Source organism: Methylobacterium sp. CM6241, from assembly GCF_054817845.1.
Genome location: NZ_CM139246.1, coordinates 2065264 through 2122598, shown reverse-complemented (window position 1 = coordinate 2122598; position 57335 = coordinate 2065264). Strand labels below are relative to the sequence as shown.

The following is a 57335-nucleotide window of genomic DNA, read 5'->3' as shown; positions in this document are numbered from 1 at the left end:
GACCATCGTCACGATCGGCTTCGAGAAGGGCGACGCGGTCTCCATCGATGGCGAGCGCCTCACGCCTGCCACCCTATTAGCCAAGCTCAACCAGCTCGGTCATGACAACGGCATCGGCCGCCTCGACCTCGTGGAGAACCGCTTCGTCGGCATGAAGAGCCGGGGCATGTACGAGACGCCGGGCGGCACGATCCTGCTGCCGGCCCACAGGGCCATCGAGTCGATCACGCTGGATCGCGGCGCGGCGCACCTCAAGGACCAGATCATGCCGCAATATTCGGAGCTGATCTATAATGGCTTCTGGTTCTCGCCGGAGCGCGAGATGCTCCAGGCCCTCATCGACAAGAGCCAGGAGATGGTCACCGGCGAGGTTCGGCTGAAGCTCTACAAGGGCGGCATCCACGTCATCGGCCGCACCAGCCCGAACTCGCTCTACGACCAGGACCTCGTCACCTTCGAGGAGGGCGCCGTGGCCTACGACCACCGCGACGCGGCGGGCTTCATCAAGCTCAACGCCCTGCGGCTGCGCACCTTGGCTCAGCGCAAGAAGAAGCTCGGGGCATAGGCCTCGGGATCCACCCCTCCCCCGTCGCGGGGAGGGGTTTACGCAGCGCTTAGACGGCGGACCAGCGGTTGCCCGCCTTACCGAAGGGGCCGGGGCCGAGATCGCCGTAGCGCAGGAAGATCTGCAGGGCCGGCTGCATCTCGTGATGCACCGCCGGTATTTCGGTCCCCGCTCCATAAGGCTCGGCCGTGTCGAAGGCCGGCACGTCGCGGCCGTCGTCCCAGACGATGTTCAGCTTCCTCACCAGCGCCAGATGCTCGGCCGTCACATCGAAGGTGACGTGCTCGGGCGTCTCGCCCGTCCCTTCGTCGCGAAACACGTCGCCGACATCGTCCGACGAAAGCTTGGCCAGGGTGTTGTGATACGCGTAGCGGCCCGGCTTCAACACGGCATTGTGGATGAAGACCGCGAGCGCGTCGCCGAGCGCCCGGTGTTCCTCGTCCGCCCCATCATCGTCGCCGGTGACGTTGAAGATGTCGCCGTCACGGTCGGTGCTGCCATAGGGTGCGTCGGGATGCACGATGGGCGCGCCTTGCCCGGCCGGGTTCCAGGCCACCACCATCCGGCGGATCAGGGCGATCCGCTCGAGGGTGAGGTCGAAGGTTGTGCTGTCGGCCATGTCGCGTCCGCTATCGGTGTTGTATTCGTCGTGTCTCGCATCCGCCCCATCACGGGCCGGCCCCGGCCGCCTGCCGGAGAATGGATGGCTCTATGACATGTGTTGCGGCAAGCCTCCACGTGTCTGGATTCAGCGAAGGCAGCCCATCAATCCACCGACCCCATTCATCCGCCCCTGGATGCGGGTGGCGACCGCACGCACTCCGCGAGATGGCAGGGCCGCATTGCGTTGGATCGGGTTCGGCAGAACGGCGGCGAGCAGGCTCGCCTCGCTGCGGTTGAGGTTCCGCGCGCTCTTTCCGAACCAGCGCTGCGCCGCCGCCTCGGCTCCGTACACACCGTCCCCCCATTCGGCGATATTCAGATAGATCTCCATCATGCGCCGCTTGCCCCATAGGGTGTCGGCGATAACGGCGAGGGGAATCTCCATTCCTTTGCGGATGACCGAACGGCCGGGCCAGAGGAACACGTTCTTCACCGTCTGCATGGAGATCGTCGAGGCGCCGCGGCTAGGCCCCTCGTCGTCATCCACCACGTCGCGCAGGGCGCCCCAATCGACGCCGTTATGTAGGCAGAAGCGCTGATCCTCCGAAGCGATGACGGCCTGGACCAGGAGCGGGGAGATCGCGTCCAGGGTGACCGCTTCGCGGCTCACGGGTTTGCCGGTCAACCATCGCGCCAGCATCAGGGTTGAGGGCGGCGTCAGCGCACTATAGACGAGCCCCAGAACAAGAATCAGGGCCAGCAACATGACGGGGAGCAGCATGAAGAGGCCGACCAGCCGCCTCACCCAATGCTTCCTTCGTCCTTGGCGGATGGAATCGAGATCGCGCGCATGGCGTGATCGCGAATCGCTGTCATCTGCCGCACCGTCGCGCCGTTCCTGAATCCGTACCTCCCGCACAACGACGCGCCCATTCTTGACCAAGGCCCTTCTTACGATGACCTCACCAAAAGCATCCCACGCTTCGGTCAAGGCGGACGCATCTCAAGCGTTTTCCCACAAGCTTTCGAGCGTGGCCGACGCCGTCGAGGCGTTTCTGGCCGAACGCCTCGGTCCCGAGACGCAGACGGGCGAGATCACGCGTCCCACGCGGCTGATGGAGGCCATGCGCCATGCCGTGCTCGGCGGCGGCAAGCGTCTGCGCCCGTTCCTGGCGGTGGAGACGGCGCGGATGCTGGGCGGCTCCGAGGCCGGGGCGCTGGCCGCCGGTTCGGCCATTGAGCTCGTCCATTGCTACTCCCTCGTCCACGACGACATGCCGGCCATGGACGACGACGACATGCGCCGGGGCAAGCCTACGGTCCACAAGGCCTATGACGAGGCGACCGCCATCCTCGTCGGCGACGCGCTGCAGACGCTGGCCTTCGAGATTCTGGCAGATGCGACCTGGCAGCCGGATCCGTCGATCCGTGCCGACCTCGTTCTCGGCCTTGCAAAGGCGTCCGGCCTCGGCGGCATGGTCGGCGGCCAGATCCTCGATCTCGGGGCGGAAGGTCGGTTCGGCGCCGTTTCCCTCGATGTCGAGGACACGCTGCAGCTTCAGGCGATGAAGACCGGCGCCATCCTGGCCTTCTCGGTGGATGCGGGTGCCCTTGTGGGCGGTGCGACGTCGGATCAGCGTACCTCCCTATGGCGCTACGGCCTCGCCTTGGGCCAAGCTTTCCAGATCGCCGACGATATCCTCGACCGCGAAGCCTCTCCCGAAGCGATGGGCAAAGCCACCGGCAAGGATAAGGATGCCGGAAAGGCGACCCTCGTCGATCGTCTCGGCATCGACGGCGCCCGGGCGGAATGCGACCGCCTCGTCGGCATGTGCGAAGAGGCCGTTTCTTCCTGGGGCGACAAAGCCCAGACACTGCGCGAAGCGGCACGCTTCACGGTCGCCCGCAAAGTGTGATGCGATCGCCCCACTGAACTCTGCCGCGATGTTGCATTGCGGCAGGTCCGTGATATCAGGCCTTCATGCATCTCAAACGGTTCATCGATTTTCTCGGCCTGACGCCGCCGTAGGCTTAAGCCTACCGAATCGTGTTTCGTCCGTGCCCGGTGAGCGCTTGAGCGCCCGGTCATCAAGATGCCTGTCCCTGCTGACGCTTCGCGCGCGGGGACGATGAAAGCCATTCCCCATGAACCGTCAGTCCTTCCGGAGCGAGTGGGCTCCCGACGTCACGCGTGAAATCCTGGCCGGCACGGTGGTCGCCCTGGCGCTGATCCCTGAGGCCATCGCCTTCTCGATCATCGCGGGCGTCGACCCGAAAGTCGGGCTCTACGCTTCGTTCTGTATCGCCGTCATTTCCGCTTTCGCCGGCGGGCGTCCTGCCATGATTTCGGCTGCCACCGGCGCCATGTCCCTCGTCATGGTCACGCTCGTGAAGGAGCATGGGCTCGGCTACCTGTTCGCGGCCACCATTCTCACCGGGTTGCTCCAGATCGTCGCCAGTGCCGTGCGCCTCGGCAACCTCATGCGCTTCGTCTCGCGCTCGGTGGTCACAGGCTTCGTCAACGCCCTGGCGATCCTCATCTTCCTTGCGCAGATGCCGGAGTTGATCGGCCGCGGGTCGGTCGTCTACGCCATGACCGCCATCGGCCTCGCGATGATCTACGGCCTCCCCTACCTGACGAAGGCCGTCCCCTCACCGTTGATCACGATCCTCGTTCTCACCGGAATCTCGGTCTGGTTCGGGTTCGACATCAGGACCGTGGGCGACATGGGTGCCCTGCCGAGCGAATTACCGGTCTTCGCCCTCCCCCAGGTGCCGTTCACTCTGGAGACACTGCAGATCATCCTGCCCTACGCCCTCACCCTGGCGATGGTCGGCCTGCTCGAGAGCATGATGACGGCGGCCATCCTTGATGAGATGACCGACACGACCTCCAACAAGAACCGCGAATGCGCCGGCCAGGGCCTCGCCAACATCACCTCTGGCCTCTTCGGCGGCATGGCCGGCTGCGCCATGATCGGGCAATCGGTCATCAACGTCTCGTCCGGCGGGCGGGGCCGTCTCTCGACGCTGTGGGCGGGCGCGTTCCTGCTGTTCCTCATCGTGGTTCTCGGCCCCTATGTGGCGCAAATCCCGATGGCGGCCCTCGTCGCGGTGATGATCATGGTCTCGATCAACACTTTCCAGTGGAACTCCGTGCGGACGCTGCTGACCCATCCGAAAAGTTCGAGCGCGGTGATGCTTGGAACGGTGGCCGTCGTCGTGACGACGCATGACCTCGCCAAGGGTGTGCTGTTCGGGGTCGTTCTCTCGGGGTTGTTCTTCGCCCACAAGGTGACGCGGTTCTTCGGTATGTCGTCGGTACGCGATGAGGCCAGCCGCATCCGTACCTACCGGGTGACGGGCCAGATCTTCTTCGCCACGGCGGAGGCGTTCCATTCCGCCTTCGATTTCCGCGAGGACGACCTGACCGGGGTGGTGATCGATCTCTCCGCCTCGCATTTCTGGGACATCACCAGCATCAGTGCCCTCGACAGGGTGGTGCTGAAATTCCGGCACCACGGCATACCCGTCGAGATCGTCGGAATGAACACGGCGACGACCACCCTCGTCGACCGGGTCGGCACTCATCGGAAGCCTGGGGCGGCCCTCGCGGGGCCGGGTCACTGAGCGACGGGAAGAGTGGGATCGAGCGGGAGACTTGCCAAGCGCCCGAGCCCGTCGCTACAGCCGCGCGACGCATCACCCCTTGCCCGCGAGTGCTCCCATGACCGCCTACAAGCTCCTCCTCCTCCCCGGTGACGGCATCGGCCCGGAGGTGATGGCCCAGGTGAAGACCGTGATCGGTGCACTCGCCCAGACCGGTCTCGCCACGTTCGAGACCGAGACCGACCTCGTCGGCGGCTCGTCCATCGACGCTCACGGCGTGCCCCTCACCGACGAGGCCCTCGCGCGGGCGGACGCGGCGGATGCGATCCTGCTCGGCGCGGTGGGCGGCCCAAAATGGTCCGGCGTCGCCTACGACATCCGCCCCGAGGCCGGGCTTCTGCGGCTCCGCAAGGATCTCGGCCTGTTCGCGAATCTGCGGCCGGCGATCTGCTACCCGGCGCTGGCGGATGCGTCCGCGCTGAAACGCGAGCTCGTCGAGGGTCTCGACATCATGATCGTGCGCGAACTCACCGGCGGCGTCTATTTCGGTGAGCCGAAGGAAATCACCACCCTCCCCGACGGCACCAAGCGCGCCGTGGATACCCAGGTCTACACCACGGGCGAGATCGAGCGGATCGCCCATGTGGCCTTCGATCTGGCGCGCAAGCGCTCGGGCCGCGTGGCCTCGGCCGAGAAGCACAACGTGATGAAATCCGGCGTCTTGTGGAAGGAGGTCGTCACCAAGGTCCATTCCGAGCATTACAGCGATGTCGAGCTCGAGCATGTGCTCGCCGACAATTGCGCCATGCAGCTGGTGCGCCGCCCGAAGCAGTTCGACGTCCTCGTGACCGACAACCTCTTCGGCGACGTGCTCTCGGATGTAGCGGCGATGCTCACGGGCTCCCTCGGCATGCTGCCCTCCGCTTCGCTCGGAGCAGTGGATTCGAAGGGAAGCCGCAAGGCATTGTACGAGCCGGTCCATGGCTCGGCACCCGATATTGCGGGCCAGGATCTCGCGAACCCCATCGCCATGATCGGCTCGCTCGCCATGGCGTTGCGCTACTCGTTCGGCCTCGGCGAGGCGGCCGACCTACTCGACGGCGCGATCACCGATGCGCTCGCGGCGGGTTCCCGAACGAAGGATATCGCCGGAGAGGGCGTGACGCCGCTGGGGACCGCCGGGATGGGCGAGGCCGTCGTGGCGGCTCTCAAGTCGCGGGTGCGCTGAAGCGCGAACAGCGGTCTCGTCCGGACATGGAAAAAGGCGCCGACCCAACCGGGTCGGCGCCTTTCTCGGTCCATCGTCCGACGACTGCCCTTAGTAGGGGTTGCCGTTGCGAGAGACGTAGGAGGTGGGGTCGATCGCATCGACACCGGAGAAGTCGATGTTGTGGATCGCGCTGGAACGGGCGCCCACGAACGGGCCGTTGGTGATCGGATCGGGCAAGATCGCACCGCCAAAGCGATCGTTGCGGCCATAGGGCGGCGAATTCAGGTAGCTGGCCGTGATGAAGTGCGGGTTGGTCGCCGGGTTGCTGATCGAACCGTTATTCGCCTCGACGACGTTGCCGGCATCGAGCCAGCTGCGCGGACGGATGCGGATCGGCAGCGGCTGGCTGACGCGGATACCGGGGGCGTAACGACCCTGCGCCTCGACAGCGGTGCTCGCGCCGACAGCGGTAAGGGTGAGTGCGCCCATCAGGGCAATCGTGGCAGTGCGCATGACGGACCTTCGTTGAACCTGTGTGAGATTAGGCCCGATTTCCTTAAGAAACTCGGCCATTCATGGTCAGTAGACGTGCCAGCGGCGCTGTTGTTCCCGGCCTAAGGCCGCGCTTGGTCGCTTCGCCGCAGTTTCGCCTCATTATGTCGGATGCGGCGTTTCGAGATCGATCCGGTTTCTCCGGCGGCCTCTCGGTTGGGGACGGCCGCGACCCGCGGCGCGCAGTCCTCCACCCGCCGTTCCTCGAACACGCGATACGCCGCTTTTAGGCCTGCGGAAGCTTGGCCATTCAGAATGAGCTTGTCCAGGGCGCAGACGATGGCGCGCGGCTCCGGCGGCTGGCTCAATGGGGCGCAGAGCCAGCCATCGATGCGCGGGGTCAGTGGAATCAGCCCGCTCTGCCCCGCATTGGAGAAACCGGTACAGATCCGCGTCACCGGACCGCTCAACGTGGCTTCCAAGGTCTCGAGCGGACCGAACTTGGTGGCGATCAACCCTCGTTCGCCGGATCGTACGACGGCGAGTCCTTGCCCGTCCGCGGCCCGTCGAGCGATGGTGACGAACAGGCTCACGGGAGGTGTGGAGCCCTCTGTGACGGTGAGGCTGAGATAGGGTGCATCCGCCGCGTCGAATTTACCCTGTGAAAGACGGTCCTCCCGCTGGCCCGTGGCCGGGTTGATCCGTGCTGGCTCGATCTTCGCCTGATCGAGGGCGTCAGGATCGTCGAGCCGATAACGCGGGGCCGTTTCGGCAACGGGCAGAGCCTGGCGAACATTCACGGCTGCGGTGGGGACGAACGGCTGGGCATTCGTGTCGGTCGAGACAATCGCCCCCGACTTCGTTTCTTCGTGTTTCGGCTGACCACCGACGAACTGCCCGGCTGCGCCGACACAAGCGAGCGCCGCGACACAAGGCACGGCAAGCCGCAACGATGAGCGAGCTTTGCGCGTGGGGAGCCGATGGTTGGTTTCGTCCTGTACGGCGATGCGATGCATGAAACCCTGAAACCGGTGACTCTTCTGGAGGCTTTCGCCGCGTGCGAGCGACCATGCTCTCGAGGCTCCGTAGGCCGGGTTTCACACTGGGTGACCGGACGAGGGTTTTCGATTTTGCGGTGAATGAATCGTTGCCCGATACACCTTGCGTCTATCGGCAGGTCCTGTTTGTGCCGCGACGAAAGTCTCGCGTGCAGCGCAACTCTTGACAGTCGCGGAGACGAAGCGTCTTGCTCCGCCGCTTGAAGTCAAAGTGGTCCTATCGAAGGGTCGAATGGGACGGGGCGTGCCGGCAAGTCCGCGGGACGACGCGTTTTCGCAGCCGGCCGGTCAATCAGGTCGTGACCGGGAAACCCTGCGGATTCTCATGGGACCGGTACACGGAGACTTGCCAACGACCCTGCCGGCGGTGCCGAGGCGATGAGCCCGGCCCTGGCGGGGAACCAGGGCATCACGAAGCGGAGTTGGAGAGATGGGTTACAAGGTCGCCGTCGTCGGTGCCACGGGCAATGTTGGCCGTGAGATGCTCGACATCCTGTCGGAGCGGGCGTTCCCCGCCGATGAGGTCGTGGCTATCGCCTCGCGCCGCAGCGCCGGGCAGGAAGTCTCCTTCGGTGACAAGATCCTGAAGGTGAAGGCGCTCGACACCTACGATTTCTCCGACACCGATATTTGCCTGATGTCCGCCGGCGGCGAGACGTCGAAGGAATGGTCGCCGCGCATCGGCCAGACCGGCTGCGTCGTCATCGATAATTCGTCGGCCTTTCGCTACCATCCCGACGTGCCGCTGATCGTTCCGGAAGTGAATCCGGAAGCCATCACCGGCTTCTCGAAGATGAACATCATCGCCAACCCGAACTGCTCCACGGCGCAGCTCGTCGTCGCCTTGAAGCCCCTGCACGACGTGGCCAAGATCACCCGCGTGGTGGTGGCGACCTATCAGTCGGTCTCCGGCGCCGGCAAGGAAGCCATGGACGAGCTGTTCCAACAGACCCGTTCGGTCTTCACCGCTGGCCAGATGACCATGGAGAAGTTCCCCAAGCGCATCGCCTTCAACGTCATCCCGCAAATCGACGTGTTCCTCGACGACGGCTCCACCAAGGAAGAGTGGAAGATGGTCGCCGAGACCAAGAAGATGCTCGATCCCAAGATCAAGCTCACGGCGACCTGCGTGCGAGTGCCGGTGTTCATCGGCCATGCCGAGGCGGTGAACGTCGAGTTCGAGCATCCGATCTCGCCCGAAGAGGCCACCGCCCTCCTCCGTTCGGCACCAGGCATCCTGGTCGTCGATAAGCGAGAGCCCGGCGGCTACATGACCCCGCACGAGGCGGCCGGCGAGGACGCGACCTATGTCTCGCGCATCCGCGCGGATTCGACGGTCGATAATGGCCTCTCGTTCTGGTGCGTCGCCGATAACCTGCGCAAGGGCGCGGCCCTGAACACGGTGCAGATCGCCGAGATGCTGATCAACCGGAAGCTCCTGAAGGAGCGGGCAGCGGCCTGATCACTCCACTTCCAGTCCTCGGGCCGAAACCCATCGACCGGCCATTGTCATTGACGCCGTCCCGTTCACGGGGCGGCGTTTTTTTATGGCCAATCCCCCTAACGAAGCAGGAGGAGATGCATTTCTATTGAAAATGTTCCTATTTTAGGATAGCTAGGATTAGAACAAAACACGAACATTGGTGATCGCGATGTGGGGCACTTCCAAACGCGGGCATGAAGCCGAAACCCTCCGTCGCCAACTCGCCATACTGGCGACGGAGACAAAACTGATCCGACTCCAACAGAGCCTGGACCGGAAGTACGATCCAGCCCAGCCCCGTGCGCCCGCCGGCCAAAGCGATGGTGGGCGGTGGGTCTCCGACGGAGGCGTCGGAGGCAGTCGCCTGACCGATCGTCCATCAACCGGTCAGACACTCCGATCCTCCATCGATAACGGAAGCACGTCAGGCAGGTCCACGCGAGAGGAAACCGTCACCAATAACGGGGCTCGGATTCTATCGCTGCGTATTCGCTCGGGACGCGGAGAGTGGGACGACCAGCACGCCGTCGTCACACCGGATGGCGAAAGCAGGATTTTCGAGAATTCGGGCGACGTTCAGACCATCCGCGACGGGGCATCGGGAGAGGTTCTCTCGCGTGGCGCGTTCGCGTTATCCGAATCGCAATCCCAGCCCACAATACAACAGGTCTTTCTGCCGGCTTTCGTCGTCGCTCCGGCCGTCAAGGTCACTCTTGAAGCGGCGGCGCTTCTCTTCACCTATCTGGAAGCTCGGAGGCCGGGATTCGGCAAGGCACCGGGCAGAACGGCACTGCGCTACGACTTCGACCCAGATCCGGACAAAAAACTTCCCCTCATTTGGGTTGGTCCGGTCGATCAGACGACACTCGACCAAGCTTGTCCACGCAACGCCGAAGTGCAAGCCGTAACGGACGAGGCGACGAAACGGCTGACAGCCTTGAATCCCCTTCTGACGAGACAGCAACTCGGCACCATGATCCATGTCGATATCGCACACACATTCATTGCAAGGGCTTATCCCGATGTGCGCGTCGAATTTTCGATAAGCAGTACCGGCGATGAAGCAGATTATGGAGAAAAGGGTTCAGCACGCCTCGATCTTTTCGAACTCTCACCAAATCAAACAGTCTGCGTCTATGATTATAAAACTGGATCGGCGGGGCTAAGCTCAAAAAGAGCGTTGTTTCTAGCCAGATCCGCCAAGAAATTTTGGCCGCAATCAAATGGTATAATTATCATTCAAGTGAGGCCGATAAAATGACGACTATTAAACAAATTAAAGGCCTTGCCAAGAATTTGCTCGACAAAAATATTGATCTTGTCGCTGCTGGTAGAAACTCCTTCTGGCTTCTCCCCATCGAATCTATAGGACGATTGATCCACCTCGATCGGACGAGCAATCCGGCCTATTGCGTTGCAAGCTGGTACCTCGTCGAGTTCTTCATGCCCGGAGTTCGTTCATCGTCCTCACTCGGGCGATGCAGCGAAAGGATTGCCCGTTCTGAAGGCTTCGAGGGTGGCCAGGGCTGGTTCTGGTCCGACCCGACGATCTACGACGATTTCCTCACCCGCGTCGAAGCGGATGCCCTGGCGATCCTTCGCCCCCTGGACACGACGCGAAAGTGTCTCGACTTCGCCCGCACCCGTCCCGCCACGGTCGGACGTCTCGGTCTGGACTGGCATCTCGTCGCCTGCATTGCGCTCGGCGAACTCGATGAGGCTCGGACGATCTGGTCCAAGATAGGTAAGCATTACCGCAACGGGGCCGTGATGGAGGATGCGCACTGGCAGTTGATCAACGACCGGACCTGCCTCATCGGCGAGCCGCTCATGGCCGACGATCGGGACGCTCTCGCCACCCTGTTGCATCGCTGGGAAGCCGAGACCATCGTCGGAAGTCCCCTCGAACCATTTTGGAGACCGAGCCTGTTTCCCCTGGAGGAGGATGCATCGGCCGCCCCGTAAGTGGGCGAGAAGACTAGGGCGACAGGCAAGCCGGCATTAGACCGAGGCCTCCAACGCCGCCACATCCCCACCACTGATCGCCGGCAGGCACCGGGTGATCCGCTGGGCATCCCAGTCCCACCACGCCACGGCCTGGAGCCGCGCGGCGATATCGGGCGGTACGCGCATCCGCACGAGCGTGGCCGGGTTGCCGGCGACGATGGCGTAGGGAGGTACGTCGCGGGTGACCACGGATTTGGCGGCGACCACGGCTCCGTCGCCGATGCGGATTCCCGGTAGGATCGTGCTGTCGTAGCCGAGCCAGACATCGTTGCCGATCACCGTGTCGCCCCGGTTGGGAAAGGCCATCTCTTCGGGGAAGCGTTCGGCCCAGGCGCCGCCGAAGATGAGGAACGGGTAGGTGGAGGGCGCGTCGAGGCGGTGGTTGCCCCCGTTCATGAGGAAGCGCGTGCCCGCCGCAAACGCGCAGAAGCGACCGATCCGCAAACGGTCGCCCAGAAAAGCGAAGTGATAGAGGATGTTGTCGAGGAAAGACTCCGGGCCGGCAGGGTCGTCATAATAAGTGTAGGCGCCGACCTCGACATTCGGCGGCAGGGTGAGATTGCGGATGAAGGTGATTCGGCTGTGACCAGCAACCGGGTGAAGGCAATCCGGGTCGGGTCCGAATGACGGATCGGCGGCCATGATCGAAGCTCACTGGAACGAGTTGACGGCTACGGAGCGACCGGCATGCGCTCCGCCGGGGAACGGCTCGCGAAATCGCTTGAAACGATCCGACGATGGGACTACTCATACCATATCAGTTCTGGTTGCAGTCTTGAGGCTGCGGTTCGGGAGTGGGCCCCACCGGGTCCGCTCTTTTTTATTGCCGCAACACCTCTCGCACCGGATCGCTTCACGCAAGGCCGGACGTACAGCGCAGCATGGCGGACACTTCCGAAAAACGTCTGATCACCGAGACCGGCGTCGCCGCACGGGTCGTGCAGGTCATCGAGGCATCGATCGAGGGCCTCGGCTATCGCGTGGTCCGGGTGCGGGTGTCGAGCGCCAATGGCTGTACCGTGCAGATCATGGCCGAGCGGCCGGACGGCACCATGACGGTGGACGATTGCGAGACCGTGAGCCGGGCGATCTCCCCTCTCCTCGATCTCGACGACCCGGTGGGCAAGGCCTATTATCTGGAGATCTCCTCCCCCGGTATCGACCGGCCGCTGGTACGGGCCGTCGATTTCGAGCGTTGGGCCGGCTACGAAGCCAAGATCGAATTGGCGATCCCCCTCGACGGCCGGAAGCGGTTTCGCGGGATCATCCGAGCCCCCAACCCGGATGGCCTCACGGTGCCGATCGATCTGCCCGACGTGAAGGAGGGCCTGCCGAGCCGCATCGACCTTCCCCTCCGCGATCTCGGCGACGCCTACCTCGTCCTCACCGACGATCTCGTGCGTGAATCGCTCCGACGTGGCGGCGGGCCGCCGCCGATGCTGGACGATGAGGACGAAGACGAGAGCGAGGAGGGTGACGAGGCTGAAGTCTCGCCTCCCGCCCCTCTCAAGAAAAAGGTCGAGCGGCCGCTGAAGCCCAAGGCGTCGGCCAAGCCCAAGCCGGAAAAGATCGAGACCGAGGCGAGTCGGGCCAACAAGGCCAAGCCAGTCCGCACCAAGGCGGTGCGGGTCAAGGACGACGGCAAGCTTCACTAAAGCATTCGTTTGGAACTCCGGCGGGCGCCCGACGGCGCGCTGAGGGTTCCGAGAAGAACATACGACGAAGAGAAGGACGAAATCCGATGGCTGTCGTCAGCGCCAACAGACTCGAACTCCTGCAGATTGCCGAAGCGGTCGCCCGCGAGAAGGTGATCGACCGCTCCATCGTCATCGACGCCATGGAGGAGGCCATCGCCAAGGCCGCTCGCTCCCGTTACGGCGCGGAGACGGATGTCCATGCAGAGATCGACCCCAAGACCGGCGCGCTCCGCCTGTCCCGCCATCTCGTGGTGGTGGACGAGGTCGAGAACGACGCCCGCGAGGTCACGCTGGATCAGGCTCGGCGCTACAATCCGGGCGCGCTCGTGGGGGACGTGATCTCCGACACGCTGCCGCCCTTCGATTTCGGCCGCGTCGCCGCTCAATCGGCCAAGCAGGTCATCGTTCAGAAGGTGCGTGACGCCGAGCGCGACCGTCAGTTCGACGAGTACAAGGACCGCATCGGCGAGATCGTCAACGGCCTGGTCAAGCGGGTCGAGTACGGCAACGTCATCGTCGATCTGGGACGCGGCGAGGGCATCGTGCGCCGTGACGAGATGATCCCGCGCGAGACCTTCCGCCCCGGCGACCGTATTCGCTCCTACCTGTTCGACGTGCGCCGCGAGGTCCGTGGCCCGCAGATCTTCCTCTCACGCTCTCACCCGCAGTTCATGGCCAAGCTGTTCGGCCAGGAAGTGCCCGAAATCTATGACGGCATCGTCGAAGTGAAGGCGGTCGCCCGCGATCCGGGCTCGCGCGCCAAGATCGCCGTCATTTCGCGGGACGGCTCCATCGATCCCGTCGGTGCCTGCGTCGGCATGCGCGGCTCCCGCGTCCAGGCGGTCGTGGGCGAATTGCAGGGCGAGAAGGTCGACATCATTCCGTGGTCCGAGGATCAGGCGACCTTCATCGTCAACGCGCTCCAGCCCGCCGAGGTGGTCAAGGTGGTCCTCGACGAGGAGGCCGACCGCATCGAGGTGGTGGTGCCCGACGATCAGCTCTCGCTGGCTATCGGCCGTCGCGGCCAGAACGTGCGCCTCGCCTCGCAGCTCACCGGGTGGGACATCGACATCCTCACCGAGGCCGAGGAATCCGAGCGGCGCCAGAAGGAATTCGCCGAACGCACTGCTGTCTTCATGGCGGCCCTCGACGTCGACGAGACGGTGGGCCAGCTCCTCGCGGCGGAGGGTTTCCGAAACGTCGAGGAAATCGCCTATGTCGAGCCGGGCGAGCTCGCCAACATTCAGGGCCTCGACGAGGAAAGCGGCACGGAGATCCAGGCTCGCGCCCAGGATCACCTCGCCCGCGTCGAATCCGAATTCGATGCCAAGCGCCAGGAACTCGGTGTCGCCGACGATTTGCGTGAGATCGATGGCGTGACCACGCCGATGCTCGTGGCCTTCGGCGAGAACGACGTGAAGTCGATAGAGGATCTCGCCGGCTGCGCCACGGATGACCTTGTCGGCTACACCGAAGGTCGCGGCCCCGAGGCCACCAAACATGCGGGCTATCTCGACGGGTTCGAAATCTCCCGTGCCGAGGCTGAGGCCATGATCATGGCGGCTCGCGTCAAGGCTGGTTGGATCGAAGCACCCGTTGAGGCTGACGAGGGCGAACAGACCGACGGGGAACCCGAGGCAGTCTGATCCCAGGCGACTTCACCGCCTTCTCCCTCGACGAAATCGAGGGAGAAGGTGACGACAACGTCCAAGCGCAGAACGACCGGGTCGGTGCCCGGGCCTCGAATCGCCACCCTGCCATAACGTGACTTGGCAGGTCCGGCACGGCCGAACAGCCCAAGACGTAGAAGGGTCCAACCGCCATATGACGGGCGAATACGCAGATGCAGCGCAAGATGCCGCTGAGCCGGAGCCGAGCACTTTGCTCGATTCCGGCTTCGGGCGCGGTCGGCGCAATGCAATGCGCACATGCCTTGTCACCCGAATGTCGCAGAATCCGGAAGGCATGATCCGCTTCGTTCTGTCTCCCGACGGGGAAGTGGTGACGGATCTGAAGGCGAAACTGCCAGGACGCGGCGCATGGCTCACTGCCAGTCGCGTCACGGTCGAAGCCGCGCTGAAGAAGCGGCTGTTCCAACGCGCCTTCAAGACCAAGGATGCGGCCGCACCGGCGGACCTCGGTGACAGGATCGCAGCGATCCTGCGGGAAGACCTGCGCCAATCCCTGTCGCTCGCCAACAAGGCAGGCTGCCTGGTCGCCGGTTTCGCCAAGGTCGAGTCCGCCATTGCGGACAAGGCCGGTGTCGCAGCGGTGATTCAAGCCTCCGACGGTAGCGCGGACGGTAGAAGGAAGATCGCCGCGGCATTGCACCGGAGGCATGGCGATGCCATATCCCGTGTCCCGGTCATCGATGATTTGTCCAATGCAGAATTGGACATGGCCTTGGGTCGGGATCATGTGATACATGCGGCGCTTGTCGCAGGAGTCGGGAGCACCGGCTGCCTTGCGCGTTGGCGTCGGCTACGCTCTTTCGAGGGCAGGCCTACGACAGCCGAGGAGGCCGGTTACGCCCGAGCAGGGCAAACCGCTTCGACTCTGCAGGACGACGACGAGACGGATTTACCCGGCGCACAGCAGTTTGCCGGTTCACGGGACGATGGAAACCCTCAGGGTTTGGACTGAATGAGCGATACGAATAATCCGGGCGACAAGACGCAGGCACGACCCCCCTCGAAGCCGCTGTCCTTGAAGCGCCCGATCGAGCAGGGAACGGTGCGTCAGAGCTTCTCCCATGGCCGCTCCAAGCAGGTCGTGGTCGAGACTGTGAAGCGCCGTGTCATCGGGGCGGCACCGGCCGCTCCCGTTCGCGAAACGCAACCGGTCGCTCCGGCGTCCCGTGTGGCGCCGCCCGCTCCCGCGGTCCCGCGTCCCGCCCAGCGGGCGGCGTCCGGCGTCGTACTTCGGACATTGAGCGAGCAGGAGCGCGATGCACGCGCCGCTGCCCTCGCCGATGCCCAGCGCCGTGAGCAGGAAGCCCGCCGCAAGGTCGAGGAAGAGGCTGCAGCGCAGCGTGCTCGCGAGGCTGAGGAAGCCCGCCAGCGCGAGGCCGAGGAGCGTCGCCGCCAGGAAGAGGAGCGTCAGCGCGCCGAGGAGCAGGCTCGCCTGCGTGCCGAGGAAGAGGCTGCTCGCGAGGCGGCTCGCGCTGCCGAAGCCGCAGCCAAGGAAGCCGCCGCGGCGGCTCCTGCCGCAGCTGCTCCGTCTGCGCCCGCACGGCCCGTTTCCAAGACCGTGCCGATGGCTCCTGTCTCGGCTCCGATCTCGTCGGCCCCGAAGCCCGCTCCGGCAGCACCCGCTCCCGCACCTCAGGCTGCGGCGCCTGCGCGTCCGGCAGCTCCAGCTGCCCGTCCCCCTCTGACGGCTCGCCCGACGCCTGCAGAGCCGCGCAAGACCATCACGGCCGACGTGCGCAAGCCGCGCGATTTGAACTTCATGGCCCGCCCGGCTCCCGCACCCGAGCCTGAGGCGGCTCCCACCGCTGCCACGGCCGCACGTCCGGCCGGTGCGACGCCTGCCGCCCGCGCGCCGGGTCGGCCTCAGGCTGCCGAGGAGGAGAGCGAGCAGAAGCGCGTCATCCGCCGCCCCGGCATGCCGCTCAAGATCATCACGCCGCCCAAGACACCCAAGCAGCCGGGCGGCGACCGTAATCGTGGGCGCCTGACCATCGCCACCGCCACGTCGGGCGAGGACGAGCGTACACGCTCCGTTGCTTCGTTCCGTCGCCGCCAGCAGCGCATGAGCGGCAACCGGCAGGTGGAGCAGAAAGAGAAGCTCTCCCGCGAGGTGACGATCCCCGAGACGATCACCATCCAGGAACTCGCCAACCGCATGTCGGAGCGGGCCGTGGACGTGATTCGCCTGCTGATGAAGCAGGGTGAGATCCACAAGATCACCGACGTGATCGATTCGGATTCTGCCCAGCTCATCGCCGAGGAACTCGGCCACACCGTACGCCGCGTCGCCGAGTCCGATGTCGAAGAGGGCTTGTTCAACGACGAGCCGGATCTCGAAGAGGATCTCGATCCGCGTCCGCCCGTCGTGACCATCATGGGCCATGTCGATCACGGCAAAACCTCGCTGCTCGACGCCATCCGCAAGACGGCCGTCGTCTCCGGCGAAGCCGGTGGCATCACGCAGCATATCGGTGCCTATCAGGTCGCATCGCCGTCGGGCGACATGGTCACCTTCATCGACACCCCCGGCCACGCGGCGTTCACCTCCATGCGCGCCCGTGGCGCCAAGGTGACGGATATCGTCGTGCTCGTGGTGGCGGCCGATGACGGTGTCATGCCCCAGACGGTGGAGGCGATCAGCCACGCGAAGGCGGCCGGCGTGCCGCTCATCGTGGCGATCAACAAGATCGACAAGCCCGATGCGAACCCGCAGCGGGTGCGTACCGAGCTTCTGCAGCATGACATACAGGTCGAGTCCATGGGCGGCGAGACCCTGGAATTCGAAGTCTCCGCCAAGACCGGCGACGGTCTGCCGGATCTCCTCGAAGGTCTGCAGCTGCAGGCCGAAATCTTGAACCTGCGTGCCAACGAGGCGCGCGACGGCGAGGGTACGGTCATCGAGGCCAAGCTCGATCGCGGTCGCGGTCCCGTCGCCACGGTGCTCGTGCAGCGCGGCACCCTCTTCACCGGCGACATCGTCGTTGCTGGTGCCGAGTGGGGGCGTGTCCGCGCCCTCATCGACGACAAGGGCGAGAGCATCCCTTATGCCGGCCCGTCGGTGCCGGTGGAGGTACTCGGCTTCAACGGAACTCCGGATGCGGGCGACCGCGTGGCGGTGGTACCGAACGAAGCCCGTGCCCGCGAAGTCACCGAGTATCGCGCCCGTCAGAAGCGTGAGCGGATTGCTGCACGAACCGGCGGTGCGAACCGCTCGCTCGTGGACATGATGCGCGACCTGAAGGAAGGCCTCGGCCGCAAGGAACTGGCTCTCGTCATCAAGGGCGACGTGCAGGGTTCGGTGGAAGCCATCATCGGCGCGTTGGAGAAGCTCGGCAACGACGAGGTGTCAGCGCGCATTCTGCTCGCGGGCGTCGGCGGCATCACCGAGTCGGACGTGACCTTGGCGGAGGCTTCGAAGGCCGTCGTCATCGGCTTCAACGTGCGTGCCCATAAGGAAGCGCGCGAGTCGGCCGAGAACAAGGGCGTCGAGATCCGCTACTACAACATCATCTACGACCTCGTGGATGACATCAAAGCGACCCTCTCGGGCATGCTGCCGCCGACCTTGCGCGAAGAGCGCCTCGGTGAGGCGCAGATCCTGCAGATCTTCGACGTGTCGAAGGTCGGTAAGATTGCCGGTTGTCGCGTCACCGACGGTGTCGTGCAGCGTGGCGCCCATGTCCGCCTGATCCGCGACAGCGTCGTGATCCACGAGGGCAAGCTGTCTCAGCTGAAGCGCCTCAAGGATGACGCGAAGGAAGTCGGTTCGGGTTACGAGTGCGGTATGTCCTTCGAGAACTTCCAGGACATGCGTGCGGGTGACACGATCGAGTGCTACCGGGTCGAGGAGATCCGCCGCACGCTCTAAAGGCGACGCGGCTCGACGAACCCGGCGGCTGCAGCGCGCGCTGCAGCCGCCGTTTTGTTTTGCAGACGGCCGGTACGTCTTAGCGCCCCCGCAAAACGGGGCGCCCAGTCCAGGCGATCCCGGATCCGAGACCCAAGCGACAATGGCTCAGAAACCCAATCCTAGTGGTCCTTCGCAGCGCCAGCAGCGCGTGGCCGAACTTATCCGCCACGCTATCGCAGAAGTGCTGCAGCGCGGCGACATCCAGGATCCTGTCCTGGGCTCGCATGTCATCACCGTGCCCGAAGTGCGTATGTCGCCCGATCTCAAGATCGCCACGGCCTACATCATGCCGCTCGGCGGCCTCGACGAGAAACCGGTCATCGCGGCTCTTGAACGCAACAAGAAAGCATTGCGTCAGGAAGTTGCCCGCCGGGTGAATTTGAAATTTGCGCCCGATCTACGCTTCCTGCGAGACGAGACCTTCGACGAAGCGGATCGGATCGACGCCCTTCTCCGGTCCGAGAAGGTGCGGCGCGATCTCGAATCGCAGCCGCGCGATGCGGACGAGCCAGACGCAGGCGCGTAGGTTCGGCCATCTCGACGAGGTTCATTGGACCCGGAAAGCGGACGCCTCGCGTTACACCCCATCAAGAACTGACCCTGGCGTCGATAGGGATTACGGGGCTGCCAAAGCTGCCGCTTCCATCGCGCCGCCGACGAGGACATCATGATCAACGATCCGACGATCGAGAATCCCGACGTCGCCACTCCGTCGCCCCACCGTTCCGGCGAGGAAAGACCCTCACAAGGTCGCCGCCAGCAGCGCGGCCAAGCCTCCGACAGGCCCAAGCGTCGCGATGTGAACGGTTGGGTCATCCTGGACAAAGGCGTCGGAATGACCTCGACCCATGCGGTCGCGGTGGTGAAGCGTGCCTTCAATGCGAAGAAGGCGGGCCATGCCGGAACGCTCGATCCTTTGGCCTCCGGCATCCTGCCTATCGCCCTCGGCGAGGCGACCAAGACCGTCCCCTTCGTCATGGATGGCCGCAAGGCCTACATCTTCACCGTGACCTGGGGCATCGAGACGGATACCGACGATGCGGAAGGCCGTCCGGTTGCGACGAGCGACACACGGCCGGACCGCGCGCTCGTAGAGGCCGCGCTGCCCGCCTTCGTCGGAGCCATTGAGCAGGTGCCACCACGCTACTCGGCGATCAAGATCGCCGGTGAACGTGCCTACGATCTCGCTCGCGACGGCGAAGTGGTGGAGCTCGTGGCGCGTCCGGTCCAGATCGACCATCTCTCCGTGGTGGAACATACCCCCGATCGTACGATCATCGCGGCAGAGTGCGGCAAGGGCACCTATGTGCGCGCCATCGCCCGCGATCTCGGCCGGGTGCTCGGCTGCTACGGGCATGTCTCCGCCTTGCGCCGCACGCGCGTCGGGCCCTTCGCGGAGGCTGAGTCCTGCCTCGTCGCCACCCTCGAAGAGGGCGGACCGGATGGAAACGCCGCACATCTCCGTCCGGTGGAGACTGCGCTCGATGCGGTCGTTTCGGTGGCCGTCTCACGGGACATGGCGTTACGGCTCATGCGGGGCCAACCCGTCCTGCTGCGGGGACAAGATGCCCCAACGGAAGGCAAGGCCTTTGCGACCTGCGGCGGCATCCTCGTGGCCGTAGGCGATGTCGAGCGCGGTGAACTCGTCCCGCACCGCGTTTTCCACCTTGGTGGTACCGCGCGCCAGTCGTGAAATAGGTAGAAGCACTGCTACCGATAGTAGTATCTTATCGAGCGCCGATTGTATCGACGGGCTCAAATTCTTCCGTTTAACTTACGAGTTGTTGACGCTCACATATCCTTATCTCCCGCCGACAGCCGTCGGCGGGAGAGATTTACTTTTCCATTAGAAAGTTCGTTCTACGCGTGGCTCTATGACGAGCCGAAGCGAACATTCTGCAACGATCCTGCTGACGCGCTTCCGCCGGGATACCGACGGTGCGATCGCCATTTTCTTCGGCCTGCTCGCTGTTCCCCTGCTGATGCTGTCGGGATTGGTGATCGATTACGGCGTGAATTCGATGGCCCAACAGGGTCTTCAGGATGCCGCCGATTCAACAGTTATCTCGCTGCTCAAGCTCCCGGTGGCCACGACAACTGCCGAGCTTCAGACCAGGGCCGAGAACCAGATCAGGGCTGCCGCTCCCAGGTTGGTGGACGCCGACACGAAGATCACTGTTGCACGGGTGGAGAATACGATCACCGTTTCGGTCATCGCCAAGAGCCCGACCAGCGTGACCAGGATCGCGGGCTATAATTCCTTCCCTGTCTCAGTCACGGCAGCAGGTATACGCGGGTCGGGCAATCTCGAGATCGCTCTCGTTCTAGACAATACCGGATCGATGAGCGGTTCGAAGATCACCAACTTGAAGGCAGCCGCTAACGACCTTGTCACGAGTCTGTTCAGAGAGGCCGATCCCGCTAAGCCCAACGCCCTAAAAATCGGAATCGTCCCGTTCTCGATGACCGTGAATGTCGGTCCATCGAATGCAACCCAGTCATGGCTCGATAAGGATGCGAAGGCCTCCTATCACTCGAATATCTTTGTCTCCTCGGCGAACCGCCTGACCCTTTTCCGCCAAATGGGGGTCGCTTGGGGCGGGTGCGTCGAGAGCAGGCCAGCGCCCTACGACGTTCAGGATACACCGCCGTCGATCGCCAATCCCAATACCCTGTTCGTGCCCTTCTTCGCACCCGATGAATCCGATAAGGACCGGAACGCCGTCAACGATTACATGAGCGACTACACGACCACATCGGCGGAGTCCGACCATCGGACGCGGCAGGGCCAGATCACGAAATATTCCAGGAATCCCATCTTACAAAAGGGCCGGATCAGCGACACCGTCCCCTATCGCTACGGGCCCAATTCCGGATGCGAGCTCCAGCCCATCACGCGTCTCACCACGTCACAATCTACGCTCACCAACGCGATCAACGCGATGACCATCGTCGGCGACACGAACATCGCTATGGGTCTGGTCTGGGGATGGCATCTGCTGTCGCCGAACGGCCCCTTCGCGGAGGGTGTGCCGTATGACGAAAAGAACACTCGGAAGTTCGTGATCCTGATGACGGACGGACAGAACGCCTCCTCTGTCAGCTCTTCCGCGAATGCATCGATCTATTCTGGCCTCGGCTTCAGCTGGCAGAATCGGATGTGGACCAATGCCAACACGACCGCGACCCGGACGGCGGCCATGAATGCGCGGCTCTCAACTCTTTGCACGAACATAAAGAATGCGGGCATCACCATCTTTACGGTCCGCGTCGAGGTCACTGAAGGGGCCAGCGACATCCTCCGCAACTGTGCGAGCGGCACCGACAAGTTCTACGATGTCCAGAATTCCGCGACGCTGACCGACGCCTTCAGGGCTATTGGGTCGCAGATGAGCGAGATGCGGATTTCGCGATGAGGATCCGCTGGCCGTCACGCCTGCTTTCGCGCTCATTCCGGGATTTTCTAGGCAATCGTCGCGGCGTAACGGCGGTCGAGTTCGGGATCGTCGGCATTCCGTTCTTCATGCTGCTCGGTGCGTTGATCGAAGGCGCCATGTTGATGGTCGCCCAGATCTCGTTCGACAACGCCCTCGATCGGGCGGCGCGGGCCGTCTTCACCGGCACGTTTCAGCAAGGATCCAACAATAGTAGTCCGGCAACCCGGCTTATTCAGGAAATGTGTAGCGGTGCCACGCTGTTCAACTGCAGCACGGACAAGATCAAGATCGAGGTTACTGCCACGGAGAGCAGCAACACCCTCGTGACCTGCTCGCCCTACGATAATGTGAGCCAGTCGATAGCGACGGGCTTCGGAAAGAAGTTCGAGTGTCCCAACGGAGACGACATCGTGACGATCTGCGCGATCGCGGCGATACCTCGCTATTTTCCGACGTCGAAGCTGATGCTGCCGCCTCTCCCCAACAACGAGCAAATGATCCGTTCGATGGTGGTCTTTCGCGCGGAGCCATACGCGCAGGGAAAATGTCAGGCGAATTGATGCGGGCGATCATTCAGTGTCGACGGATGATCACCGACCAGTCGGGCGTTTCCGCCATGGAATTCGCCCTCATCGCCCCCGTGATGATTCTGCTTTTCATGGGTTCGATCGAGTTGCCGCGTGCTTACACGACAGGACAGCATGCCAATCGCGCCGCGCGATCCATGGCGGATCTGATCTCCCGAACGACATTGACCACGACGGAGATAGAGGGCGTCTATAAACTTGGCCGCAACATCATGGCGCCCTACGACGCCAGCGGAGCAAAGATCGTCCTCACGGCGGCAGGCGTCTACCAGCAGAACGACGGATCCCTCATAGCCAAGGTCTGCTCGAGCACGGCGGTCAACGCCCCGAAATATGCAGCTTCCACGATCCTTGGTGCGCCGCCCCCATCGGAAGCTATGAAGAAGGCTCGCTATGTCATCGCAAAGATGACGATCTCCTATAAGCCTATCTTCCCTGTCTTTCCGGCGTTGACCTCCTTCTCGTTCGAGAAAGAAGTCACTTGGCCGGTTCGCGCTACCAACGGGAAGGAGATCATACTCCCCGGTGGCGTGCCCTGCCCCGCAACGTGACAGATCAATCGCAGTCCGTGGCGGCTGCGACGGCCTGCTGTCTCCGAGACGATCAGGACGACGATCAGCGAGCCGGCAGCGCCGTCTCGATTACCCGAGCCCAGAGCGAGGCGCCGTACGGAATGGCGGCATCATTGAAATCATAATGCGGATGGTGGAGGCCTGCGCTGTCACCATTGCCCATGAAGATATAGGCGCCGGGCCGGTGAGCCAGCATGTAGGAGAAATCCTCCGCCGCCATCATCGGCGCGACATCACGCTCCACTCGTTCCTCGCCTACGATGCCCGCCGCCACGTCGGCGATGAAATCCGCTTCGGCTGGGTGGTTCTCGGTCACCGGATATCCGCCGCTGTAATCGACGCGGGCGGTGGCACCGTAGGCGGCGGCGGTGTTCGTCACGATGGCGCCGATGCGCTCCTGCATGGTGGCGCGCACCGTCTTCGAAAGCGCGCGCATGGTGCCCCGCATGGTCACCTGCTGGGGCAGTACGTTGAAGGCATCGCCGGCTTCGAGGGCACAGACCGACACCACGCCACTTTCCAGCGGGTTGATACTACGAGCGACCACCGATTGCAGTGCGATCACGACATGGCTCGCCACGAGAACGCTGTCGATGACGAGATGCGGTTGCGCGGCATGGCCGCCGCGCCCTTCGATCGTGATGGTGAAGCGGTCGGTGGACGCCATGATCGGGCCGGGACGGATCGCGAAACGGCCGAGTTCCAGGCCTGGAATATTATGCAGGCCATAGACGGTCTCGACGCCGAAACGCTCCATCATTCCGTCTCGGACCATAGCTTCGCCGCCGCCGCCGCCCTCTTCCGCAGGCTGGAAGATCATCACTGCGGTCCCGTCGAAATCACGGGTCTCGGCGAGGTACTTGGCGGCGCCGAGAAGCATCGCGGTATGGCCATCGTGGCCACAGGCATGCATCCGCCCCGGCGCGGTGGAACGATAGGCCAGATCCCGCACCTCCTGGATCGGTAGCGCGTCCATGTCCGCGCGCAGGCCGATGGCACGGTTCGAACCGTGCGACCGCCCCCGGATGAGGCCGACGACTCCGGTGCGACCGATGCCGGTGGCAATCTCGTCGCAGCCGAAATCCCGCAGCTTGTCGGCGACGAAGCCGGCGGTGCGATGGACGTCGTATTGCAGCTCCGGATGGGCGTGGAGGTCGTGCCGCCATGCGGTGATCTCATCCGCCAGAGCTGCGATCCGGTCGACGATGGGCATGGTGTCACGTCTCTTCGCGCGTCTTGGCTCGTCTCGGGCAGAGCCTCCCGACCATAGCGCATCCCAGCAAAGGCGAGGCCATTTAGATCGATTTAAAAGGCTGCGGCCGACGGATCATGTGCAGAACGTGGCGCCAGGGGCTAGCGGGAGAGCGGCTTCGTCCGGCGAGGACTTCGTGACTGTGGCGAATGCTCTGCGGCGAGGTCATCGAGAATGGGGCAATCCGGCCGGGAATCACCGCTGCAATGATCCGCAAGCGACGTCAGGGTGCGAGCCATCGCCTCCAACTCGGCGATGCGGCGGCGCAGATCCGTCAGATGGTGCACGGCCAGGGCCTTCACCTGGGCGCTGGCACGTCCGCGATCCTGCCAAAGGGCGAGGAGGCCGGCGAAATCCTCAACGGAAAAGCCGAGATCACGGGATCGGCGCACAAAGCGCAAGGTGTGCAAGTCGTTCTCGGCATAGAGCCGGTAACCGGAGGCCGTCCTGTCTGCCGGTGGCAGGAGGCCGGTCTCCTCATAATACCGGATCATCTTGGCCGAGACGCCCGTGGCCTTCGCCGCCTCGCCGATGGTGACGGAACCGCTCATCCCCGATCTCCGGCATGCCGGAGGCGAAGGGCGTTGGCGAGGACGAATACGCTCGACAGTGCCATGGCGCCCGCGGCCAGAACCGGCGACAGCAGGGGTCCGCCGAAAACGTAAAGCAGGCCCGCCGCCACCGGGATCAGGGCCACATTGTAGGCGAAAGCCCAGAACAGGTTCTGCGCGAGGTTGCGCATCACTGCACGCGAGAGCGCAATGGCGGAGACGATGCCGGATAGAGCACCCGCCATCAGCACCACGTCGGCGCTCTCCACGGCAATGTCCGTACCGGTCCCGATGGCAATGCCGATCTCGGCTTCGGCGAGGGCTGGCGCATCGTTGATACCATCCCCCACGAAAGCCACAGGTCCGAACCGAGCCCGCAAGGCTTGCACGGCTTCGACCTTACCGCCGGGGAGCACCTCAGCGGCGACCTCGGTGATCCCGAGCCTTGCCGCGACGCCGCTGGCAGCTCCCCGCGCATCACCCGTCACCATGGCGACGACCAGACCTTGTGCCTTGAGCGCCGAGACGGCCTCGGCTGCACCTGCCTTGATAGGGTCGGATACGGCGACGAGGGCGGCGATCCGTCCCTCGACAGCGACGTAGAGGGGGCTTTTCCCCGTACCCTCCAGCCGGGATGCAGCTTCCGCCAGATCGGCCACGGAGATGCCGAGCCTGCCCATATGGCGTCGCGCACCAACGATGACTTTCCGCCCGTCGACGCTCCCCTCGACACCGTGGCCGGGTAAAGCCTCGAATCGATCTGGGGGAATGAGAGTCAGGCCCCGCTTCAGAGCCGCATCGACGATGCTGCGCGCGACCGGATGCTCCGAGCGGGATTCGACGGATGCTGCAAGTCCCAGCACTGTATCCGCCTCGAAGCCCGGTGCCACCACGAAGCCGGTGAGTGCGGGCCTACCCTCGGTGAGCGTCCCGGTCTTGTCGAAGGCGACGACCTTGGCGTCGCGGAGAGCCTGCAAGGCGGCACCGTTGCGGAACAGCACGCCCAGTTCTGCCGCACGCCCCGTGCCGACCATGATCGAGGTCGGCGTCGCCAACCCCATGGCGCAGGGGCAGGCAATGATCAGAACGGCGATGGCGTTCACGAGAGCGAAGCCGAGGGCGGGACTCGGTCCGAATGCGAGCCACGCCAGGAACGTCGCCAACGCAGCGCCGAGAACCGCCGGGACGAACCAACCCGTCACCCGGTCGACGAGAGCCTGAATCGGAAGCTTGGTGCCCTGCGCCGCCTGGACCATCGCCACGATCTGCGCCAGCACGGTCCGCGCGCCGATCGTGTCGACGCGCAGATCGAGGCTGCCATTGGTGTTCAGCGTGCCGCCCACCGTGCGGTCGCCTTCGTCCTTCGCCACGGGCACCGGCTCGCCGGTGATCATGCTCTCATCGACGAAGCTCCTACCCGCTACAATCACTCCATCCGCAGCCACACGTTCCCCCGGGCGGACTCGAACGATATCGCCGAGCCGCAAGTCAGCCAGGGGAATGTCGTCCTCGCGACCGTCCCGAACGACTCGGGCCGTGGAGGGCGCCAGGGCGACCAGGCGTGCGATCGCCGCCCCCGTGCGCCCCTTTGCGCGGGCCTCAAGGGCGCGACCGAGGAGAATCAGGGTAACGATGAGAACGGAGGCCTCAAAGTACAGATGCGCCGTTCCCGGCGGCAGAATCTGGGGAGCGAGGACCGAAACCAGGGAGTAGACATAGGCCGCTCCCGCCCCGAGTGCGACGAGGGCGTTCATATCGGGATGGCCGTTCAATAGAGCGGGAATCCCTCGACGGAAAAAGCGCCGCCCCGGCCACGCCAGAACGAGCGTCGCCATAACGGCCTGCACCATTCCGGCTGCATCTCCGAAATGGGCATGGATCGCGTCGCCGAAGCGAGGGAGCAGATGTCCTCCCATGTCGAGGATGACGATGGGCGCCGACAGCATGGCTGAGAGGATGAGATCCCGCCGAAGGCCGGTGGTCTCGCGCTCATGCCGGTTCGCCTGCGCATCCCCTCCCCCGTTCTCGACGCCCGACGCGTCGTAACCGGCAGCGTTAACCGCTTCGACGAGATCCGCGATCGTGACGACGCCGTCAGCATGGCGCATAGTCGCCCGCCCGCTGGCGAGGTTCACGTTGGCCATCGTCACACCGGCGACGGCGTGAAGCGCGCGCTCCACGCGACCGACGCATGAGGCGCAGGACAAGCCACGGACAGACAACTCCGTCACCGCCTCCGGCACCTCGTAACCGGCCTTTCCGATGGCAACCACGGCATGGGCAGGGTCGCCGTGGAGGATGAGGCTGGCCCGTCCGGTGGCGAGATTGACAGAGACGTCCGATACGCCGGGAAGCGCGGCGAGCACCCGCTCGACGCGGCCGACGCAGGACGCGCAGCTCATGCCGGCAACGGGAAGAGTGAGACGACGTCCCTTGCCGGGACGCTGCTTCGGGGGAGCGATCACGTTATCCATGCACGACTATGTGGGGCTTCCCATCGTGGGAAGGTCAAGGCTGCGACGCATGGCTCATCACGTCGCGTGTGCATGGCGTCCGGGGCGTTTCCTTGTCATAGGGAGGCGATGATACAGCCTCTCGACACCTGCATGCGAACCCTGAGCGCGCTGATCACCTCCGACATCCCGGCGGGTGAGGCAGAGGCGAATGCCTGTATCGAGACCTATCTCGCGACGTTTCCCGGCCCGGCGAAGCAGGTGGCTGCTCTCAGCATGCTCGACCGTGCCGTCGACCAGCGCTTGAGCCCCTCGCCTTTCCTTCCCGTGCTGAAGGCCATCATCGAGGCGCAATACCGGCGCCTCGGCACCAGCCGGAACTGAGCGACCCGGATCATCCGGTCGTCGACGCTCCCCCGATCGATGGCTGTTCCGGGAGCAGGGCACGGACGGTCGTGCCCCGGTCGAGTTCGCTCTCGATGACGAGCCTGCCGCTGTGGCGATTGACGATATGCTTGACGATGGCGAGGCCGAGGCCCGTCCCGCCCTTTTGGCGGCTCGATGCGACATCGACCCGGTAGAACCGTTCGGTCAGGCGGGGAATATGCTCGGGCGCGATGCCGGGTCCGTCGTCTTTCACGCTCAGTGCGATCAGTGGTTTTCCGAATGCCGAGCGCAAGGTCCGTTCGAGGCCGACCACGACGTTGCCGCCGCCGTACTTGACCGCATTCTCTACGAGATTCTCGACCACGCGAGTGAGTTCGTCGCGTTCTCCTAGAACCGGATAGGCAGCGTCCGGCGCGTCGAGGATGATGGTCACGCCGCGCTCGCGCGCCAGCGGCCCCTGCATATCCACCATCTGCCGCGCGATCTGACCGAGATCGACGATCTGTGTCGGCGGAACGTGCTCGCGCAGCTCGATACGAGAGAGCGAAAGCAGGTCATCGACGAGGCGCGCCATGCGCTGTGCCTGGGTCTTCATGATGCCCAGGAATTTCTCCCTTGCGGGTGCATCGCCTTTGGCCGGCCCCTGCAGGGTCTCGATAAAACCCAGAAGTGAGGCGAGCGGCGTGCGAAGCTCGTGGCTGGCATTGGCGACGAAATCGACGCGCATCGCCTCGAGGCGACGCGCCGCTGTGAGATCGCGAAGGAACAGGACCACGTTGGGCTGTCCGCCCCCCGGCCCGTCCGGCATGGGCAGCGCGCCGATCTGAACCTCGAAGGCCCGTTCCGTCGGCACACGCGTCGTGTAGAGCGTCTTCAGCGGAGCGCCCGTGCGGAGCACCTCTTCGATCCCGTCCAGTACGTCTGGGGCTCTCAAGGCAAAGGAAAGCGGGTGCTTGACCTTCAATGCCGGCAGAAGCGTACGTGCAGCCGGATTGACTTCGATGACCACGCTACGCCGATCCACGAGGATCACCGGATCGGGGATGTTCGCCAGCAGGGCTTCGGCGATGGAATGCCGCTGGCGAGCGGTTCTCTCCGGGAGAGCGACTGTTCGGGGCCGGCTCAGACTGCCGGCAAGGCCACCGGCGGCGATGGCAGCCGCCCCAAAGGCGATGGTAATGACATCGAGATCACCTTTGAGGGACGTGGCCGAGGTCGTGATCGCGACGGCGATCCCTGCGCCGATCCAGGCCGATCTTCGCGCGCCCCGGGCCATCGCTTAGCGTTCCAGGATTGGAGACATTGCTTAGGACCCATCAGACGCGGAAGGAGACGATTCGCGCATACGCCGGACGATCTCGTAGAATCCGAGCATCGCCAGGGCGACGACGAAGGGAACGAGGTAGTAGCAAACCCGGAACAGCAGCAGCGAGCCGAGGACCTGATCTCGTGGCAGGCTCGACAGGGCGAGGAGGATCGTGGCCTCGAACACGCCGAGCCCGCCCGGCGCGTTCGAGGCGATACCCAACATGGCTGCTAGCACGTAGACGCCGACGAAAGTCGTGAAACCGATGGTCGAACCCGCCGGAAGCAGGACGTAGAGCGTGGCCGCTGCCGCGCAGACATCGCCGATGCCCACCACCATCTGGCTCATGGACACCGTCGCGCCGGGAAGCTCCAGGGACCAGCCTTTCACCCTCACGTGGCGGCGCTTGAGCGAGACCCAGCCGAGATAGCCGAACACCATGAGCAGGGCCGCGAAGCCAACACCCTGGTTGAGGCGTATGCTGGTAAAGGTCAGCGCCGCTAATTGCCCGGCCTCGGCGACGAGACTGAGCCCAAGGACGACGCCCATGCCAAGCCAGAAGGTGAAGCCGGCAATAACCGTTAGCGCCGCGATCTTCGACGCACTCAACCCCTTCTTCGAGTAGATCCAATAGCGGATTGTCCCCGCTGTCAGGAGGGGGAACCCCAGGGTGAAGCTCACGGCGTAGCTGGTAAACGAGGCGAGCGCGGTCGTCCTGTAGGGGACTTTGATCTTGAGTTGGCGGAGTGCGAGAGCGTCGTAGCAGGTGAGGAAGAGATAGCTCACCCCGACGAACAGGAAGGCCAGGCCGAGCTGTTCCCCGGTCGCCGCCGTCAAAGCCGAGTGCAATTCGGCCCAGGTGACCTGCTGAGAGAGCTTCCACAGCACGCCGAGCGACACGGCGAAGATGACGATGCTGGCAGCGGTGCCCAGCCAGGCGTATCGATTCTTGTAGGAGCGCTTGGGCACGGGCGGCGCGCAATCTTCGGCCTCGGACGTCGCCAAGGCGCTGGCCGCGTCGGATTCGGCGCGCCGCTGATGCTCTCCCGCAAAATTCATGTCGTCGGCGTCCGCCTCCGCCGGCCTTCCCGACCAACCTCGACGGCGGCGTGGAACGGGACCGAGCTTTTGCCGGACCGCGGCCCGTGACCCGGCATTTAGGGTCTTTGTGTCCGGAAGGCCAGTCATCTGCCCTCTTGAGTTGGTGACGAAGAGATCCCCCGCAGGATCGCAGCTGCCTCGCTAAGCCCGATAGCGATCCGTTGGGCGACCTCTGGCGACGTGCAAACGTAGGTTGGGCTCGGATGCGGGACGGCGATGAGCGGTATCACCGGCCGCAGGCGCCGGAGCGTTTCACGCGACAGACCAGCAACACGGCCGGCGAGGACAACGACCTCGAGTTCCGGAAGCATCTCGATGAGGGAAGCGAGATAGGTGGTGGCCGTCGCAATCTCGGCTTTCCGTGGAGCACGGTTGACGGCTCCCGGCGCGTGGATGACCCAGGGTACTGCGTTCCAGATGAGGCTCTCGCGCCGAGCGATGCCAGCCTCCGCCATGAAGCGGAACAGGTTGGCGGCGGTCCCGGTAGGGTTGTCACGGGAGACGAAGCCGGTACGGCCGATGCCGGGGCCCGGTGTTTCGAGGAGAAGGAGGAGCCGCGCTTCCGTACCGCCATCGAGCGGATCGGGATCCGGCACCTCCGCCGATCGCTCGATGGCGATCGACCGCGCCAGGCGGCACAGGGGGATGAAGCGGTCAGCCTCCAGCAGTGAGTGGCGGATAGCGACCTGCTGCGGATCGGCTAAGCTCCTGGGCCGGGCCGGTTCAGGAAACGGTAGCATGATCCTCGAACAACACGGCGACTTGCAAGGGAAGCATGCCCGTGAGGCGGAACCGCTCTAACCGTGCCTCGTCTGCGAGCCGGCGCAGCAAACCCTCGACGCCGCCGAACTGGTATCCGAGTTGGGTGGCGTAGGCAGCGCAGGCGAGCGCCTTCTTCTCTTCCGCGCTCGCACAATAGTGAACCGCGTGCTCGGGCAATTTGGCGAAGCGGGCCCCAAACGGCTCCTGCGGCTGCGTATGACGCACCGTGTAGGGGAAATCCCGCCACCACAGGATGGGCGCATCCCCCGCCACGTGACCAATGGCCCGGACTAGCTGGACGTGATCGACATGGCCGCCCACGGATTGAGGGGCGAATATGAGATCGGGCGACACGTCTTTGATAAGTGCGGAGACCGCATCGGCGAGCGCACCGACGATGTCATCGTCATCCCTTGGAGCGGCAAAAAGGTCGGCGGGCGCGCCGTAACCGCGATGGGGGGCCTCGTGGAACGGGACATGCAAAGGAGGAGCGATGCCGAGCGCCTCTGCTGCTCGTCGATCCTCGGCCCGCCGAAGCGACATGTAGTCGACCTCCGGACCTAGACCCTTGTCGGTCTGGCAAGCGAGCGCGAAGCCTTTGGGATCGGGGACGGAGGCGGTGAAGATCGTCGCCATTACGATCGTCCAGCCGGCATCGGCCAGCGTCGCCAGAGTGCCGCCACAGGAGAAGGCGGCGTCATCGAGATGAGGCGAGAGTGCGAGGGCAACGGGCATGGTCAGAGCAGATGCGGTTCTGCGCGGAAGCGGCAGTTCGGATCGTGCGGCAGAACCTCATCGAACGTCGTATGCGGCCGCTGTCCAACTACCTCGGCATAGATGTCCATGATCTGGCGACCGACGGCGGTCCAGGAATAGACGCGGCGGCATTCATCGAGCCCGTCCGCTGCAAGCCGCTGGCGCAAGTTCTTGTCCTCGATGACGCGCTGAAGCGCATCCGCCAGGGAAGCCACGTCGCCGGGCTGTACCAAGAGGCCGTTTTCGCCGTCGCGCAGACAATCGGACACGCCCACCGCATGGGTGGAGACCACGGCGAGCCCCGCCGCCATGGCCTCGAGGATCGTGTTAGAGAAACCCTCCGCATAGGTCGGCGAGACGAAAACATCCGCCTGGCGGTAGAGGTCGGGTACGGTGTCGTAATCGGCGTAGCCGGTGAAGCGGATCTCGGCCTCGGAAAAGTTCAATTCAGCGGCGCGTGCCTTGGAGGAATCCACGTCCGGCCCGATTCCGGAGATCGTCGTCTCGAACGGGACCCCGCGCGCGCGCAACAGACCCAGGGCGGCGATGAAGTCGAGCACGCCTTTCCGGCGATCGACGCGACCATGATAGAACAGTCGCACCGGCCCCGCATGCCCGGGGACACCGGGCGTGAAGCGCGCTGTGTCCACGGCGCCCGGCGCGATGGTGAAGCGGTCCGGGTCGGAACCCAGCCGGTCGCAGACCTCCTCGACGAAGGAGCGGCCACCGATGAGGAGGGCGTTGGCATGGGCCAGCACTTCGCACATGGCGATGCGATGGGTCTCGCAACAGGAGCCGACCCAGTGGCCATCGCCCCCCTGGATCGAGACGACGTTGGGAATTCCGATCCGCTTCGACGCGAGTAGCGTCGCCCAGCCGGTCGGATAGCCGTATTGCGCATGGAGCACGTCGAACGGCCGTTCGCGATGCTCTGACACGATGGTCTCGACCATCGTGTCGATGTCGCGCTCGAAATCGCCGTTCGTCTGCTCGCCCACCTGTTCGAGGCCGATGACGCGTACACCCGGCACGGAAGGTGGTGGCCCACCGCCATAGACGCGAGTGCCGAACGCGTCGCCCCGGTACTGGCTGACCATCGTCACGTCATGGCCGGCGGCCACGAGTTCGCGCAGAAGGTTCTGCGCGTAGACGCTCATGCCGGAAATCGCCGGAAAATAACGGCGACTGACGAAGCAAATCCTCACGCGCTCACCTCGGCTTTGTGGTTGCGGCAGGTCCGCAGGTAATCGAGCGATATCGGCACCATCACATCGGCGCGGTGGCTCTCGCGGGAAAGTTCGACGCAGACGAGGCGCTGGAAGCCGATGCCGTCGAGGGCGTCGAGGACGCTCGGGACGTCCATGTCGCCTTCGCCGAAGGGCAGATGGATATGCTCGCCGCGCGCCATGTCCTCGATGGCCACGGTGCCGATGCGGTCGGCGAATTCCGCTACGGCCAGGGCCGGGTCGCGCTCGCCCGTGACGAGGCAATGGCCGGTATCGAGGGCAAGCCTGAGGCCTTCGATGTTCAGGTCGGCAAAGTCGTCGAGGGTCTCGATCAGCATGCCCGGCTCGGGTTCCAGGCAGGCGACGATACCCTGCTCCGCAGCATAGGCGACGATCTCGGCGATGCCCTCGCCGAGCCAAAGCCGGGCCTCATCACGATCGATGCCGGGTTTGGGCACGCCGGCCCAGAACGAAACCGCTTCGGAATGCAGGATGACGGCGATGTCCACCGCGCGCTTCAGGAAACCGATGCGCCTCGCGCGTCCGGAAGCGTCGCCGCTTACCAAGGTCGGCTCGTGCTTGGCCTTGGGGTCGAGGAGGAAGCGGGCACCCGTCTCGATGACGCTCCCGAGGCCGAGCCTTTGTAGGCGGCTCGACAGGCGCTGGGCCTCCTGGATCCAGTTCTCCGAGAACGGATCGAGATGATGGATGTCGAGGGTGAGCGCCACGCCCTGATAGCCGGCATCGGCGATGAGATCGATGGCGTCGTCCAGGCGATGGTTGGCCGTACCGTTGGTATTGTAGGCGAAGCGCAGACTCATGCGGCGCGTCCCTGCTGCTCGAGACGGAACGGCGCGTGGTGCGATTCCGGCTCGCGATAGAGCGGGTAATGGCGCCCGACGATTTCGTCCGCCATCGCGATGTCGAAAAGCGGCTGGCCGCCGAGACGCTCGATCGCTTCGGGCGTAAGCCGCACGGGCAGCTTCGTTTCGCTGGGCTCGCCGAATGTAATCAGCGGATGATCCCGCTCGATGAGCTTGGCGGTGTTGCGCTCGCCGATGCGGTGATAGCTCATCGTCTCGACCTCCAGCCCCGGCACGATCGCCTTGACCACGCCGACGCCACCGCCCGGCGGCGAGCAGTCGACATAGAGAACGTCGAAACCCGACGCTTCGAGACGTTCGCGGGCGATGCGGCCGCGAGCATGGCCATCCGGTGCCGGGGCGGTCGGCAGATCGGTGAAGGCCTTCGTGCTTCGCTCGCAATAGACACTGTCCTTCAGGACGTCGCGCAGGCCCTCAGGCGGCAGGACGATCCATTCCAGCATTGCCCTAAGAGCACGGCTCTCTTCCAGATCGAGGCTCGGCAGTGCCTTCTGGATGAAAGCCTGGACGTAGCCCGGCGGCGTCACCCGCTCGGCGAAGCTCAGGGGACCATGCCCGAAGGCCTTACGAACGCGGGCCGCCTGGAATTCAAGGAGTGCCTTGCGGAGGGCCCGCTCGCGGTCCGGGTCGCAGGCTTCGCCACAGGCAGAGAGGGCGACGGGGACCGGCGCATCGGCGGGATTCCTGTCGTAGCCGACGACATAGATGTTCGTGAGACCGAACTGGTCGGTGGCGAATTTCGGCAGCGCGCGGATACCGAGATCGTCGAGACGGTCGAGCATTGCCCTGTTCTCGGGACCGATCCCGTCGAGATCGAGCATGACGCCCTGGTCGAGGGCGCGGAACAGCAATCCGTTGCCGTCACGCTGAAGCAGTTCGAGCAGGCCGTGGCCCAGGGCGAAATCGACGTCCGGCCCGGCGCCGAGGCCGTTCGTGATCAGGTTGGTGAAAGGCTTGTAGCCTTCCGACAGCTCGAAATAATCGGTGGCCGCGATGTCGAGGGGCATCAGCACGGTTTCGCCGGTGCGCGGCCGGACGCTCGGCGTCCATTCCAGAACCGTGTCCCGGCCGACCGGGGAACCGGCGGGCAGGCACAGGGTGAGCGGGTCGGCCACCGCCGCGGCGCCGAAGACCTTGGCGAGGTCGTTGTAGGAGCCCCGTTCCTTCTTACGCGGCATCACCGCGAGCGACGGCATCAGATTCTCGGCGATCTCCGCGACCGCACCGATGAGCGCCTCGTCATCGGTGGCGCCGTAGCCGATGCCGCTCGGCATGGCGCCGATAAAGAACGGATCGTCGAGGAACAATGAGACGAACCAGACCGGAATACCCGTCCGGTCGAGAGGGGCCAGAGGGAAGCCGACGATGCGCCCCTTCGGAAGAATATCGAGATAGGCACGCACCGGCTCGGGCAAAGACGCTGGCAGACCCTCGATGATGCGTGGCCCGCCGTAGGTGTAGGGACGGGGGGCCTTGATGCGCGGATCACGCGCCCTGGCGTCCTGGTCGTGTTCGCTCACGTCGATCGTCCCTCAGGTTCAGGTAATTCCAACCGCCGACCTCACCCCGCAGTGCCCCAGCTAAGCTGCGATTTCGAAAGGGCTCCCAGGGCCGAGGGTGATCCTGGGAAAAGTCCTTCGAAGCAGCTTGGCAGCACCTCCAGGATGAGACCGCGTTAGGAAGAAGGGTTGCGTCCCTATCTAGTCCTCGTTGACCCGGCCACTCCGACAGCCGGCATAAGCCCGCGTCAGAAGCCGCATCGTGTGGAGGTCGCGCTCAGCGCTGTATGCGTCGCGCTCGGCGGGTCGGCGCAGGGCAGAGCCGAAGGCACGGACCTGCTCGAGAAAGGGCGAGGCCTCGGCATCGAAGGCGACTGGCTCGGTCTGCCCACTTGCACCATCGGTGATGAAAAGTGTGCCTCCGGCCACCTGTCCCATCGTGTCGACGGCCGTGAGCGCGCCACCGGTGCCAATGACTTCGAGACGGCGACGCGGCAGGGCATCCGGGCAATTATAGGCGACGTGCAGGTTGGCGAGGATGCCGGAGCCGGTGCGGCCGATGAGGAGCGCGCCGTCGTCGACAGCGTAGTCCTGCGCCCTTGCCTGCGTCAGAGCGGCGATATCCTCGATCGACTCATCGAGAAGAAAATCGACGAGATCGATGCCGTGAGGAGCCAGATCCATGAGCGCGCCGCCGCCCGCTTTAAGCGGGTCGATACGCCAATTGTCCTGGCCGGCGAACGAGGTCCAAGCCCGATCGAGCCAGCAGGCATAGACGATGCGGATGGTGGTCACGGCGCCAATGCGCCCGTCGCGGATCGCGGTGCGCATGGCCCGGTGGGCCGGATGATGGCGCTGGTCGAAGGCCGTGCCGTAGAAGATGCCGCCATTTCGCACAGCCGCGACCATGGCCTCTGCATCGGAGAGCGAGGCCGCCATCGGTTTCTCGCACAGCACGGCCTTGCCCGATGCCGCCAAGGCCTCGACCGCCTCACGGTGGAGGTGATTGGGGGTCGCCACATAGACGGCCTCGACCTCCGGTTCGGCCAGTAATCCGGCCAGGTCAGGATGGGCACGCGCGCCTTCTCGCTCGGCAGCGGCGCGCGAAGCTTCTCCGGGATCGGACACGGCCACGAGCCGATGGCCCGCCGCGCGGATGCCCGGAGCCATGTAATCCCGTGCCACCCAGCCGTAGCCGACGATGCCCCATCCGATGGAATCACCCATCACCAGCGCTCCGGCAGGTCGACGAATTCGCGGCGGCGGACGCGATCCTCGTGCGGCGATTGCTCGCCCCCGATCCAGTCGAGGGTCTCCGGGCCTTCCGAGCGAAGCGGATAGGTGACCCTGGGGGCATATTCGGCCTCGTAGCGATCCGAGGGCCATGCGACCACGTAGCCGCCGGAAGGATCGGGCTCATAGAGGGGGTTCAACCGGAGCGACGTCCCTTCATGCGGCCATGTCAGTCCGTCGAGGATGGCGCGGGGTGCAGGCCGCATCCCTGCACCGGCGACCACCGAGAACGCTTCCACATGGCGAAGGTCGGACGGCCGCTGTGGCGAGGGCGCGCGCTTCTCCACGAGGGCACGGGTGAGTTCGTCGTCATCATAGACGAGGGCATCGGGAAACAGGTCCTCGATCTCCTCGGCCGAGACCGCGCGACCGGCCGAGAAGCCGGGCCGCTCGGCATTGTGAATGTGGCTGAGAACGAGCCAACCATCGTCGCCGGCATTGTGGCGAAGGCATTCGAGAATGCCGGGCTTGTCATCGAGGAAGTAGAAAGCGTCGTTGCACACGACGAGATCGACGGGTGCGCCGGGGATCGGCCAGTGCGGCGACGCAGCATCGAAACAGACGAGCTGCGCCTTCTCGCCGACGACCCAGTGCCGGGCGACCCAGAGCTTGGCGAAAACGACATCGGCCCCGGCTACCTTGACGCCGCGCATCTGCATCTCGCGGAGGTAATGGCCAATGCCGCATGCGAATTCGAACGCGCAGACGGGGTCGTTCCAATGCGCTTCGAGTAACGTCAAGCCAGCGAGAAAGGTCGGATCGGTCCAGCGATGCAGGAAATAGTCGCCGACTCTGCCCCAGCCGAGCAACCGCACTGCGTCCCGCAGGCTCGCCCTGTCACGATCTCGCACAAGAGCATGAAGATCGAGGGGATCTGCTGGCGGGCCGGTCCACCAATCGTCTTGATCGGCGAGCAGACCCTCCAGTGCCAGCTCGTGTTTATCCCGATCGAGAAGGTCCAGCGTCGCGCCCAGAAGCTCCAAGCGGCCAATTCGCAGATAGGGAATCCCGTCTATGACTGGCCAGCGCTCACCGGTGACGACGTCGCGGAGGGAATGCGGCGTATCGGCTTTGAGCGCGTTCCCCGTCTCCGGGGAAAGGAGTTCGAACGGGATCATCTGTGATGTCCCGTCATGCGGCGACGAACCATCACGGAATCCGCATGTCCCTGAGGACTCGGTCGTGGAAGCCCTTCACCGGACCGGCATGGACCAGTTCCATCTCCACCAGCACGGTGTCCATGGTCAGCGAGGCGGCCCTAAGGTGCTGTGAAATCTGCAGAACCCGGTCGATGCAATCGGCGGCGTGGAAGGCGCGACCCTCGGCCGTCGCATCGTCGGGCAGGATGGCACGCGCCCGCTCGATGGTCTCGCGCAAGGGGGCGTCCAACTCGTCAAGAGCCCATTGTGTGGTCCGCGCCATGATCGGAGCGAGGTGGTCGCCCAGCAGCATTTCGCCGGTGAAGCCGGCGTCGGGCATTGCCGCGTTGTGGAAGTGGTGGCTCATGGCCGCCAGGAAAACCAGCGTGGGATCAGCCCGGTAAAAGGGGCTGAGGACGACGCCGTAGACCGCCACCATCAGGCAATGTTCGGCATGGTTCTCGGGCGGCTCGAGCAGGATGCGAGGCTTGCCGGGACAGGTCACGCCGGCGCGCGGCTGGTGGCTCAGTGCCGCCACGAAGGCGGGCAAAGGACCGCCATGCAACACCTCGTTCGAGCGCAACGCGACGGCCAGACGCCGCTTTAGTTCGGGGTCGACCGTTGCGGTGACGGCGTCGAGTCCGGACGTCAGAACGTCGCCGATTTCCGCCTCGCCGAGACCGGCGGAGGCGAGAAAAGCGGCATCGAGGTCGCAGAGCCGGGAGGCCGCGAGCGCCTTGGCGGTGATGTCGATGGCGACCGTCTCAGGATCGGCGCCGCCCGTCAGCGCCGACCACCCTTGGGCGAACAGCCGCTCGGCAATGGAGCCGATACGGCCGGCGGAATGCACGCGCTTGAGGTCGTTGAGTTCGACGAACAACTCGCGCAGCGCGAAGGGGGCGGCCATGCCGCCCCCCGTATCGGACGTGATCATTGCTGGCCGCCGAGCCACTCGAGCAGCATGTGCTGCTGCTTGCCGAAATCGTGCTCGGGTCCGTGGCCGTTGGCGACCATGGGCGCCTTGAAGAACGAGGAGAGTTGCTCCTGCGGGCCGCTCTCGCCGCGCTTCTTGGCGAGGTCAAGCACGCGAGCGATCTCGATCACCAGGGGGGCTGCCAGGATGGAATCCTTGCAGAGGAAGTTGACCTTGATCTGCATCCGCTGACCGAGGAAGCCGGTGACGTCGATATTGTCCCAGGCTTCCTTGTCGTCACCGCGCGGACGGTAATAGTGGATGTGGACCAGATGGTCCTCGACCGGATAGCCGAGGATCGAATCCAGCACCGTACCCTTGGTGTTGAGCTTCGACTGGAGCGAATCCTTGTCGTTCAGGGCGAGACCGTCGCGGTTGCCGAGGATGTTGGTGGAGAACCAACCATCCACGTGGAGGGCGCGGGCCTTGAGGGCCGGGGCCAGGACGGTCTTCATCATGGTCTGGCCGGTCTTACCGTCCTTGCCCGCCAACGGCACGCCGTTCTCGCGGGCGAGTTCGAGCAGAGCAGGGATGTCGGCAGCCACGCTCGGGGTGAAGTTGGCGTAGGGCACGCCGCTCTGGATCGCCGCATAGGCGTAGAGCATCGCCGGGCTGATCGCCTCGTCGCTGGTATCGAGACCCTTCTCGAAAGCTTCGCGGGAGTTCAGTGCGGGCGCATCCAGGTTGGGCCAGCGTTCCGTGGAGGCGAGGTTGATCACGACGACTTCGTCGAGATTGCTCTCCAGCCGAAAACGACGAAGGTCGTTCGCGATGACGGAGACCGCCTCGCGGTGATCGGCGGCGACGATGCGGTTGGCACCCTCGATGTTCTTGCAGAACTTGGCGCTGCCGACAGCCGGCCAGGGCTTGATGCCCTTCAGCACCTGGGCGCCGTTCTCGATATCCTGCTTGGTGAGCACACCGTGGCCGGTGGCGGCGGAGGCGAGATCGTCGTCGTTGAGATCCCAGCCGCCGAAGACGAGATCTTTGTAATCGGCCAATCCCGCGACCGAGAGACCCGCGAGGGGCAATCCGTCGAGGCGGTTCGAGCCAGATTTGATCATCTCGATGCCGGCGATGGCGGTGGTGGCGACGGCGCCACCCATACCGACGAAGGCAACGCCGACGCGGCGACCGGTCTGCATGCTCATTGGAAAAAGGCTTCCTTCAATGGGTCCATCGGGGCGTGTCTCGTCGATATTTCGAGATCGCCCTCTGGGACCATCGTAACTGGGCTACGGAGCCTTCGTTCCAACCCCGGCCAGAATGCCTTTTTGACGCGGCCACGCTGAACCGCGCCCGAACGATTACTTAAAATATCGTTAAATCATAGCCTTAACCGTTCCTTAAGCGTGCCACGCTTGAATCACGGAGCTGTCCCATTGTGGTCACAGCTCCCAGCGAGATGTCCGCTCGCTGAACTGATCGAAGCCGCGTCCTAGAACGCCGCGGCACGAACAAGGAACAATGATGGGGCTTTTCCCGGAGCCGGCGCATCGCGCCGACGACGCGTGCCGTCTCGTGCCTAACGAGACCCTGGATCGTGACGAGACGGTGGCTTGGCTGAAGCCCGGCTCCCTTCACGGCAGGAAAAAGGCAAGCACCACGGTATCGGCCAAACTCACCGTCGCGAAGATCGCGATCGGCCTGCTGCTCGGCTCAGGTTTGCCGCAGAGCGCACTGGCGCCGGCAGCGACCGCCCATGACCGCATCGACATCCGCGCCTACGTCGCCAACGATTTCGCGGCGGCCACAATCGACAAACCCACGGATTGGGATGGGGTTCCCCTCCTCGACCAGGAACCTGCGACGGCCAGCCTGATCGAGAACGACCTCGCCTCGCTTCCCCAGAGCCGCGAGAGCGACGGCCGGGACGTGCTTCGGTTCGGCGACATGAATGTGCCGCGTGACATCGTCGAGACGATCCTGAAGGCGTCGTCCGAGACCGGGGTCGATCCGGTCTACATGATGGCGCTGGCCGACAAGGAATCGAGCTTCTCGACCACCGTAAAGGCCTCGACCTCTTCGGCCGAGGGTCTGTTCCAGTTCCTCTCCGCCACCTGGCTCGAACTGGTGCGGACCTATGGCGCCCGCTACGGCTATGAGACCGAGGCCAACGCCATCACCGGCCGCGGCAGCGCCATCACGATCCAGGACGAGGCCACCCGCACCCGCGTGCTGCGCCTTCGGCAGGACCCCTATGTGGCGGCCCTGATGGCCGGCGAGCTGATCAAGCGCGACCGCGCCCGTATCGAGCAGCGCATCGGCCGCGAACTGAAGACCTCCGAACTCTATCTCGCCCATTTCCTCGGGACGTCGAGCGCCGGCAAGTTCCTGACGCTGAGCGACGACAACCCGGACCTCGTGGCCAAGCAGGCTTTCCGCGCCGCCGCCCGCGCCAACCGCAGCCTCTTCACCGCGAAGGCCGGCAAGCACCGCCGCAGCCTCACCGTCGCGGAAGTCCGCGAGCGCCTCGGCGACATGATCGACCGCCGGCTCGACCAGTATGAAGGCGTCACCGCCCTGGTCGGCACCCAGGACGCCACCCCGGAGACGAACAGCGATCCGAGCCAGGCCTCGGCCCTCCTCGATGCGAGCCTGCGCGTTTCTGCCCCGACCGGGCGGATGCAGGTGACCGAGGCCTTGCCGAGAGAATAAAGCTACGGCCGAGATTCGTCGCTCGGGCGGCTAACCGGGCCGCTGAATCGGAGTGATGCCGCTGGGGGTCCGAACGCAGGCCAGCGCGGTAGGCCATGACATTCATGAACACACCTCCGTCATTCCGGGGCCGCGCGGCGGAGCCCGGAATCCAGAGCCGCTACACGTGCTCGACATAGCAGCGTCGGCGGTTCTGGATTGCATGCCTCTGGCGCGGCCCTCCGGGTCCGGGCTCGCCTGTGGCGACCCGGAATGACGGCGAGGGACAAACCTCAGAGAGCTCTGGCGAGCACGTCTCTGCATTTTGCCCGAGTTCGGAGCCCTGGCGACGCCGCTTCCGGCATGGCGTCCAAGGTTCTTTCCGGTCTAGAACCGCCAAGCCAGCGCCGACGGTAAGCCGACGGGACCTGTGCTCCTGGATGACCACCGGCGGCCGATGACAGATCAAGAACCGGAACGGCCGAAGACCGGCGAAACGCCGGATGCCCGAACCGCCGCCCGCGAAGCCGGACAAGCGGCCCGTGTCCTGTTCAGGTATCTCGGCTTCCTTCTCGTCACGGCCTTACGCGGCCTCGCACGCGGCCTGCTTTCGACGGGGCGCGCTGCGGGCCGAACGCTCGGCACCCTCGGTGCGAAGCTCACCGCAGGCGCCGCCTCCGCGCGAACGAGCGGCACGGACACTCCGCCTGCGGCAGGGAGCGCTCCGGCGGCGCAGACGCCACAATCGGGCTGGCGCGGCCGTCTGCGGCAACGGCCCTACCTCGCCGCCGGCCTCGCGGCCCTCGCCCTCCCCGTCGTCTTCGTCGCTTGCCTCGTCCTCTACAGTTTCGCGACCCTGCCCCCGCTCGGCGGGGTGGTGCCGGAAGGCGGCCAGCGCGCCCTCACGGTGGAGGCGGATGACGGAAGGGTCTTCGCCACGCGCGGTGCCTTCCAGGGCCAGAAGCTGACGGCGGCCGACATGCCGGCCCATCTCGCCCAGGCCGTGGTCGCCATCGAGGACCGGCGCTTCTACTCGCATTGGGGAGTCGATCCGCGCGGGCTGGTGCGGGCGCTCTGGCGCAACACCGTGAGCGGCGGGGTGCGCGAGGGCGCGTCCACCATCACGCAGCAATATGTCCGGCTCACCTCCCTCACCCAGGAGAAGACGCTGCGCCGGAAGATCCAGGAAGCGTTCCTGGCCCTGCGCGTCGAGAGCACGATGTCGAAGGAGGACATCCTCCTCGGCTATCTCAACACCGCCTATTTCGGGGCCGGCGCCTATGGCATCGACGCCGCGTCGCGGCGCTATTTCGGCAAGGGCGCGAAGGCGTTGACGCTTCCCGAGGCGGCGATGCTGGCGGGCCTCGTCCGCGCACCGTCGCAACTGGCGCCGACGCGCAATTTCGGCGGCGCCAAGGAGCGCGCCGACATCGTGCTGCAGACCATGGTCGAGACCGGCGCGATCACCGCCGCCGAGGCCGACAAGGCGCGCGCCGAGACGATCACCCTGCGGACACCGCCCGAGACTCCGCCGGGCACCAATTACTTCCTCGACATGGTGTCGGCGGACGCCAAGCGTCTGTCGGACACGGCCGGCGACGTCACGCTGCGCACCACCCTGAACCTCGATCTGCAGAGCCTGGCGGAGGGCGTCGTCGCCCGGCGGCTCGATGCGGAAGGGGCCAAGAAGAAGGCGAGCCAGGGCGCCATGGTCGTCCTGAACAAGGAGGGCGCGATCCTCGCCATGGTGGGCGGGCGCGACTACGAGGACAGCCAGTTCAACCGGGCGACCCAGGCCAAGCGCCAGGCCGGCTCGCTGTTCAAGCTGTTCGTCTACCTCACCGCCTATGAGAAAGGCCTTTCGCCGGAGACGGTGCTGGTGGACCGGCCGATCCAGATCGGCGATTGGGAGCCGCAGAACGCGAGCGGCCGTTTCCGGGGCGCGGTCCCCCTCCGCACCGCCTTCGCGCAATCGATCAACACCATCGCCGCGCAGCTCGCCGACGAGATCGGCATGGCCTCCGTGATCGAGACCGCACGCAAGCTCGGCGTCACCTCCGATCTTCCCAACGTCCCGAGCCTCGCTCTCGGCTCGGCCGAAGTCTCCCTGCTGGAGATGACACGTGCCTATGCCGGTGTGCTGGCGAGCGCCCAGCCCCTCGACACCTACGGCGTCCATGCCATTCGCGGACCCGGCCCAGACCCGCTCTACCTGCGCCCCGAAACCAAACCGACGACGCCCCTGCCGGGCGAGAGCCGCGCGATGATGCTGGATTCGCTCCAGGCCGTGGTGGATAGTGGAACCGGACGGGCCGCGCGGATCACCAATCTCGCGGTGGGCGGCAAGACCGGGACGACGCAGGATTACCGCGATGCCTGGTTCGTCGGGGTGACGCCGGACCTCGTCGTCGGCGTCTGGGTGGGCAACGACGACAACACCTCGATGAACAAGGTCGGCGGCGGTGACCTGCCGGCGGCGATCTTCAAGGATTTCACCCAGCGCGCCACCGTCCAGATGGCGTCGCGGCGCAAGCGCCCCTCCACCGCCCGCGCCGAGCCGACCCCCGCCGCCAAGGAAACCACCGCCGCCGGGGCGTTGCGCGGCGTGCCGGAGGTGATCGATACCGGAACCCTGTCGTTCCGCGGCCGGACGGTGCGCCTCCTCGGCGTCGATGGCGAACGCGGTGCCCTGGCACGCCAGCTCGCCCGCTATCTGCGCCGGCGCGAAGTCGTCTGCGAGCCGGCGGCCAACGGCGCGGTCGACGAGGCCCAGCCTGCGGGCCTGCGCTGCCAGATCGACGGCGACGACCTCGCATCGTTGATCCTCACGGCCGGCGGTGCCCGCGCGTCGGAGGATGCCCCATCGGACCTTCTGGCCGCCGAGGAGCAGGCTCGCTCCGAGCGCGCCGGCCTGTGGCGGCGCGAGCGCTGATACCTGCGGCCCGCCGGCTTTTCCCGTCTGGGACCGGTCAGCGGAACGGCGGCTCGTCGAAGCTCCTCAGCTTGCGCGAATGCAGGCCGTTGCGGTCGGCGCGGAGGATATCGAGGGCGGACAGGCCGATGAGCAGGTGCTCGGCCACAGCCCGTTCGTAGAAGGCGTTCGCCGCGCCCGGCAGCTTGATCTCGCCATGGAGCGGCTTGTCGGAGACGCAGAGGAGCGTGCCGTAGGGAACCCGGAGGCGGTAGCCCTGCGCCGCGATGGTGCCGCTCTCCATGTCGACGCCGATGGCGCGGGACAAGTTGATCCGCCGCCGTTCCTGGCTGAAGCGGAGCTCCCAGTTGCGGTCGTCATAGGTCACCACCGTGCCCGTGCGCAGGCGGCGCTTCAGGTTCTCGCTGGTCTCGCCGGTGACGTTGGCGGCGGCGGCCTGGAGCGCCAGCTGGACTTCGGCCAGGGCCGGCACCGGCACGTCCGGCGGCACGAGTTCGTCGAGGATGCGGTCGCGGCGCAGATAGCCATGGGCGAGGACGTAGTCGCCGATGGTCTGCGACTGCCGCAACCCACCGCAATGACCGACCATGAGCCAGCAATGCGGACGCAGAACCGCGAGATGGTCGGTGATCGTCTTGGCGTTGGAGGGGCCGACGCCAATATTCACCAGCGTCGTGCCCTGCATCGACCCGTCGGAGCCGCGCGCCACGAGGTGGTAGGCCGGCATCTGGAACTTGTGCCAGGGCGAGGCGGCGATGAGGGCCGCCGGATCGATGCTCGCCGCCTCCGCCCGCGAGACGGTGATGCCGCCGGGCAGGATCATCCGCTCGTAGCCATCCTTTCCGCTGGCGAGCTGCTCCAAACCGTGCCGGATGAAGCCGTCGACGTAGCGATGATAGTTCGTGAGCAGGATCCACGGCTGGACGTCGCGCCAGTCGCAGCCGGTGTAATGGACGAGACGGCGCAGGGAGTAATCGACACGGATCGCGTCGAACAGCGCCAGAGGCTTCGGCTCTTCGACCGGCGCCACCCAGAGGCCGTCGGCGATCTCGTCACCCACCACCGAGAGCAGCGGGACGGGGAAGTAGGTCGCCAGGTCGCGCGGGGTGATGCCACTGCCCGAGAGGTTGGCGCCGGGCTCCAGCACATAGGGATAGGGAATCTCCTGCGCGCTCAGCCCCACTTCCAATGTAGCGCCGTAATCCCGCACCAGGGGCGTCAGCTGCTCCAGCAGATACGGCCGGAAATGCGCCGGCTGCGTCACCGTGGTGGCGTAGGTGCCGGGAGACTGGAACTTCGCCGTCGCGCGGGAAAAACGCGGGATCGGCCCGGCCGGGTGATAGGTGATCCGTAGTTCGGGATAGCGGAACTGAAGCCGCTCGGCATGGTCCGGCGCGGCGCCCCCGTCGAGATAGCGGGTCAGGGCGGTCTGGAGCGACTGGATCGCACCCGCGTACAAGGCGGCGAGGCGGTCGACGGCGGTCTCGGCATCGCCCACGGATTCCATCGGGCGCCATTCGCTGGTGGTCACGCTCTCTCCTCGAAAGGCTTCGGCCCGTAGGTGGTTGGGCAGATTGAATTGCCGACGGAAACCTATACCCCGCCGGCCGTGGATGGAACGATGCGGCCCGCATGGCGGCTCGTTGTCGACCGGCTTGCGCACGGGGGCGAGTTGTCCGACATGCTCGCTTCGAACGGCTCGCGCGGTCCCGCCGGGTAACGCCTCTCCAAACCCGATGCGCAAGATGAGCGACCCAATCGACCGGCGGCCCGGCGAAGAGACCGTCACGCTGCCCGCCTCCCACGATGCCGGGCTCTACTTCATCGGACGTGTCCGGACCCCATGGGCGACCCGCGCCGAATGCCCGAAGAACGGGCTTCAGACCGACGCCATCTGCACCCTGGAGGTGGATGCCGCCTTCGCCCCCGGCCTGCAGAACGTGGAGGGGGCGAGCCACCTCATCGTGCTCTACTGGATGGACCGGGCGGCCCGGGACATCGTGCGCCAGATGCCGCGCCATGCGGAGGGCAGCCGGGGCACGTTCTCCCTGCGCTCCCCGGCGCGCCCCAACCCCATCGCGCTGTCTGTGGTGGAACTCCTCGGCATCGAAGGGACGACCCTGAGAGTCAGAGGGCTCGACTGCCTCGACGGCACGCCGCTCCTCGATATCAAGCCCTATTACGCCAGCACCGATTCGCGGCCGGAGGCGACCATCGACCGAGCCGGCACGGCAAAAATCGTGGACGGGTCGGGGGCGGCCCGGTGAGGGCTCTGCGCCTGGGCCTTGCCGGGTTGGCGATCCTCGGCGTCGGCTTCGCCATCGGATGGATCGAGAAGCCCCTGCGCCTCAACACCCGGCTCTACGCCACGGACCGGCTGCCTTCGATCCAGGCCCATCTCGACGATGCACCGGACGGCTACATCCTCCTCGCCGGCGATTCGCAGGCCGAGTTGCAGAACCCGGCGCAGCGGGTCTGCGGCACGGAGATCGTCAATGCCGGTGTGAGCGGCGCCTCGGCCTCCGTCTATGCCGATCTCGTGGCCAACCTGTCCGTGAAGACCCGCCCCCGCGCGGTGGTGGCCTTCATCGGAACCAACGATCTTCTGCGGAAGAAGGAGCCGCTGTCCGACAGAACGGCCCAGATCTTCGACGAATCGGTGGAGCGGATCGTGAAACGGCTGCAGGCCGAAAGCGACCGCGTCGTGGTTGCCGCTATTCCGCCCATCTCGCGTTCGGTGGAGAAGCGCCTCGAACCGGCGGCGGTAGCGGCCTATTCCGCCCGGATCAGGGTCCTGTGCGAACGCCTGTCCTGCGGTTATGCGGATCCTTTCGCAGAGCTCCGCGACGGCGATACCGGGTTCGCCCTGCCCGGCACCTTGCGCGACGATCTGCACATCGCGGATTACCGCCGCGTGATGCGGGCCTTGGAGCCCGCTCTCTGCGCGGCGAGGCCCTGATCAGGCCCCGGCGTGATGGGGCGCCGTCGGCGCCGTCGATGCACCGCCTTCCGGCCGGTCTCCCTTGGGTGCCTTGATGCGGTACCAGCCGACATAGAGGGCGGGCAGGAAGAATAGGGTCAGGAAGGTGGCGGCGATGATGCCGCCGATCATGGCATAGGCCATCGGACCCCAGAACACTTCGCGGGCGATGGGGATGAGGGCGAGGCTCGCTGCCCCGGCCGTGAGCAGGATCGGACGCATCCGGTGGCAGGTCGCCTCCACCACCGCGTCCCACGGGGCGTAGCCCTCGCGGTCGTACTCGTCGATCTGCATCACCAAAATCACCGAGTTGCGGATGATGATGCCGATGAGGGCGAGCACGCCGAGGATGGCGACGAAGCCCAATGGCTTGCCGAAGGGCAGCAGGATCGCCACCACGCCGATGAGGCCGAGCGGCGCCACGCTCGCCACCAGGAACAGCTTCTGGAAGCTCTGAAGCTGGATCATCAGGAACATCGCCATGGCGAGCAGCATCACCGGCGCCACCGCCGCGATGGGTCCGCTGCCCTTGGCGCTCTCCTCCACCGCACCGCCGACCGCGAGGGTGTAGCCGTCCGGCAGGGTCTTCTCGAAGGCCTTGATGGCCGGATCGAGGGCGTTGACGATGGTCGGGGCCTGGGTGTCGTTCACGATGGCCGCCCGGACCGTGATGGTGGGCAGGCGGTCGCGGCGCCAGACGATGGGCTGTTCGAGTTCGTAGCTCACCGTGGCGAAGGCCAGCAGCGGCACGACGCTGCCGTTCGATAGCGGCACCTGCAGGCTCTGGAGCGTCTCGACGGAGTTGCGCTCCACCGCCTGGGCGCGGCCGATGACGTCCACGAGGTAGATCGAATCGCGGACCTGAGTTATCGCGCGGCCGCCGACGATGCCGTTGAGCAGGCCGGCGATATCCTCCGAAGTGACCCCGAGCTGGCGCGCCTTGTCCTGAATGATCTCGACCTTGAGCACTTTGCCGGGCTCGTTCCAGTCGAGGTTGGGCAGGCCGACATTCGGGTTCGAGGCGACGATGTTGCTGAGCTGGAGCGCGAGGCCCCGCACCTTCTGCAGATCGGGTCCGCTCAGCCGGTACTGGATCGGGCGTCCCACCGGCGGGCCGAGATCGAGGGAGTGGACGAACACGTCGGTACCGACGAATTCCTTGGCCGCCAGCGCCTCGAATTTCTGGATCATCTTGTCCCGCGCCTCGAGCGACGAGGTCACCACGATGATCTGGCCGAAGAACGCGTTGCCGAGCTGCTGGTCGAGGGGAAGATAGAAGCGCACCGCGCCCTGCCCGACATAGGAGCTCCAGCGCAGGATGTCGGGATCGCCCTTCATCGTCGCCTCGAACCGGTCCATCTGGGCCTTGGTCTCGGCGATGCTGGCATTCTGCGGCAGCGTCATGTCCACGAGGATCTCGGGACGGTCGGAGGCCGGGAAGAATTGCTGCTGCACGAACTGGATGCCGCAGAGCGACAGGCCGAGCAGGCCGACGCAGAAGGCCACGGTGATCCAGCGGAAGCGCATGGCCGGCAGCAGCATCGCCCGGAAGGTACGGAGCAGGAAGCTCGGTTTGTCGTGGTGCTTCTTAATGGTCTTCGGCAGCAGCTTCACGCCGATGAGCGGCGCGAACAGCACCGCCACCACCCACGAGATCAGTAGAGACGCCGCGATGACCACGAACAGGCTGTAGGTGTACTCGCCCGCCGCCGAGCCGTTGAAGCCGATGGGCAGGAAGCCCGCCACCGTGACGAGGGTGCCGGTGAGCATCGGGAAGGCGGTGGAGGTATAGGCGAAGGTCGCCGCCTTCTTCAGGGTGTCGCCCACCTCCAGCCGCGCGACCATCATCTCCACCGTGATCATGGCGTCGTCGACGAGGAGACCCAGCGAGATGATGAGGGCGCCGAGCGAGATGCGCTGCAGCGTGACGCCCATGACCTGCATCACCACGAAGACCACGGCGAGGACGAGGGGGATGGAGAACGAGACGACGAGCCCTGCGCGCCACCCGAGGCTGATGAAGCTGACGCCGAGGACGATGACGACGGCCTCGATCAGCGCCTTGGTGAAGCCGCCCACAGCCTCTTCGACGATCTTCGGCTGGTCGGAGACGAGGTGGATGCCGACGCCGTAGGGCAGCTCGCCTTCGAGCTTCTTCATCCGCGCCTTGAGGTCGTGGCCGAAGGTCAGCAGGTTGCCGGAGGGCTGCATGGCGATGGCGAGGCCGATCGCAGGCTGGCCGTTGAACCGGAACAGGGCGGTCGGCGGATCGGTGAAGCCGCGCGAGATTTCCGCCACGTCGGACAGGCGGAAGAAGCGGTCGTTCACCCGCAGGTTGATGGTCTTGAGACTGTCCTCGGAGACGAACTGGCCGCCGACCCGCACTGAGACGCGCTCGGGCCCGGCCTGGATCACGCCGGAGGGGGCGATGGCGTTCTGTGCCTGCAGCGTCGCGATGACGGCGGCCTGGTCGACGCCGAGGCCGGCGAGCTTGCGGGTGGAGAAGTCGAGGTAGATCGCCTCGTCCTGCGCGCCGAGCAGCTGCATCTTGCCGGCATTGTTGACCTTCTTCAGGTCGGCGCGCACCCGCTCCACATAGTCGCGAAGCTGGCGCATGGAGACGCCGTCGGCGGTGAACGCATAGACGTTGCCGAAGACGTCGCCGAACTCGTCGTTGAAGAACGGCCCCTGAATCCCTTGCGGGAAGGTGCTGCCGATATCGCCGATACGCTTGCGGACCTGATAGAAAATGCCCGGGATGGTCTTGGGCGGCGTCGTCTCACGCAGCTGCACGAAGACCGTGGTCTGGCCCGGCGTGGTGTAGCTGCGGCTGAAATCGACGGCGTCGATCTGCTGCAATTCCTTCTCGATCCGTTCGGTGACCTGATCGAGCGTGTCGCTGATCGTGGCGCCGGGCCAGCGCGCCTGCACGATCATCGTTTTGATGGCGAAGGGCGGGTCTTCCTCGCGGCCGAGCTTCTCGTAGGCGAGGAAGCCCGCCAGCATCGAGATGAGCATCAGGAACCAGACGAAGGAGCGATGCTCGAGCGCCCATTCGGACAGGTTGAAGTTCTTCACGGGGCGGCTCTCGCGTGACGCTGTTCGGATCGGCGCGGCTATTGAGATGTGTCGGCGAGGCGGACGCGCTGGCCTTCACCGAGACTGCGGGCACCGGCGAGCACGACGCGCTCCCCGGGCTTCAGCCCCTCGGTGATGGAGACACGCTCGCCGTTCCTGTCCGCGACGGTGACGTCGCGGCGGGACACGGCATCCCCGGCCTCGTTGACGATCCAGACCGCGCTTCGCCCGTCGGCCTCGAAGACGGCGGTCGCCGGCAACTGGAAACGCGGCGCCATGTGGCGCGACAGTCCGACCGTAATGGTGGAGCCGAGGCGGAACGCGTCCGGTGGCTTGAGCAGAGTCATCCTGATGCGGCGGGTGCGGGTCTTCTGGTCGGCGAAGGGCGAGACCTCGCGGACTTTGCCCGTGGCCGTCACGTCGGGCGCGCTCTGAAGCGCCACGGTGAAGACCGCGTCCTTGGGCATGGCTCCGACCAGATCCTCGGGGATGTCGACCACGGCCTCGCGTTCTTCGGGACGCGCCAGGGTCGCCACCGCCTGTCCCGCCGAGAGCACCTGTCCCACCTCCGCGCTACGGACGGTGACGACGCCGTCGAAATCCGCATGCAGCTCGGTATAGCCCATCTGGTCGCGGGCTTTCTGCAGGTTCGCCTGGGCCTGGGCGAGACGGGCCTGGGCCGTGTCCCGGCTCGCCACGGCACTGTCGAGCCGGGCCTGGGTGACGTTGCCATTGGCGATGAGCCGCCTCTGCCGCGCCTCGGTGGCGATGGCGTTCTCCGCCTGCGCCGTGGCATCGGCGAGTTCCGCCTCCGCCCGCGTCAGGGCGAAACGCGTGACGACGGGATCGAGGGCGGCGATGCGCTGGCCCTTCTTCACTACATCTCCCACGGTCACGTCGCGGGCGATGACCCGGCCCGCGATCTGGAATCCGATCTCGGACTGGTAGCGGGGGGCCACGAAGCCCGCGAACGGCCCGAACACGATCGTGTCGATGGGCTTGGCCACGGTGTAGAGGACGGGCCGCACCGGCGGCGGACCGGCATTCTCCTCCTCGCCATGGCAGGCACCGAGGGTGGACACGACCGCTGCGATCAGCGTCAGGCGTAAGCCGAAATGGATCATCGGCCGATCTCCTCGGCAACCGAGACGGTCTGGCCCGGGCGGAGGAATTGAATGCCGGCGATGACCACCTCCTCGCCCGGCTCGACACCGCCGGACAGGGCGATGGTGTTGGGCGAGTAGCGGTCGATGGTCACGTTGCGCGGCGCGACCTTGCCGCTGGCCGGATCGCGGACCCACACGGCCGGTGCGTTCTCCCAGCGGTAGAGCGAGGACCAGGGCAGGACGATGGCCGTCTGCGGCCGGAACTTGCCGGTGCCGACGACGATGGCCCCGAGCGTCATGGCGGAAGGCGTGTCCTTCAGCCCGACCTTGACTCGCACGGTGCCGGAGGCGGCATCGACACTCGGGGAAATCTCCCGCACCGTGCCGACGGTCCGCACCTTCGGGTCCGCCTGGAGGGTGACGTCGATCTGCTTGCTCTCGGGCGGGGTCGCGAGCACCGCCTCGAATACGTTGAACACCGCGTCGCGCGGCCCGTCCTCGGCCATGGTGAGAACGGTCTGGCCCGCCTGGACCACCTGCCCCACCTCGAAGCTCCGGCTGAGGACGATGCCGTCCACGCCCGATTTCAGATCGGTGTAGGAGAACTGTTCCTGGGCCGTGCCCAGTGCCGCCTTGGCGGACTCGACCGAGGCCTGGGTCGTGCGGAGTTGCTGCTCGGCATCGTCATAGCTCGGCCGAGTGGTGTATCCGCTGGAGAGCAGCATCTCCTGGCGCTTGAAATTGACCTTTGCCTGGGTCAGCAGCGCCTCGGCGGAAGTCAGCGCGGCCTGAGCGTTGTTGAGGTTGGCGCGCTGCTCCTGCGGATCGAGCTTGGCCAGGACCTGATCGGCGGTGACGTGATCGCCGACCTCCACCAGTCGCGTGGCGATCTTGCCGTTGTTGCGGAACGCCACGTTGACCTGCGACTGGGCCTGGATGTCGCCCGTGAAGACGAGATCGGCCGAGATGGTGCTGCGCTCGGCCTTCGCCGTCCGGACGATGGCGAGGCTCTGCTTGGCCGCGCCGGCAGCGGAGACGTCCTCCGCCTCCTTGGCAGAAGCCGGAAGCGAGGCCGAGACCGCAAGGCCGAGGAGGATGACCGCCCCCGCGCCACGGATTCGTCGAATGGACTTGGTCAGACCAGACACCACGACCCCATTCCGGATAAGCTCTATCGAACCGCTTCTCTATCGGGTATCTTACCGACCGTCCAGACGGTTTCTAAAAGGCAATGACATGGCAAAGCCGCGCACACGGCGCGAGGACCGGGCGAGCATCATCCTCGATGCGGCCGAGAGCCTGATCCGTCGTGCGGGTACGCGCACCTTGACGATCGACGCGGTCGCGGCAGAGGCGGGCCTGAGCAAGGGCGGGGTCCTCCACCACTTCTCCTCGAAGGAAGCGCTCATCACGGCCATGGCCGAGCGCAAGCTGAAGGAGGTCAAGGAAGGCATTGCCCGGCTCGAAGCGGAGCAGGTTCCGGGTCCCTCGGCCCTCCCCCTCGCGCTGATCGCCCATGCGAGGCAGGTCTACGCTGAGGAAGAGGGGTTCCCGCGGGCCTTCCTGCTGGCCTCGGCAGAGAATCCCGAGGCATTCGCCGGCTTCAACGCGTTCCTCCGCGAACGGCTCGCCGGTCTCGAGAAGATCGAGACCTGTCCGGGGATCGGCGCAGCTTTGGTGTTCTCGACACTGGGGTTGCTGATCACCCGGACGCTGGGCTTCCATTCCATGGAGGGCGCGCAGCTCGAACGGCTCTTCGACGGCCTCGAAAAGGTGGCGCGCTGCGTGACCGAGGGCGAGATCCCGCCGGATGCGTGCGGGACGCCCTGAGCGGCTTCACGCGAGGGCGGCCATGGCCTGGAAGACGATGGCGTGGCGGGCGGCCAAGGCGTCGATATCGGTGGCATAGCCGCCGCCGATCACCGCCACGAGGGGAATGCGACGCCGTCGCGCCTCTCCGATGACGTAGCGATCCCGTGCGGCGAGGCCCGCATCGGTGAGGGCCAGTCGCCCGAGCCGGTCGTCCATGTGTGGATCGACCCCGGCATTGTAGAACACGATGTCCGGCAAGAGGCCGTCGAGCAGGCCCGGCAAATGCGCCGCCAGAACGGCCGCGTAGGCCGCGTCGTCGACGCCATCGACCAAGCCCAGATCGAGGTCGCCGGGGATCTTGCGCGTCGGGTAGTTCTTCTCCGCATGGACCGAGAACGTGAACAGGTCCGGTGAGCCGGCGAGGCAATCGGCGGTGCCATCGCCCTGATGCACGTCGCAATCCACCACCAGCGCCCGGCGGATCGCGCCCTCGTCCTGAAGCGCCAGGGCGGCGACGGCGACGTCGTTGAACACGCAGAAACCCGCGCCGGTCTCCCGCCGCGCATGGTGGCTTCCGCCGGCGGCGCTGCCGGCAAGACCATGCTCCAGCGCGAGCCGCGCCGCCGCGAGGGTGCCGCCGGCCGAGGCACACGAGCGGGCCACGACGCTCTCATCCACCGGAAGGCCGATCTCGCGCTCGATCTCCCGCGAGACCGTACAGGACAGGACGGCATCGACGTAATCCGATCGATGCGCGCGCTTCAGCATGTCCGCGTCGGCCGGCTCCGGTCTGACGAAACCGGCGGGGGCGAGGCCGAGCGCCGCGAGCGTTTCGGCGAGACGGCCATATTTCCGCATCGGAAAGCGATGCCCCTCCGGCAGGACGGCCTGATAGGCGGGGTGGACGACGATGGGCGGGGTCATGCCGGGTCGAACCGACCGGGCCGAACGGCAGTTCCGCGAACGGCCAAGGGTCTCGTCTCGCTCACGCCCTAGCCTTCCCTCTGGCGGGCGGCAGATCGGGGCCGCGCCGCTGTCATACGACTGAAATAGCCCGTCTGTTACGGCCTTGGGCAGGGGCTGGTTCCGTCAGGTGGCGGAGGCACGGAGGGAGCGCAGCATGTTCGGCAGTATCGAGACCGGCGCGATCGTCGCGCTCTCGCTCTGTGCCGCACTGACCTCGGTCAATCTTCTCAGCATCGCCATCGCCGCATGGCGCATCGGCCGGAATCGCGGGACCCCGAGCTTTCCCAGCGCCGCGCCCATTTCGCTCGTGCGCCCGGTCTGCGGCCTCGAAGCGTTCAGCGAGGAGATGCTCGAGCGCGGCTTCCATCTCGACCACCCGGATTACGAGCTGATCTTCTGCGTCGCCGACGGCCGTGATCCCATCGTCCCACTCCTGCACCGCCTGATGGCGTCCCATCCCACGGTGCCGGCGCGGCTCATCGTCGGCGACGAGCGGATCAGCGACAATCCCAAACTCAACAATTGCGTGCGGGGCTGGGAGGCGGCCCGCCACGAATGGGTGGTGCTGGCCGATTCCAACGTCCTGATGCCGCCGGACTACCTGCAGCGGCTGCAGGCCTCGTGGCGGCCCGAGACGGGCCTCGTCTGCTCCACGCCCATCGGCGCACGGCCGCACGGTTTCTTCGCCGAACTGGAATGCGCCTTCCTCAATACGCTCCAGGCACGCTGGCAATATACCGGAGAGAGCCTCGGCCTCGGCTTCGCGCAGGGCAAGAGCATGCTCTGGCACAAGCCCTTCCTGGACGGGCATGGCGGCATCCGGGCGCTCGCCGCCGAAATCGCCGAGGATGCGGCGGCGACGAAGCTCGTTCGCGCGGCCGGCAAGCGGGTCCACCTCGTGGCCTCGCCCTTCGACCAGCCCCTGGGCACCCGCGCGTTTCGCGAGGTCTGGTCGCGACAGGTCCGCTGGGCGCGCCTGCGCCGGGTCACCTTCCCGCACTTCTTCGCGCCCGAGATCGGCTCCGGCACGGTGCTGCCCTTCGCGATCGCGGCCCTCTGCGTTCCCAGCGTTCCAGTCCTGATCGGCGTCGTCGCCATGGCCATGCTCTGGTACGGCGCCGAATACGCGCTCGCGGCCCGCGCCGGGTGGCACCGCTCGCCCCGGCTCTTCCTCGCCTTCCTGCTTCGCGACGCCATCCTCCCCATCATGTGGGTGAGCGCCTGGATGCAGAGCGCCATCGTCTGGCGCGGCAACGCCATGGACATCCGCCCCAAGGAGACGCCGCGCCTGCGCACCCGCGCCACCGCGGCCTGACTGCCGATACGCCAAGCTACGAACCCGGCTTTAAGGCACAGACTTATTCGATACGGCCTCCGGGGTTTTGTCCCCTCACCGTCATTCCGGGTCCGCGGAGCGGAGCGCGGAATCCAGAGCCGCAACCTGTGCTCGACATGGCAGCCTCGGTGGTTCTGGATTCCGGGCTCGCCGTCGGCGACCCGGGATGACGGAGATATGTCCACGAATGTCACACCCTCGCGCTCTCACCTGAGTTCCGAGCTTTGACCGGATACGGGCTTCGCACGCCCTCTTTCTCGTACGGCAAAACTCTTGCTTGGCCATTCCCCGACGGCAGCCTTCGCCGATGACGGGAACCCACCATGCAAAGCGAATCCACCGGCCTGCATAAGGGCCTGAACGCGTTCCATCTCTGGGGCATCGCCGTCGGACTCGTGATCTCGGGCGAGTATTTCGGCTGGAGCTATGGCTGGGCCAGCGCCGGCACGCTCGGCTTCCTGGTGACCACGACCTTCATCGCGGCGATGTACGTCGCCTTCATCTTCAGCTTCACCGAACTCACCACGGCCATTCCGCAGGCCGGCGGCCCCTTCGCCTATAGCCGGCGCGCCTTCGGCCCCATCGGCGGCTGCATCGCCGGCTACGCGACGTTGATCGAATTCGTCTTCGCGCCGCCCGCCATCGCGCTCGCCATCGGCGCCTATCTCAACGTCCAGTTTCCGGGCCTCGACCCGAAACACGCGGCGCTCGGCGCCTACCTGATCTTCATGACCCTCAACATCGTCGGCGTTCAGATCGCCGCCACGTTCGAGCTGTTCGTGACCATCCTGGCGGTGGGTGAGTTGCTGGTGTTCATGGGCGTCGTCGCCCCCGCCTTCAGCTTCACCAATTTCGCCGCCCATGGCTGGGCCGGCGAATCCACATTCAGCTTCGCCGCGATCGGCGGCATGTTCGCGGCCATTCCCTTCGCCATCTGGTTCTTCCTCGCCATCGAAGGCGTCGCCATGGCGGCGGAAGAGGCCAAGGACCCCAAGCGCACGATCCCCATCGCCTACATCACCGGCGTGCTGACGCTCACCGTCCTCGCCTTCGGCGTCATGATCTTCGCCGGCGGCTCGGGCGACTGGCGCACCCTGAGCAACCTCAACGACCCGCTGCCCCAGGCGATGAAGACGGTGGTCGGCGAGTCGAGCGGCTGGCTGCACATGCTGGTCTGGCTCGGCCTGTTCGGCCTCGTGGCGTCGTTCCACGGCATCATCATGGGCTATTCGCGCCAGATCTTCGCCCTCGGCCGCGCCGGCTACCTGCCCGGTTTCCTTGCCAAGGTGCATCCGCGCTTCCAGACCCCGCATGTGGCGACGGTGGCCGGCGGCCTCGTCGGCATCGCCGCCATCTACAGCGACAACCTCATCGAGATCGCGGGCCAGTCCCTCACCGCGAGCATCGTGACCATGGCGGTGTTCGGCGCGCTGGTGATGTACGGCATGAGCATGGCGGCCCTGTTCAAGCTGCGCCGCAGCGAGCCCGACCTCGCACGTCCCTACCGGGCACCGTTCTTCCCCATCGCCCCCGCCTTCGCCCTGGCCATGGCCGGCATCTGCTTCATCGCTCTGGTCATCTTCAATCCAGTGATCTTCGCGATCTTCCTGGCCGTGATGGTCGTGGCCGTTTCCGCCTCGCATTTCCTGGCAAAGCCGGTCGCAACCGTTCCCGCCCCGACGCTCGATCCGGCTATCTGAGGGGCTGGGGCTCGCATCACGCGCGGGGCTTGGCCATAAGGCAGCGATGAAAATTGGTATCATCGAGGCGGGCGCACCGCCCGCTCGCCTGGCCGAATCCTACCCGTCCTACGGCCGCATGGTGGAGAGGCTCCTCGGCGACCCCGCTGATGTCACGATCTTTCCGGTGGCGGAGGGACGGTTTCCCACCGCCCCCGAGGCGTTCGACGCGTTCGTCGTGACGGGATCGGCGGCGGGCGTCTATGACGACCTGCCGTGGATCGCGCCGCTGAAGAGCTTCCTGCG

At 65.5% G+C, this 57335-nt stretch carries 49 protein-coding genes (2 of these 49 only partly in view); 25 read left to right on the top strand and 24 right to left on the bottom strand.

What is annotated here, in order from left to right; all coding sequences use genetic code 11:
- Positions 1 to 565, top strand: partial view of an argininosuccinate synthase gene (locus ACYQR9_RS09835; protein WP_207411586.1) — the end only. The gene continues 677 nt to the left of window position 1, outside the view; 565 of the gene's 1242 nt are visible here — the last part of the coding sequence; its start codon lies beyond the left edge, outside the window; its stop codon occupies positions 563 to 565.
- A gap of 49 nt (positions 566 to 614) precedes the next feature.
- Here ACYQR9_RS09835 and ACYQR9_RS09830 read toward each other — a convergent pair whose 3' ends face one another.
- Together ACYQR9_RS09830 and mtgA are read right to left on the bottom strand one after the other, a co-directional pair.
- Positions 615 to 1184, bottom strand: a complete 570-nt coding sequence (locus ACYQR9_RS09830) for a hypothetical protein (RefSeq protein WP_207411585.1) — start codon at positions 1182 to 1184, stop codon at positions 615 to 617.
- A gap of 129 nt (positions 1185 to 1313) precedes the next feature.
- Positions 1314 to 2111 carry a monofunctional biosynthetic peptidoglycan transglycosylase gene (mtgA, locus tag ACYQR9_RS09825; RefSeq protein WP_082469949.1) on the bottom strand — a complete coding sequence of 266 codons (798 nt, stop codon included), beginning with the start codon at positions 2109 to 2111 and terminating at the stop codon, positions 1314 to 1316.
- A 13-nt stretch (positions 2112 to 2124) separates the two neighbouring features.
- On the opposite strand from mtgA, the gene ACYQR9_RS09820 reads away from it, so the two are divergent.
- From ACYQR9_RS09820 to leuB, 3 genes are all read left to right on the top strand, one after another.
- Complete coding sequence (locus ACYQR9_RS09820; protein ID WP_461229455.1) at positions 2125 to 3084, top strand: polyprenyl synthetase family protein; 960 nt, start codon at positions 2125 to 2127, stop codon at positions 3082 to 3084.
- A gap of 229 nt (positions 3085 to 3313) precedes the next feature.
- A complete protein-coding gene (locus ACYQR9_RS09815) occupies positions 3314 to 4798 on the top strand; it encodes a SulP family inorganic anion transporter (RefSeq protein ID WP_461229454.1) in 1485 nt (494 codons plus the stop codon).
- A gap of 97 nt (positions 4799 to 4895) precedes the next feature.
- Positions 4896 to 6005 carry a 3-isopropylmalate dehydrogenase gene (gene leuB, locus ACYQR9_RS09810; RefSeq protein ID WP_461229453.1) on the top strand — a complete coding sequence of 370 codons (1110 nt, stop codon included), beginning with the start codon at positions 4896 to 4898 and terminating at the stop codon, positions 6003 to 6005.
- 90 nt (positions 6006 to 6095) lie between these two features.
- On the opposite strand, the gene ACYQR9_RS09805 is transcribed toward leuB, so the two are convergent.
- Together ACYQR9_RS09805 and ACYQR9_RS09800 are read right to left on the bottom strand one after the other, a co-directional pair.
- Positions 6096 to 6500 carry a hypothetical protein gene (locus ACYQR9_RS09805; protein ID WP_056431263.1) on the bottom strand — a complete coding sequence of 135 codons (405 nt, stop codon included), beginning with the start codon at positions 6498 to 6500 and terminating at the stop codon, positions 6096 to 6098.
- A 101-nt stretch (positions 6501 to 6601) separates the two neighbouring features.
- Entirely contained in the window at positions 6602 to 7495 is an 894-nt protein-coding gene (locus ACYQR9_RS09800) for a hypothetical protein (RefSeq protein WP_461229452.1), read from the bottom strand.
- A 472-nt stretch (positions 7496 to 7967) separates the two neighbouring features.
- Between ACYQR9_RS09800 and ACYQR9_RS09795 the strand changes: the two genes are divergently transcribed.
- The 3 genes from ACYQR9_RS09795 to ACYQR9_RS09785 all read left to right on the top strand — a co-directional run bounded on the left by ACYQR9_RS09795 (position 7968) and on the right by ACYQR9_RS09785 (position 10985).
- Positions 7968 to 8999 (top strand): aspartate-semialdehyde dehydrogenase, encoded by a 1032-nt coding sequence (locus ACYQR9_RS09795; protein WP_018044930.1) that lies wholly within the window; start codon positions 7968 to 7970, stop codon positions 8997 to 8999.
- A gap of 190 nt (positions 9000 to 9189) precedes the next feature.
- The gene (locus ACYQR9_RS09790) at positions 9190 to 10281 is read left to right on the top strand and encodes a PD-(D/E)XK nuclease family protein (RefSeq protein ID WP_461220776.1); all 1092 of its coding nucleotides are present in this window, start codon (positions 9190 to 9192) and stop codon (positions 10279 to 10281) included.
- A 113-nt stretch (positions 10282 to 10394) separates the two neighbouring features.
- Entirely contained in the window at positions 10395 to 10985 is a 591-nt protein-coding gene (locus ACYQR9_RS09785) for a hypothetical protein (protein WP_461229451.1), read from the top strand.
- 36 nt (positions 10986 to 11021) lie between these two features.
- Here the strand turns inward: ACYQR9_RS09785 and ACYQR9_RS09780 are convergent, their stop codons facing one another.
- Positions 11022 to 11669: a CatB-related O-acetyltransferase gene (locus ACYQR9_RS09780; RefSeq protein ID WP_461229450.1), complete on the bottom strand. Its 648-nt coding sequence runs from the start codon at positions 11667 to 11669 to the stop codon at positions 11022 to 11024.
- 239 nt (positions 11670 to 11908) lie between these two features.
- Between ACYQR9_RS09780 and rimP the strand changes: the two genes are divergently transcribed.
- The 9 genes from rimP (at position 11909) to ACYQR9_RS09735 (ending at position 22900) form a co-directional block, all read left to right on the top strand.
- Entirely contained in the window at positions 11909 to 12682 is a 774-nt protein-coding gene (rimP, locus tag ACYQR9_RS09775) for a ribosome maturation factor RimP (protein ID WP_461229449.1), read from the top strand.
- Positions 12683 to 12768: 86 nt separating this feature from the next.
- The gene (gene nusA / locus ACYQR9_RS09770) at positions 12769 to 14370 is read left to right on the top strand and encodes a transcription termination factor NusA (protein WP_056431281.1); all 1602 of its coding nucleotides are present in this window, start codon (positions 12769 to 12771) and stop codon (positions 14368 to 14370) included.
- Positions 14371 to 14548: 178 nt separating this feature from the next.
- A complete protein-coding gene (locus ACYQR9_RS09765) occupies positions 14549 to 15367 on the top strand; it encodes an RNA-binding protein (RefSeq protein ID WP_056431284.1) in 819 nt (272 codons plus the stop codon).
- Positions 15368 to 18283, top strand: a complete 2916-nt coding sequence (gene infB / locus ACYQR9_RS09760; RefSeq protein WP_207411573.1) for a translation initiation factor IF-2 — start codon at positions 15368 to 15370, stop codon at positions 18281 to 18283. It abuts the gene before it with no gap.
- Positions 18284 to 18425: 142 nt separating this feature from the next.
- On the top strand, positions 18426 to 18851 hold the full coding sequence (gene rbfA, locus ACYQR9_RS09755) for a 30S ribosome-binding factor RbfA (protein ID WP_056431290.1): 426 nt from the start codon (positions 18426 to 18428) through the stop codon (positions 18849 to 18851).
- 141 nt (positions 18852 to 18992) lie between these two features.
- The gene (truB, locus tag ACYQR9_RS09750) at positions 18993 to 20018 is read left to right on the top strand and encodes a tRNA pseudouridine(55) synthase TruB (RefSeq protein WP_461229448.1); all 1026 of its coding nucleotides are present in this window, start codon (positions 18993 to 18995) and stop codon (positions 20016 to 20018) included.
- Positions 20019 to 20199: 181 nt separating this feature from the next.
- Entirely contained in the window at positions 20200 to 21741 is a 1542-nt protein-coding gene (locus ACYQR9_RS09745; protein WP_461229447.1) for a TadE/TadG family type IV pilus assembly protein, read from the top strand.
- Positions 21738 to 22322 carry a TadE/TadG family type IV pilus assembly protein gene (locus ACYQR9_RS09740; RefSeq protein ID WP_461229446.1) on the top strand — a complete coding sequence of 195 codons (585 nt, stop codon included), beginning with the start codon at positions 21738 to 21740 and terminating at the stop codon, positions 22320 to 22322. Before ACYQR9_RS09745 ends, ACYQR9_RS09740 begins: the two co-directional genes overlap by 4 nt.
- Complete coding sequence (locus tag ACYQR9_RS09735) at positions 22322 to 22900, top strand: TadE/TadG family type IV pilus assembly protein (RefSeq protein WP_461229445.1); 579 nt, start codon at positions 22322 to 22324, stop codon at positions 22898 to 22900. Before ACYQR9_RS09740 ends, ACYQR9_RS09735 begins: the two co-directional genes overlap by 1 nt.
- 64 nt (positions 22901 to 22964) lie before the next feature.
- Here the strand turns inward: ACYQR9_RS09735 and ACYQR9_RS09730 are convergent, their stop codons facing one another.
- From ACYQR9_RS09730 to ACYQR9_RS09720, 3 genes are all read right to left on the bottom strand, one after another.
- The gene (locus tag ACYQR9_RS09730; RefSeq protein WP_461229444.1) at positions 22965 to 24134 is read right to left on the bottom strand and encodes a M20 aminoacylase family protein; all 1170 of its coding nucleotides are present in this window, start codon (positions 24132 to 24134) and stop codon (positions 22965 to 22967) included.
- 140 nt (positions 24135 to 24274) lie between these two features.
- Positions 24275 to 24724 carry a Cu(I)-responsive transcriptional regulator gene (gene cueR / locus ACYQR9_RS09725; protein ID WP_461229443.1) on the bottom strand — a complete coding sequence of 150 codons (450 nt, stop codon included), beginning with the start codon at positions 24722 to 24724 and terminating at the stop codon, positions 24275 to 24277.
- The gene (locus ACYQR9_RS09720; RefSeq protein ID WP_461229442.1) at positions 24721 to 27198 is read right to left on the bottom strand and encodes a heavy metal translocating P-type ATPase; all 2478 of its coding nucleotides are present in this window, start codon (positions 27196 to 27198) and stop codon (positions 24721 to 24723) included. The genes cueR and ACYQR9_RS09720 overlap by 4 nt, the downstream gene beginning before the upstream one ends.
- Before the next feature lie 108 nt (positions 27199 to 27306).
- Between ACYQR9_RS09720 and ACYQR9_RS09715 the strand changes: the two genes are divergently transcribed.
- Positions 27307 to 27561 carry a hypothetical protein gene (locus ACYQR9_RS09715; RefSeq protein WP_056431317.1) on the top strand — a complete coding sequence of 85 codons (255 nt, stop codon included), beginning with the start codon at positions 27307 to 27309 and terminating at the stop codon, positions 27559 to 27561.
- Positions 27562 to 27571: 10 nt separating this feature from the next.
- Here ACYQR9_RS09715 and ACYQR9_RS09710 read toward each other — a convergent pair whose 3' ends face one another.
- From ACYQR9_RS09710 to ACYQR9_RS09660, 11 genes are all read right to left on the bottom strand, one after another.
- Positions 27572 to 28840, bottom strand: a complete 1269-nt coding sequence (locus ACYQR9_RS09710) for an ATP-binding protein (protein ID WP_461229441.1) — start codon at positions 28838 to 28840, stop codon at positions 27572 to 27574.
- A 30-nt stretch (positions 28841 to 28870) separates the two neighbouring features.
- Entirely contained in the window at positions 28871 to 29929 is a 1059-nt protein-coding gene (locus ACYQR9_RS09705) for a lysylphosphatidylglycerol synthase domain-containing protein (protein WP_461229440.1), read from the bottom strand.
- Positions 29930 to 30054: 125 nt separating this feature from the next.
- A complete protein-coding gene (locus ACYQR9_RS09700; RefSeq protein ID WP_461229439.1) occupies positions 30055 to 30711 on the bottom strand; it encodes a uracil-DNA glycosylase in 657 nt (218 codons plus the stop codon).
- The gene (locus ACYQR9_RS09695; protein ID WP_461229438.1) at positions 30695 to 31468 is read right to left on the bottom strand and encodes a PIG-L deacetylase family protein; all 774 of its coding nucleotides are present in this window, start codon (positions 31466 to 31468) and stop codon (positions 30695 to 30697) included. Before ACYQR9_RS09695 ends, ACYQR9_RS09700 begins: the two co-directional genes overlap by 17 nt.
- Before the next feature lie 2 nt (positions 31469 to 31470).
- Complete coding sequence (locus ACYQR9_RS09690; RefSeq protein ID WP_461229437.1) at positions 31471 to 32694, bottom strand: glycosyltransferase family 4 protein; 1224 nt, start codon at positions 32692 to 32694, stop codon at positions 31471 to 31473.
- Entirely contained in the window at positions 32691 to 33536 is an 846-nt protein-coding gene (locus ACYQR9_RS09685) for a sugar phosphate isomerase/epimerase family protein (protein ID WP_461229436.1), read from the bottom strand. The genes ACYQR9_RS09690 and ACYQR9_RS09685 overlap by 4 nt, the downstream gene beginning before the upstream one ends.
- Positions 33533 to 35119: a YcaO-like family protein gene (locus tag ACYQR9_RS09680; protein ID WP_461229435.1), complete on the bottom strand. Its 1587-nt coding sequence runs from the start codon at positions 35117 to 35119 to the stop codon at positions 33533 to 33535. The genes ACYQR9_RS09685 and ACYQR9_RS09680 overlap by 4 nt, the downstream gene beginning before the upstream one ends.
- Before the next feature lie 180 nt (positions 35120 to 35299).
- Positions 35300 to 36325: a Gfo/Idh/MocA family protein gene (locus ACYQR9_RS09675; RefSeq protein WP_461229434.1), complete on the bottom strand. Its 1026-nt coding sequence runs from the start codon at positions 36323 to 36325 to the stop codon at positions 35300 to 35302.
- Positions 36325 to 37509 carry a class I SAM-dependent methyltransferase gene (locus ACYQR9_RS09670; RefSeq protein WP_461229433.1) on the bottom strand — a complete coding sequence of 395 codons (1185 nt, stop codon included), beginning with the start codon at positions 37507 to 37509 and terminating at the stop codon, positions 36325 to 36327. The genes ACYQR9_RS09675 and ACYQR9_RS09670 overlap by 1 nt, the downstream gene beginning before the upstream one ends.
- A 31-nt stretch (positions 37510 to 37540) precedes the next feature.
- Positions 37541 to 38437, bottom strand: a complete 897-nt coding sequence (locus ACYQR9_RS09665) for a hypothetical protein (RefSeq protein WP_461229766.1) — start codon at positions 38435 to 38437, stop codon at positions 37541 to 37543.
- Positions 38438 to 38460: 23 nt separating this feature from the next.
- The gene (locus tag ACYQR9_RS09660; protein ID WP_461220798.1) at positions 38461 to 39654 is read right to left on the bottom strand and encodes an inositol-3-phosphate synthase; all 1194 of its coding nucleotides are present in this window, start codon (positions 39652 to 39654) and stop codon (positions 38461 to 38463) included.
- Between the two features lie 316 nt (positions 39655 to 39970).
- Between ACYQR9_RS09660 and ACYQR9_RS09655 the strand changes: the two genes are divergently transcribed.
- Both ACYQR9_RS09655 and ACYQR9_RS09650 read left to right on the top strand, forming a co-directional pair.
- The gene (locus ACYQR9_RS09655; protein ID WP_461229432.1) at positions 39971 to 41161 is read left to right on the top strand and encodes a transglycosylase SLT domain-containing protein; all 1191 of its coding nucleotides are present in this window, start codon (positions 39971 to 39973) and stop codon (positions 41159 to 41161) included.
- A gap of 436 nt (positions 41162 to 41597) precedes the next feature.
- Positions 41598 to 44072 carry a PBP1A family penicillin-binding protein gene (locus ACYQR9_RS09650; RefSeq protein WP_461229431.1) on the top strand — a complete coding sequence of 825 codons (2475 nt, stop codon included), beginning with the start codon at positions 41598 to 41600 and terminating at the stop codon, positions 44070 to 44072.
- A 37-nt stretch (positions 44073 to 44109) separates the two neighbouring features.
- On the opposite strand, the gene ACYQR9_RS09645 is transcribed toward ACYQR9_RS09650, so the two are convergent.
- The gene (locus tag ACYQR9_RS09645) at positions 44110 to 45579 is read right to left on the bottom strand and encodes an AMP nucleosidase (RefSeq protein ID WP_461229765.1); all 1470 of its coding nucleotides are present in this window, start codon (positions 45577 to 45579) and stop codon (positions 44110 to 44112) included.
- Between the two features lie 238 nt (positions 45580 to 45817).
- On the opposite strand from ACYQR9_RS09645, the gene tsaA reads away from it, so the two are divergent.
- Both tsaA and ACYQR9_RS09635 read left to right on the top strand, forming a co-directional pair.
- On the top strand, positions 45818 to 46339 hold the full coding sequence (gene tsaA, locus ACYQR9_RS09640; RefSeq protein ID WP_207411552.1) for a tRNA (N6-threonylcarbamoyladenosine(37)-N6)-methyltransferase TrmO: 522 nt from the start codon (positions 45818 to 45820) through the stop codon (positions 46337 to 46339).
- Positions 46336 to 47031 (top strand): SGNH/GDSL hydrolase family protein, encoded by a 696-nt coding sequence (locus ACYQR9_RS09635; RefSeq protein WP_461229430.1) that lies wholly within the window; start codon positions 46336 to 46338, stop codon positions 47029 to 47031. Before tsaA ends, ACYQR9_RS09635 begins: the two co-directional genes overlap by 4 nt.
- Here ACYQR9_RS09635 and ACYQR9_RS09630 read toward each other — a convergent pair whose 3' ends face one another.
- The 3 genes from ACYQR9_RS09630 to ACYQR9_RS09620 are packed head-to-tail and all read right to left on the bottom strand — an operon-like array spanning position 47032 to position 52384.
- On the bottom strand, positions 47032 to 50130 hold the full coding sequence (locus ACYQR9_RS09630; protein WP_461229429.1) for an efflux RND transporter permease subunit: 3099 nt from the start codon (positions 50128 to 50130) through the stop codon (positions 47032 to 47034).
- A 38-nt stretch (positions 50131 to 50168) separates the two neighbouring features.
- Entirely contained in the window at positions 50169 to 51254 is a 1086-nt protein-coding gene (locus ACYQR9_RS09625; protein ID WP_419951858.1) for an efflux RND transporter periplasmic adaptor subunit, read from the bottom strand.
- Positions 51251 to 52384, bottom strand: a complete 1134-nt coding sequence (locus ACYQR9_RS09620) for an efflux RND transporter periplasmic adaptor subunit (protein ID WP_207411549.1) — start codon at positions 52382 to 52384, stop codon at positions 51251 to 51253. Before ACYQR9_RS09620 ends, ACYQR9_RS09625 begins: the two co-directional genes overlap by 4 nt.
- An 88-nt stretch (positions 52385 to 52472) precedes the next feature.
- On the opposite strand from ACYQR9_RS09620, the gene ACYQR9_RS09615 reads away from it, so the two are divergent.
- On the top strand, positions 52473 to 53066 hold the full coding sequence (locus tag ACYQR9_RS09615) for a TetR/AcrR family transcriptional regulator (protein ID WP_056431361.1): 594 nt from the start codon (positions 52473 to 52475) through the stop codon (positions 53064 to 53066).
- Between the two features lie 6 nt (positions 53067 to 53072).
- Here the strand turns inward: ACYQR9_RS09615 and ACYQR9_RS09610 are convergent, their stop codons facing one another.
- On the bottom strand, positions 53073 to 53972 hold the full coding sequence (locus tag ACYQR9_RS09610; RefSeq protein WP_461229428.1) for a histone deacetylase family protein: 900 nt from the start codon (positions 53970 to 53972) through the stop codon (positions 53073 to 53075).
- Between the two features lie 196 nt (positions 53973 to 54168).
- Between ACYQR9_RS09610 and ACYQR9_RS09605 the strand changes: the two genes are divergently transcribed.
- The 3 genes from ACYQR9_RS09605 to ACYQR9_RS09595 form a co-directional block, all read left to right on the top strand.
- Positions 54169 to 55329, top strand: a complete 1161-nt coding sequence (locus tag ACYQR9_RS09605) for a ceramide glucosyltransferase (RefSeq protein ID WP_461229427.1) — start codon at positions 54169 to 54171, stop codon at positions 55327 to 55329.
- A gap of 344 nt (positions 55330 to 55673) precedes the next feature.
- Positions 55674 to 57050, top strand: coding sequence for an ethanolamine permease (eat, locus tag ACYQR9_RS09600; protein ID WP_461229426.1), 1377 nt, complete (start codon positions 55674 to 55676; stop codon positions 57048 to 57050).
- Between the two features lie 46 nt (positions 57051 to 57096).
- A protein-coding gene (locus tag ACYQR9_RS09595) for a glutamine amidotransferase-related protein (protein WP_461229425.1) crosses the window boundary here: on the top strand, positions 57097 to 57335 show its start. 460 nt of this gene lie beyond the right edge of the window; only the first 239 of its 699 coding nucleotides appear in the window; its start codon is at positions 57097 to 57099; the stop codon falls past the right edge of the window.

Coding starts and splice junctions, on each gene's coding strand:
- ACYQR9_RS09830 (WP_207411585.1), bottom strand. CDS start 1,184: ATGGCCGACAGCACAACCTTCGACCTCACCCTCGAGCGGATCGCCCTG.
- ACYQR9_RS09820 (WP_461229455.1), top strand. CDS start 2,125: ATGACCTCACCAAAAGCATCCCACGCTTCGGTCAAGGCGGACGCATCT.
- ACYQR9_RS09815 (WP_461229454.1), top strand. CDS start 3,314: ATGAACCGTCAGTCCTTCCGGAGCGAGTGGGCTCCCGACGTCACGCGT.
- leuB (WP_461229453.1), top strand. CDS start 4,896: ATGACCGCCTACAAGCTCCTCCTCCTCCCCGGTGACGGCATCGGCCCG.
- ACYQR9_RS09805 (WP_056431263.1), bottom strand. CDS start 6,500: ATGCGCACTGCCACGATTGCCCTGATGGGCGCACTCACCCTTACCGCT.
- ACYQR9_RS09800 (WP_461229452.1), bottom strand. CDS start 7,495: ATGCATCGCATCGCCGTACAGGACGAAACCAACCATCGGCTCCCCACG.
- ACYQR9_RS09795 (WP_018044930.1), top strand. CDS start 7,968: ATGGGTTACAAGGTCGCCGTCGTCGGTGCCACGGGCAATGTTGGCCGT.
- ACYQR9_RS09790 (WP_461220776.1), top strand. CDS start 9,190: ATGTGGGGCACTTCCAAACGCGGGCATGAAGCCGAAACCCTCCGTCGC.
- ACYQR9_RS09780 (WP_461229450.1), bottom strand. CDS start 11,669: ATGGCCGCCGATCCGTCATTCGGACCCGACCCGGATTGCCTTCACCCG.
- rimP (WP_461229449.1), top strand. CDS start 11,909: ATGGCGGACACTTCCGAAAAACGTCTGATCACCGAGACCGGCGTCGCC.
- nusA (WP_056431281.1), top strand. CDS start 12,769: ATGGCTGTCGTCAGCGCCAACAGACTCGAACTCCTGCAGATTGCCGAA.
- ACYQR9_RS09765 (WP_056431284.1), top strand. CDS start 14,549: ATGACGGGCGAATACGCAGATGCAGCGCAAGATGCCGCTGAGCCGGAG.
- infB (WP_207411573.1), top strand. CDS start 15,368: ATGAGCGATACGAATAATCCGGGCGACAAGACGCAGGCACGACCCCCC.
- rbfA (WP_056431290.1), top strand. CDS start 18,426: ATGGCTCAGAAACCCAATCCTAGTGGTCCTTCGCAGCGCCAGCAGCGC.
- truB (WP_461229448.1), top strand. CDS start 18,993: ATGATCAACGATCCGACGATCGAGAATCCCGACGTCGCCACTCCGTCG.
- ACYQR9_RS09745 (WP_461229447.1), top strand. CDS start 20,200: ATGACGAGCCGAAGCGAACATTCTGCAACGATCCTGCTGACGCGCTTC.
- ACYQR9_RS09740 (WP_461229446.1), top strand. CDS start 21,738: ATGAGGATCCGCTGGCCGTCACGCCTGCTTTCGCGCTCATTCCGGGAT.
- ACYQR9_RS09735 (WP_461229445.1), top strand. CDS start 22,322: ATGCGGGCGATCATTCAGTGTCGACGGATGATCACCGACCAGTCGGGC.
- ACYQR9_RS09730 (WP_461229444.1), bottom strand. CDS start 24,134: ATGCCCATCGTCGACCGGATCGCAGCTCTGGCGGATGAGATCACCGCA.
- cueR (WP_461229443.1), bottom strand. CDS start 24,724: ATGAGCGGTTCCGTCACCATCGGCGAGGCGGCGAAGGCCACGGGCGTC.
- ACYQR9_RS09720 (WP_461229442.1), bottom strand. CDS start 27,198: ATGGATAACGTGATCGCTCCCCCGAAGCAGCGTCCCGGCAAGGGACGT.
- ACYQR9_RS09715 (WP_056431317.1), top strand. CDS start 27,307: ATGATACAGCCTCTCGACACCTGCATGCGAACCCTGAGCGCGCTGATC.
- ACYQR9_RS09710 (WP_461229441.1), bottom strand. CDS start 28,840: ATGGCCCGGGGCGCGCGAAGATCGGCCTGGATCGGCGCAGGGATCGCC.
- ACYQR9_RS09705 (WP_461229440.1), bottom strand. CDS start 29,929: ATGAATTTTGCGGGAGAGCATCAGCGGCGCGCCGAATCCGACGCGGCC.
- ACYQR9_RS09700 (WP_461229439.1), bottom strand. CDS start 30,711: ATGCTACCGTTTCCTGAACCGGCCCGGCCCAGGAGCTTAGCCGATCCG.
- ACYQR9_RS09695 (WP_461229438.1), bottom strand. CDS start 31,468: ATGCCCGTTGCCCTCGCACTCTCGCCTCATCTCGATGACGCCGCCTTC.
- ACYQR9_RS09685 (WP_461229436.1), bottom strand. CDS start 33,536: ATGAGTCTGCGCTTCGCCTACAATACCAACGGTACGGCCAACCATCGC.
- ACYQR9_RS09675 (WP_461229434.1), bottom strand. CDS start 36,325: ATGGGTGATTCCATCGGATGGGGCATCGTCGGCTACGGCTGGGTGGCA.
- ACYQR9_RS09670 (WP_461229433.1), bottom strand. CDS start 37,509: ATGATCCCGTTCGAACTCCTTTCCCCGGAGACGGGGAACGCGCTCAAA.
- ACYQR9_RS09665 (WP_461229766.1), bottom strand. CDS start 38,437: ATGGCCGCCCCCTTCGCGCTGCGCGAGTTGTTCGTCGAACTCAACGAC.
- ACYQR9_RS09660 (WP_461220798.1), bottom strand. CDS start 39,654: ATGAGCATGCAGACCGGTCGCCGCGTCGGCGTTGCCTTCGTCGGTATG.
- ACYQR9_RS09655 (WP_461229432.1), top strand. CDS start 39,971: ATGATGGGGCTTTTCCCGGAGCCGGCGCATCGCGCCGACGACGCGTGC.
- ACYQR9_RS09650 (WP_461229431.1), top strand. CDS start 41,598: ATGACAGATCAAGAACCGGAACGGCCGAAGACCGGCGAAACGCCGGAT.
- ACYQR9_RS09645 (WP_461229765.1), bottom strand. CDS start 45,579: ATGGAATCCGTGGGCGATGCCGAGACCGCCGTCGACCGCCTCGCCGCC.
- tsaA (WP_207411552.1), top strand. CDS start 45,818: ATGAGCGACCCAATCGACCGGCGGCCCGGCGAAGAGACCGTCACGCTG.
- ACYQR9_RS09625 (WP_419951858.1), bottom strand. CDS start 51,254: ATGATCCATTTCGGCTTACGCCTGACGCTGATCGCAGCGGTCGTGTCC.
- ACYQR9_RS09615 (WP_056431361.1), top strand. CDS start 52,473: ATGGCAAAGCCGCGCACACGGCGCGAGGACCGGGCGAGCATCATCCTC.
- ACYQR9_RS09610 (WP_461229428.1), bottom strand. CDS start 53,972: ATGACCCCGCCCATCGTCGTCCACCCCGCCTATCAGGCCGTCCTGCCG.
- ACYQR9_RS09605 (WP_461229427.1), top strand. CDS start 54,169: ATGTTCGGCAGTATCGAGACCGGCGCGATCGTCGCGCTCTCGCTCTGT.
- eat (WP_461229426.1), top strand. CDS start 55,674: ATGCAAAGCGAATCCACCGGCCTGCATAAGGGCCTGAACGCGTTCCAT.